This window comes from Enterobacter cloacae complex sp. P40C2, assembly GCF_014930695.1.
In the GTDB taxonomy this organism is placed as follows: domain Bacteria; phylum Pseudomonadota; class Gammaproteobacteria; order Enterobacterales; family Enterobacteriaceae; genus Enterobacter; species Enterobacter pasteurii.
Genome location: NZ_JADBRP010000014.1, coordinates 57,672 through 111,467, shown reverse-complemented (window position 1 = coordinate 111,467; position 53,796 = coordinate 57,672). Strand labels below are relative to the sequence as shown.

Genomic DNA, 53,796 nt, shown 5'->3' with positions numbered 1-53,796 from the left:
AGAAGTGAAACGCCGTAGCGCCGATGGTAGTGTGGGGTCTCCCCATGTGAGAGTAGGGAACTGCCAGGCATCAATTAGAAGAACCCCGTACCGTAAGGTGCGGGGTTTTTTGCTTTGCGCACGAGAAAGTGCCGGGTGGCGGCACAGCCTGACCGTGTCTACAATTGTTAAAACGATTCTTAACAATGGTGCCGCTTTGACACGTCCCTTTGATTACCAACAAGATTTTGCCACCATTAATTTTCGCGAGCATCCCGAACTGTATCAGGTAGGTCGGGGTGAACAGGGCGTATTGATGGTCGAACCTTATAAAAGCGAAATCCTTCCGCACTGGCGCTACAAAAATGCTGAAGTCGCAGCGCGCTCGGCAAAAGCGATATATGCCCTGTTTGAAGAATACCGTCAGCAAAATGATTTTGTGGGTATGGATATGGCGCGTAAATTCATTCAAATGGGCTACACGCGCGCCCGGCGATATGCAAATCATAAAGGCGGTAAAAAGTATGATGAGAAACGCCAGGTCAAGCCCCTCGACCACGATCCTGTAAAAGCTGAAGCCGCTGCGGTATTCAAAACCTGGTGGGATAAGATTCGGGCGGATGAAGATTATTTACAGCGAAAGAAGGCGCACCAGCAGGCGTGGGGCTAATTACTACGTTCGCTAATAATTCGATACCTGATCGACTTCACAAAACGCAATGAAACATATTAGAAACATTTTATTTACCTAACGATTCGTTTTAAATCCGATTTTACTGTTTGTGGGCAATGGCCCGCAATGTGATACAGGGGATTTAAAATGACAGAAACCGTAGCCAGTGCAGATACGGATAATACAAATTTAGCAGACAAGGATACTCGCCGTCGGGTTTGGGCAATCGTTGGGGCCTCATCGGGGAACCTGGTAGAATGGTTTGATTTTTACGTCTATTCATTCTGCTCGCTCTACTTCGCGCATATCTTTTTCCCGTCCGGGAATACCACTACTCAGCTTCTGCAAACCGCTGGCGTTTTTGCTGCCGGGTTCCTGATGCGTCCTATTGGTGGATGGCTGTTCGGCAGGATCGCGGACAGAAAAGGGCGCAAGACCTCCATGCTTATCTCTGTCTGTATGATGTGCGTCGGCTCGCTGGTAATTGCCTGCTTGCCAGGGTATGACGTTATCGGAACATGGGCACCCGCGCTGCTGCTATTGGCCCGTCTGTTCCAGGGGCTTTCAGTCGGTGGAGAATACGGCACCAGTGCGACATACATGAGTGAAGTGGCCGTAGAAGGACGAAAAGGTTTCTATGCGTCCTTCCAGTATGTGACCCTCATTGGCGGGCAGCTGCTGGCGTTACTGGTTGTGGTGATCCTTCAACAGATCCTTAGCGATGAAGATTTACGCGCCTGGGGCTGGCGTATCCCGTTTGCTATGGGGGCTGCCCTGGCGGTCGTGGCGCTATGGTTACGCCGTCAGCTTGATGAAACCTCTCAACAGGAGGTCAGGGCGCTGAAAGAAGCCGGTTCGATGAAAGGCCTCTGGCGAAACCGCAAAGCATTTTTGATGGTATTAGGTTTTACCGCTGCAGGCTCGTTGAGCTTCTATACCTTCACCACCTACATGCAAAAATATCTCGTTAACACAACGGGCATGCATGCCAACGTTGCGAGCGTCATCATGACGGTGGCGTTACTTGTCTTTATGCTGATCCAGCCGATTGTGGGTGCGCTGTCGGACAAAATAGGTCGCCGCACGTCAATGCTCATCTTTGGCGGCTTGCTTACCCTCGGCACCGTTCCGCTTCTTACCGCCCTCCAGCATACCACCTCTCCGTATGTCGCTTTTGCGCTGATTATGGTGGCACTGATTATTATCAGTTTTTACACGGCAATTAGCGGTATTTTGAAAGCAGAGATGTTTCCGGCACAGGTGAGGGCGCTAGGCGTTGGGCTCTCTTACGCAGTCGCTAACGCCCTGTTCGGCGGATCGGCTGAGTACGTCGCGCTTTCGCTTAAGTCATGGGGCAGTGAAACAACCTTCTTCTGGTATGTCACCGTAATGGGGGCGCTGGCATTCATTGTCTCGCTGATGCTGCATCGCAAAGGAAAAGGTATTCGCCTTTAATAATGCGCCATCTGCCAGACGGCGTAGCCGGTTGTTGCACCGGCTACGTCCCAGGCGAAATCTTTCCAGCTCCAGCCGCTTCCCGAGGGTCGGCTGTCCCATATTTCTTTCGATGCCCCCAGGCTTACAGAGAACATCAGGCCAATTGCGGCACTTCGATCCCGGCTATATCCCTGATGCTGCGCATACTCATTGCCCGCTGCGGACAACATTGCAGAGGCCAGAAAGTGTTGAGCTTTATCCTGACCTGACCAGTTATCATTGGCCATATGGCTACAGCCGGTCAGGCAAAGGGGAATTAACAGGAGAGGGATACGCATAACAGGCTCCATAAAAAAGCCCCGTCGTTGACAGGGCCCGTATATTACAGAATGCGGCTGATGAGGCGATCGATACGGATCCGGCGCAGACGGCGTATCAGCTTACGGACCTTAACCGGATAGTCAGCGATGCTTTGCAGATCGCGATAGTGACGAACAACGGTAGTATGGGTGCGTATAAGCTCCAGCTCACGATCGCGTTTCGCGGCCAGCGCATGCTGAGGATCGTGAATAAGAATGGCATTTTCCAGATCCAGACGCCAGGCGCGCGGGTTCAGGTTATTACCGGTCAGCAGCATCCACTCATCATCAACCCACATCCCCTTGAGGTGGTAGCTGTTGTCTTCGTCTTTCCAGAGACGTACAACCAGCTGGTCGGTGTTCACATAGTACTGCAAGCGGCTCAGGAAACGACGCAGGTTGATCTCATAAAGATAGGGTAGTGCGCCGATAATCTTGAAAGGCTGATCTTCCGGAATAAAGAAGTCATTTGCCGTTTTATCCCCGACGATGATTTCTACCTTTTTACCATCACGCAGCAGCTGAATGATATTACGCACCAGAACGGCGGGAAGGTTGAAGTACGGCGTGCAGATAGTGAGCTTGTGCTCCGCGCACGGCATCAAATGGAAGATAGTCTTGTTCAGCAGGCTGGATTTTCCTAACCCTACCAGCGGCGTAACGGACAGCTCTTCGTTGTTGGCATCACCCTGGAAGCGATAAACCGCGTCGCGCAGCTCCTGACGGAAGGAACGAACCTCATTTTTGATTTCCGGGCTTTTAGGGCGATGAGGATCGTCAAGGCGGTTAACACCGCGTCCATGCACCAGGTTTTTATCAACCCAGTTAAACATGATGTCAGCCATCTGCGGATTGCGGATTAGATGGTAGCGATCGTAACGGTATTTATCGAGCTGATGGAGGTAAACATCATTCAGGCTGGCGCCGCTGTAGAGGACGCTGTCATCAATGATAAATCCTTTGAAATGGAGTACGCCAAGCGCTTCACGGGTATTCACCGGCACGCCATACACCGGGATATCAATACCCGGGTTTTCCTGGGCCGTGCGGCAATACCAGTCAGCGTTTGTGTTTGAAGCAGCCGCGCCAATACGGCCACGCTGCGCACGGTGCCAGTCAACCAGCACGCGAACGTCCAGTTCCGGACGCTGACGTTTCGCTTCATAGAGCGCGTTCAGGATCGCGCGCCCACCTTCATCCTGTTCAAGATAGAGCGCCACAATGCAGATGCGTCGCGTCGCGCTGGCAATCTTTTCCAGAAGCGTCTCCCGGAAGCGAGCGGGAGCATAAAAGAACTCTACATCATCAACTGACTGAGAAATCTTCGGTAGTTGAGCAAGGTGTTGTTGATGTTTGTTACGCTTAAATTTTGACAACATCACAGTGCGTTTCTTCTCTGTTCATTGAAGGGTTGTCTGTACCAGGCAAACAACATAAGCGGACAATGATACCCCAGTGCCGTGAAAAGTGGGTAACATTTCCAGCAGCTTAGTTCTGTTTATCCGTGGAATTCAGGCTGAGCGAAAGGGAGACGATGCCTTCATCCAGCTGGATATCAACGTCAAAACCAAGTTTCCGCGCCAGGGTCACCATGCCCCGATTGTTTGGCATAGTAATGCCATTCAGGCGTAACAATCCGTGATCGCGCGTATAGCCAATAAGCTTTTCGAGCAGCCGCCTGCCCAACCCCAGACCTTTAAGATCGGAACGCACCAGCACGGCAAACTCCGCATCCACGTTGTCCGGGTCGGAAATGGCGCGCGTCACGCCAAGTATTTCATCTCTTTGCCCGGAACGGCGCACTGCCACGAACGCCATTTCTCGATCGTAGTCGATCTGGGTCATATTGGCTAAATCATCGTGGGTAAATTCGTTGATTTCGCTGAAATAGCGATAGTACAAATCTTCCTTTGTCACCTGCGAGATAAATTCCCGCAGCAGCGGCTCATCTTCCGGAAGGATAGGGCGAAACAGCGCCTTCTCGCCATTTTTCATCTCCACCCACTCTTCAAGCTGAAGAGGATAAGGGCGGATGGCGAGACGGCTTTCCCGGTCTCCGACGAATGGCGCAATATCCAGCGTCACGTCCAGGGCAGTAAATTCATTCCCGGAGGCGAGGAGCGGGTGAATATCCAGGCGCTGGATCTCGGCGCAGTCGACAATCAGGTTAGAGACCTTCACCAGAAACTGACTTAACCCGGCGATATCAAGCGGCCTCAGGGCGCTTCGTCCGCGGATCTTTTTGCTTTTGATAGCCTGAATAATCAGATAACGCGCCAGGTTCATGTTAAGCGGCGGGAGAGCGACCACCGCCTGCTCTTCTGGACGCCATTCGACACCCCCTTCACCCAGCATAATGAGCGGACCAAAAACCGGATCGTGCTCCACGACTACCCGCAGTTCCTGCGCTCCCGCACGGTTAGCCATGCTCTGCACCAGCAGACCGTGGATCCTGGCCTGGGGCCATGTCATTTTAACGCGATCGATAATGGCGTCCGCAGCCTGCTGAACTTCCGTCGCGGTGCGCAGGTACAGCATCACGCCCTGAACATCAGACTTATGCGGAATATCGGGCGAGCGCAGCTTCAGCGCGACCGGATAGCCAATCTGTTCAGCGATATGCACCGCCTCAGCGCTATCGCTGGCAATCCAGGTTGGCAGGGTTTGCATTCCATAGCTGCCAAGAATGGGCTGCACCTCATGGGTATCAAGAGAAGTTGCGCCTTCTTCGATGGCCTGCTGCAACAGCCTGTGAACGTCCACGGAGTTTGCCGTCAGATTGCCCGGCAGGGCAGGCGTTTCACGCAGCTGCTTCTGGTTGCGCCGGTACTCAACCATATGCATAAACGCCGTAATGGTGCCCTCCGGGGTACGATAGGTTGGCAACCCGGCTTCACTAAACAGACGTCGCGCTTCCTGCGAGGAGAACTCGCCGCACCAGTTGGTCAGTAAGGTGACATATTTGCCGCGTGGATGGTTTCGGACGGCCTCGATCAGCGCACGCGCGCTTTCGCTGCCCGGCGCGACCGCGCTGGGCGAATGGATAATCATGAGTGCATCAAAATCCTGACTATCGAGCAAAATCGATATCGCCTTTATGTAGCGGTCACTGCTGGCATCATCGCGTAAATCGAGCGGGTTACCGGGCGCAACGCTTCCCGGCAGTGCCTCACCCAGACGCTGAAGCGTCTCTTCTCCCAGCGTTGCCAGCTTGCCGTTGCGCAGCCACAGCTCGTCCAGCGCCAGAGCGGCGGGAGCGGCACCGTTGCTGACGATCATCAGCTTCTCGCCGCGCAAGGGGCGCATGTGGCTTAATGTTTCGACGGCGGAAAAAAGCTCGTGCGTATCCTGTACCCGCAGCAGACCGGCGCGCTGGATGGCGGCATCCCAGGCGGGATCCATCCCGGAATGGGAATGCAGCAGGCGCTGGGCCGCAGGACTACGGCCGCTTTTGATGACCAGAATCGGTTTATTACGCGATGCGCTACGAGAGGCCGACACAAAGCGGCGGGCGTCGCTCAGGTGCTCAAGGTAGAGAAGAATAGCGCTGGTTTTGCTGTCGCGCGCCAGGAAATCCAGCAGCTCATCGACGTCAATATCCAGGCTGTCGCCGAGGGCGATGAAGTAGGAAAAGCCCATCTCCCGCTGTTGCGCCCAGTCGAGGATCGTATTGGACACGGCCGCCGACTGCGAAATAAAGGCCAGCTTGCCTTTGCGGATCGGAACCGGGGAAAAACTGGCATTCAGCCCTTGCCAGGGCGCAAGCAGGCCGAGGCTATTCGGGCCCAGGATGCGCATCTGGTAGCGGCTGGCGCAGGCCAGCAGCTCGGGCTGCTGTTCAGGAGGCGATGAGAGAATAATACAGGTCTTGCAGCCTTTCTGGCCGAGCGATTCCAGCAGGTCGAGGTTTCGTCTGGCATGCGTACAGAGCACCGCGAGATCGGGAACAAAAGGTAAACTTTGCACGTCCGGCCACGCCAGCACGCCCTGTACCGCTTTATAGGCAGGGGTGACGGGCATCACCGGGCCGTTAAACCCGCCTGCCAGCAGGTTACGCATCATCAGATAGCCTGCGCGATCCGGCTTCATTGAAGCGCCAATAACGGCAATGGATTTCGGACGTAGTAGCGCTTCTAACCCTCTCTGGCTCATGCAGGCCTCCCGTGAATGCAAGCGACCTGATGATTTTAAACGCTTTCTGGCTCTGTTGCTGTGATACTGCCCTTATGAACGGTTTTTCCCGCAAGATAACGTTCGCGGAAGCAGGAGAAGTGGTTACCCAGCGCGCCTGCTGCCCGGGCGTCACCCGCCAGGTCCAGAAGTGCAATGGCCACTTCGGCGGTACAGTATTGCCCGTCAGCATGGGCTTCACGCAGGCGATAGGCTGAAACGCGCGACAGATCGACGGAAATCACCGGCAGCGCGTCGAGATACGGGCTTTTGCGAAACATCTTTCTCGCTTCCGTCCAGGTGCCGTCAAGCATGATGAACAGCGGCGGCTTACCGGATGGCGGTTCCGAAAGCACCTGGCGATGTTCGCCTGCATACGATGCGGGAAAAACGACCATTGGCTGATAGTCCGGGCTTGCCACCAGGTCGAGCAGCGCCTGAGGTGGCTCGGTGCGTGACCACTGAAACGCGGCGGTGTCTGGCAAAATATCGGCGATCAGGCGGCCCGTATTGCTGGGCTTCATCGGTTCGGTATCGAACATGACCAGACAAAACCGGCTTCTCGCCGTACTCGGTGAAAGCGTTGCGCACAGGCAAACTTTCAGCGGCAACAGGCAGCGCTGGCAGCGGCGAATACGGTTGCCGCGTGCAAGAAAGGGGCGAGTTGCGCGCGCAAGGCGTTCGGCGCGTAGTTGAAGTACAGCGTTATCAGTCATGGGCGAAAGGGCAGGGAAAACCCCATTTTCGCAGAGGAGAGAACGGGGCACAAGATGTGCCCCGTGAATGTTACAGGGATTCGTTTAACCAGCTTTCAAACGGCGCTTTTGGCACGGCACCGTTGAGCATGTCGATCACTTCACCATTTTTGAAAATCATAATGGTGGGGATGCTGCGAATGCGGAAACGGGCGCTCAGTTCGCGCTCTGCTTCGGTATTCACTTTCACAAAACGCATTTTCCCGCTGCGCTCTTCAGCCACGTCCTCAAAGACTGGCGCAAAGTTACGGCAGGGGCCGCACCACGGTGCCCAGAAATCGACCACAACAGGCAGATCGTCCTTGAGGAGTTTGTCCAGCGTAGCACCCGTCGCGTTAATCACCTCGCCGTCAAACAGTTCGTGACCACAACGCCCGCATTTGGCACCGTCATCCATCCGTTCGTCCGGAATGCGGTTTAAAGCCTGACAGTTGGCACATACGGTATTCATAACTAACCTCTGATAGAGCCGTGGAACAACGGCAAAACGCCGATAATGTTTCTGATATGTTACATATTATCAGTGAGCCTGTATGAAACGACAACGCGTTTTATTCGATGGGAACAATAGTCACAGGCTTTTGTACGAAATTATGGCTATGAGCTTGCACATCGGGTAATCTGCGCGCTTCGCGCAGCGCTGGTGGAGAAAAGCATGAACGACGAAATGAAAAACAAAAGCGGCAAGGTCAAAGTGATGTATGTCCGCAGTGATGATGACTCTGATAAACGCACCCAAAATCCGCGTACCGGAAAAGGTGGCGGGCGTCCGGCGTCTTCTCGTGCAGACGGTGGCCGTCGCCCCGCCCGCGATGACAGAAATAACCGCGGCGATGACCGCAAACGTGATGACCGCAAGCGCGACGATCGCAAACGCGATGATTATGTCCGCGACGGCGCATCCCCATGGCGCACCGTTTCGCGCGCGCCGGGTGAAGAGGCTCCTGAAAAAGCCGATCACGGCGGTATCAGCGGTAAAAGCTTTATCGATCCGGAAGTGCTGCGTCGTCAGCGCGCGGAAGAGACTCGCGTTTACGGCGAGAACGCCTGTCAGGCCCTGTTCCAGAGCCGCCCGGAATGTATCGTACGCGCATGGTTTATCCAGAGCGTGACCCCGCGCTTTAAAGAAGCGCTGCGCTGGATGGCGGCGAACCGCAAAGCCTATCATGTGGTTGACGATGCCGAGCTGACAAAAGCGTCGGGTACCGAACACCACGGCGGCGTTTGCTTCCTGATCAAAAAACGTAACGGCACCACCGTTGAGCAGTGGGTCAGCCAGGCGGATGCCGATGACTGCGTGCTGGCGCTGGAGGACGTGGGCAACCCGCATAACCTGGGTGCCATGATGCGCAGCTGCGCGCACTTTGGCGTGAAAGGCGTACTGTTGCAGGATGCCGCGCTGCTGGAGTCCGGTGCGGCAATCCGTACTGCGGAAGGCGGTGCCGAGCATGTTCAGCCGATCACCGGCGACAGCGTGCTGGATGCACTTGAGCAGTTCCGTAAAGCGGGCTACACCATTGTCACCACCTCAAGCCGTGCCGCTACGCCGCTGTTTAAAGCAACGCTGCCGCGTAAAATGGTGCTGGTGTTAGGTCAGGAGCGCGATGGTCTGTCTGATGCGGCACTCTCCAGCGCGGATCTGAGCGTCTCTATCGACGGGACAGGCAACGTTGAAAGCCTGAACGTATCCGTTGCGACTGGCGTGCTGCTGGCGGAATGGTGGCGTCAGAATAAAGCATAAGCATTTGTACTTATTGATTGCCCGGTCCACCGGGCATTCAAACTCAAATTACTCACTTTCTGCCGGTAACACAGGCATCCAGTCAATTGGCTTTTCGCCACGCTTTTCCAGCCACTCATTCGTCAGAACAAAATGATTACTGCCAAAGAAACCGCGGTGTGCAGACAGCGGCGACGGGTGCGGTGCCTTCAGAACGTGATGTCGCTGACGATCGATAATCGCCCCTTTCTTCTGCGCATGCGAACCCCAGAGTAAAAATACGACCCCTTCACGGTGCTCATTAATCAGGCTGATTACCTTATCGGTAAACGTTTCCCATCCCAGGCTGGCGTGAGAGTGTGCCTGACCCGCCCGAACGGTTAACACGGTATTCAGCAGCAGCACGCCCTGGCGCGCCCAGCTTTCCAGATAACCATGAGTAGGACGGGTAAAGCCGGGGATCGTTCCTTCCAGCTCTTTATACATATTCAGCAGAGAAGGGGGGATAGCCACGCCAGGACGAACGGAGAACGCCAGTCCGTGAGCCTGACCGGGGCCGTGGTAAGGATCCTGTCCCAGAATAACCACCTTCACATCGCTCAGTTCGGTGTAGCGAAAGGCGTTAAACACATCCTTCTGCGGCGGATAAATTGTCTGTCCGGCCTGCCGTTCAGCCGCAACGGTGCTGAGGGTCTGGATAAAATAGGGCTGCTGCTTCTCTTCTGCCAGCACGTCATGCCAGGTTAAAGGTGTGGTCATCTCGCTCTCCTGCGAATTTCATTCTGTGCCTAGCTTACCTGCTAAAGCCCGGTGAGCAAAATAACGAGCTGAAAAGTGGGCTAACTCGCTAAATTTATTTTAGAAAGGATGCGAGGGAAGTTGAATTGGTAAGATGTAAAAATTGATCTGAAACAATAAATCCTGACCACACTCTTTATGTGGTTAGTGTTTTTGTTGATTTAAATCAATAAATCGCCCGGGGCTGAATGTTATATATACACACAACAAACAATGGTTTTACCAATTGGCCGCAAAAGGCCAGCATAAGTTAATGTAGCCTAAGGGAGGCAACACATGATTACAGGTATCCAGATTACTAAAGCTGCAAACGACGACCTGCTGAACTCTTTCTGGCTGCTGGACAGCGAGAAAAACGAAGCGCGCTGTGTAGTAGCGAAAGCCGGTTTTGCGGAAGACGAAATCGTTCCGGTTAACAAGCTGGGCGAAATTGAATACCGTGAAATTCCAATGGAAGTGCAGCCAGAAGTGCGCGTAGAAGGCGGTCAGCACCTGAACGTTAATGTTCTGCGTCGCGAAACGCTGATGGATGCCGTTGAGCACCCTGAAAAATACCCACAGCTGACCATCCGCGTGTCTGGCTATGCGGTACGTTTCAACTCTCTGACCCCGGAACAGCAGCGCGACGTTATCGCCCGTACCTTTACTGAAAGCCTGTAAGGCTTCAGCCACGGGGGTGGAATAAAAAAGCCGGGACATGTCCCGGCTTTTTTTTACTCTTCAGTTTTTGTCTCTGGCGCAGCAGAGCTTGGCTTACGGCGCTTACCAATGTTTTTGGTATCGCGGTGGCGCTGCTTCACGCGCGGCTTCTCTTTTTCTTTCTCTTTTCTTTCTGCACGTTTCGCGAGCGCTTTCTTGGACGGTTTACCCGTCATTTTTTCACTCGGTGCACGCGTGGTCGGACGAAGCCCGTCAATGACGCGAGCTTTCAGCGGCTCATCAACGTAGCGGCCAATTTTCTGCAGCAGCAGATGGTCGTGCGCTTCTACCAGAGAAATGGCAATACCTTTGCGGCCCGCACGGCCGGTACGGCCAATACGGTGCAGGTAGGTATCACCGCTGCGCGGCATGTCGAAGTTGATCACGTGGCTCACGTCCGGGATGTCGATTCCGCGTGCGGCAACGTCGGTGGCAACCAGCACGTTCACGCGACCATCGGTCAGGCGCTTAATCCCTTCGGTACGCTTAACCTGCGCCATTTCCCCTTCGAGATAGCAGTTATTGATGCCAGCGTTGCGCAGCATTTCAGCCAGCTCGTGCACGCGCTCGCGTTTACGTACGAATACGATGCTACGGGTCGCGTCTTCCTGCTTGAGCAGGTGTTTAAGCAATTCAACCTTGTGTTCAAGATTGTCCGCACGGTAGTACCACTGGTGGATCTTCTTACGCTCACGCGTCGATGGCGTGGCGGACACTTCCACCGGATCTTCCAGCAGACGTTCGGCGAAATCTTTAATGGCATCCCCTTCAAGGGTTGCCGAGAACAGCATGGTCTGGTTACGCCAGCGCGTTTCACCCGCGATGTGTTCGATATCCTGCGCAAAGCCCATGTCCAGCATGCGGTCGGCTTCGTCGAGTATTAACGTTTCAACCGCGCGGCAGTCGAAGTTCTCTTCTTTGATGTATTGCAGCAGGCGGCCGGTCGTCGCAACAACGATATCCTGGTTTTCGCTGAACACTTCGGCGTGGTTCATGTACGCAACGCCGCCGGTGATGGTGGCGATATCCAGATGGGTGTTCGCCGCCAGTTCACGCGCGTGTTCTGCAACCTGCATCGCCAGTTCACGGGTCGGCGTCAGGATCAAAATACGCGGCGGGCCGGATTTTTTACGCGGAAAATCGAGCAAATGCTGCAACACAGGCAGCAAGTAGGCTGCTGTCTTCCCCGTGCCGGTTGGCGCAGAACCGAGCACATCGCGGCCCTCAAGCGCAGGCGGAATGGCCGCGGCCTGAATGGCGGTCGGGCGTGTAAAGCCTTTGCTCTCAAGTGCATTGAGCAGGCTTTCATCGAGTTCAAGTTCGGAAAAAGTCGTTACAGTCATGTTCTACCTCTGTGTGGGGCGCTGATTATAGACGTTACGGCTGTAATCTTCATCTGTTTGTATGGATATCGCTTTTCGACCACTTCGCTTTCCCCTATGCTACTCCAGTTTCACTCAGAAGGTTGCCCTGACATGTCTCAACTCAAAGCGCAGCTGCGCCGCGATGGCTTTACGTTTAAACAATTTTTTGTGGCGCACGATCGCTGTGCGATGAAGGTCGGTACAGACGGTATTTTACTGGGCGCATGGGCACCTGTCGCAGGTGTAAAGCGCATTCTGGATATTGGTACGGGCAGCGGACTGCAGGCGCTGATGCTTGCACAGCGAACCGAGGAACACGTCACGATCGATGCCGTTGAGCTTGATCCTCAGGCGGCGGCGCAGGCAGGAGAAAATGCCGCTGAATCGCCGTGGGCTGAACGCGTCAGGGTTATCTGTGCTGATGTCCTGGCCTGGGCGCCAGAGCAGACGGCGCGTTACGATTTAATTGTCAGCAACCCGCCGTATTTCGAGCCGGGCGTGGAGTGTGGAACGCCGGAGCGCGAGCAGGCACGGTACACCGCTTCGCTCGATCACAAGGCGCTGCTGACCAGCGCGGCTGAGCTAATCTCGGAAGAGGGATTTTTCTGCGTGGTCTTGCCGGAAAGCACGGGCAATACGTTTATTGAGATAGCTCGCGAGATCGGCTGGAAACTGCGGCTGCGTACCGATATTTCGGATACGGAAGGCCGCTTGCCGCATCGCGTGCTGCTGGCGCTCTCGCCAAAAGAGGGGGAGTGCTTTATCGACAGGATGGTCATTCGCGGGCCAGACCAGCGCTATTCCGAAGATTACACTGCCCTGACCCAGGCCTTTTATCTGTTTATGTGAACCTGCGGTGATAATACCGACGGGCCGGACGTTTCCAGCTGGTCGGGATAATCCAGGGTGTAATGCAAACCCCGGCTCTCTTTACGCATCATCGCGCAGCGCACAATCAGCTCGGCAACCTGCACGAGGTTGCGCAGCTCCAGCAGGTTATTTGAGACGCGAAAGTTGGCGTAATAGTCATCAATTTCCTGCTGCAGCATCATGATGCGCCGTAACGCGCGCTCCAGACGCTTCGTCGTGCGTACAATCCCAACATAATCCCACATAAAAAGCCGCAGCTCGTGCCAGTTATGCTGGATAACCACCAGTTCGTCCGGGTTTTCTACCCGGCTTTCATCCCATTCCGGCAAGTGCGTTGTCGGACGCGCATAAGGCATGCGTCTGGTAATGTCTTCCGCAGCAGACCATCCGTACACCAGACACTCCAGCAGCGAGTTTGATGCCATGCGGTTTGCGCCGTGCAGGCCGGTATAGCTGACCTCGCCAATCGCGTACAGACCATCCACGTCAGTCCGCCCATGATCGTCAACCATCACCCCGCCGCAGGTGTAGTGAGCCGCGGGCACAATCGGTACCGGATCGCGGGTCAAATCAATGCCCAGGCCCAGCAGCTTTTCATAAATCATCGGGAAGTGCTGGCGAATAAAGTCTGCCGGCTTGTGGCTAATGTCCAGATACATACAATCCACGCCAAGACGCTTCATCTCGTGGTCAATGGCCCGGGCCACGATATCGCGCGGTGCCAGTTCACCTCTGGCATCAAAATCCGGCATAAACCGGGTACCATTGGGGCGTTTCAGGTATGCGCCTTCGCCGCGCAGCGCCTCCGTCAGAAGGAAGTTTCGCGCCTGGGGATGGAACAGGGCAGTAGGATGGAACTGATTGAACTCCAGGTTCGCCACGCGGCAGCCCGCGCGCCAGGCCATGGCGATACCGTCTCCGGAGGCGATATCCGGGTTAGTCGTATATTGATAAACCTTCGAGGCTCCGCCGGTCGCCAGCACGACGGCTTTCGCCTGACAGGTTTCCACCTTCTCTTTGTTGCGATTCCATACCCAGGCGCCGATAACCCGACGCGTACCGGGCAGGCCAATCTTGTCGGATATGATCAGGTCGACGGCGTTGCTGCGCTCCAGCACGCGAATATTGGGATGGCTGAGCGCTTTGCTGACCAGCGTCGTTTCCACCGCTTTTCCGGTTGCATCCGCTGCGTGCAAAATACGGCGATGGCTGTGTCCGCCTTCTCGGGTCAGGTGATAGCTCGCTTCACCGTTAGGCTGAACCTGCGTATCGAACAGCACGCCCTGGTCAATGAGCCACTGCACGCAGTGGCGGGCATTGCTGGCGACGAATTCTGCGGCATGCTTATCCACGATCCCGGCACCGGCAACCAGGGTATCTTCAACGTGTGAGGCGATGCTGTCAGCCTCATCAAACACGGCTGCAATACCGCCCTGAGCATAAAAGGTGGACCCTTCGCTCATCGGCCCTTTACTCAGCACGATTACGTTCTGATGTTCCGCCAGGCGCAGCGCGAGGGAGAGGCCGGCAGCACCGCTACCGATGATCAGTACATCACAATGAAGTTCAGGCGTAGTATTCATGATGTTTGTTTAATTTACTAAACATGGTTTGGGCAGAATAGCATTGTGATGCGAGATGTCGCACGTTTTTTTTAAAGCGTGTTGCAATGACTAAACGAAAGGCACGAAGTTAAATAAGCACTAAATACCAGGAAATATTTTGCGAAGCAGGTCGTTAGCTTCAGATTTTGTGGTGAAATAAAGCCTGTGTTGCGTTACTCTTCTGACGATAAAGTTGATGATTCTTGTCAGAAAGTGGGTGCGTATCGTGAACAGACTTATAATGAGAGAAAATGAACGGTCTGCGGCGCGATGAACAAAAACAAAGGCGTAACGGAACTTATTGAAGAACATACACTCTAATTCGGTGCTTGCTCAAAGTGCAATGTTGTTAGAGTGGCGTTTCGATAACGCGTGGAATTTAGGTTTGGGGAGACATTACCTCGGATGAGCGAGCAGTTAACGGACCAGGTCCTGGTTGAACGGGTCCAGAAGGGAGATCAGAAAGCCTTTAACCTACTGGTGGTGCGCTACCAGCATAAGGTGGCGAGTCTGGTTTCCCGCTATGTACCGTCAGGCGATGTGCCTGATGTTGTACAAGAGTCTTTTATTAAGGCCTATCGCGCGCTGGATTCATTCCGGGGGGATAGTGCTTTTTACACCTGGCTGTATCGTATTGCTGTCAATACGGCTAAGAATTATTTGGTTGCTCAGGGGCGTCGTCCACCGTCAAGCGATGTCGATGCTATCGACGCTGAAAACTTCGAAAGTGGCGGCGCGCTGAAAGAAATTTCGAACCCTGAGAACTTAATGTTGTCAGAAGAACTGAGACAAATCGTTTTTCGCACGATCGAGTCGCTCCCGGAAGATTTACGCATGGCAATTACGTTACGGGAGCTGGATGGCCTAAGCTATGAAGAGATAGCCGCCATCATGGATTGTCCGGTCGGCACGGTTCGTTCACGAATTTTCCGTGCGCGAGAAGCCATTGATAATAAAGTTCAACCGCTTATCAGGCGTTGACGATAGCGGGATACTGGAAAAGGTATTAGGCATGCAGAAAGAAAAACTTTCCGCTTTAATGGATGGTGAAACGCTGGATAGTGAGCTGCTCAATGAGTTGTCTCATTCTCCCGAAATGCAACAGACCTGGGAGAGCTATCATCTTATCCGCGACACGATGCGTGGTGATACCAGCGAGGTTCTCCATTTCGATATCTCAGCACGCGTAATGGCGGCCATTGAGAACGAACCTGTTCATCAGACCACGCCGCTGATTCCTGAAGCGCAGCCTGCACCACACCAGTGGCAAAAAATGCCGTTCTGGCACAAGGTGCGTCCGTGGGCCAGCCAGCTCACCCAGATGGGTGTCGCGGCGTGCGTATCGCTTGCAGTTATCGTTGGCGTCCAGCACTATAATACTCAGTCTGAAGCCAGTCAGCAGCCTGAAGCGCCAGTGTTCAATACGCTGCCGATGATGGGTAAAGCCAGCCCGGTTAGCCTGGGCGTGCCGGCAGATGCGTCCGCAAGTGGCGGTCAGCAACAGCAGGTACAGGAGCAGCGTCGTCGCATTAATGCGATGTTGCAGGATTACGAACTGCAGCGTCGTCTGCACTCCGAGCAGCTTCAGTTTGAGCAGGCCCAAACCCAGCAGGCTGCTGTGCAGGTGCCAGGAAACCAAACTTTAGGAACGCAATCGCAGTAATGAAGCAACTTTGGTTCGCCATGTCTTTGATGGCGGGTAGCCTGTTCTTCTCTGCCAACGCCTCGGCTGATGTTTCATCCGGGGCGTTGTTGCAGCAAATGAATCTGGCCAGCCAGTCACTCAACTATGAGTTGGCATTTATCAGCATCAATAAGCAGGGTGTCGAGTCGTTACGCTATCGCCACGCCCGCCTTGATAATCAGCCGCTCGCCCAGCTTTTACAGATGGATGGCCCGCGTCGGGAAGTGGTCCAGCGAGGGAATGAAATCAGCTATTTCGAGCCGGGCCTTGAGCCGTTTACGCTCAATGGCGACTACATCGTTGACTCCCTGCCGTCGCTTATTTATACCGATTTCAAACGTCTCGCCCCTTACTATGACTTTATCTCAGTAGGACGCACGCGCATTGCTGACAGGCTGTGCGAAGTGATTCGCGTAGTCGCGCGGGATGGAACGCGCTACAGCTATATCGTCTGGATCGATGCGGAGACAAAACTGCCGATGCGCGTCGATCTGCTCGATCGCGACGGTGAAACGCTGGAACAGTTCCGCGTGATCTCTTTCGACGTGAACACGCAGGTCGGCAACAGCATGCAGAATCTGGCCAAGGCCAGCCTGCCGCCGTTGCTTTCCGTACCTGCCGGCGATTCAGTCAATTTCAACTGGGTACCCTCCTGGATCCCGCAAGGCTTTAGCGAAGTGTCCAGCAGTCGTCGCCAGTTACCTACCATTGAAACCCCGGTTGAGTCGCGACTCTATTCCGACGGTCTGTTCAGCTTCTCGGTGAACATTAACCGCGCCACGGCCAACAGCTCCGAGCAAATGCTCCGAACCGGACGCCGGACGGTCAGTACGACGGTGCGCGACGGTGCAGAAATTACCATTGTCGGCGAGTTACCGCCGCAAACGGCAAAACGCATTTCAGACAGCATTAAGTTCAGGGCTGCGCAATGATTAAAGAGTGGGCCACGGTAGTATCCTGGCAGGATGGGGTTGCGCTGGTCAGCTGTGACGTTAAAGCGTCATGCAACAGCTGCGCGTCGCGAGCCGGTTGCGGCAGCCGCGTGCTGAATAAGCTGGGGCCGCAGACGTCGCACACTATTGCTGTGCCGAGCGAGCAGCCGCTGGTGGCAGGGCAGAAAGTGGAGCTGGGCATCGCTGAAGGCAGCCTGCTCACCTCTGCCATGCTGGTTTACCTTTCTCCGCTGATTGGCCTGTTCGTCATGGGCGGCGTTTTCCAGATGCTCTTTGGCACCGATTTGGCCGCCATGTGCGGTGCCGCTTTAGGCGGCGTGGGGGGTTTTTGGCTTGCAAAAGGCGTTTCCCCGAGGCTTGCCGCCCGGGAAGCGTGGCAGCCCGTCATCCTCAGCGTTGGGCTGGAACCCAACCAGCTTCGCGTTGAGACGCTCTCTTCTGAGGCCCGGTGATCTGCCGGGCTTTATTATTATTTACACCCCGATAAAGAAAACCTCGTCTCTACGCGCTATACCTGGCTCTAAGTGCATTTCCAGCGGACGAGGATGTAGTGTAGAATGCTGCGTTTTCGCACTGAAAAACGTCAGGCTAAGAACAGCGGCCTCCAGGAATTCGTAAGGCATAATTATTTAACTATATGAAGAACATACGTAACTTTTCGATCATTGCTCACATTGACCACGGTAAGTCGACGCTGTCTGACCGTATTATCCAGATTTGCGGTGGCCTGTCTGATCGTGAAATGGCAGCCCAGGTTCTGGACTCCATGGACCTGGAACGCGAACGCGGCATTACCATCAAGGCGCAGAGCGTCACGCTCGACTATAAGGCCTCCGATGGTGAAACCTATCAACTGAACTTTATCGACACCCCAGGGCACGTTGACTTCTCCTATGAAGTGTCACGCTCGCTGGCGGCCTGTGAAGGGGCGCTGCTGGTGGTGGATGCCGGGCAGGGCGTTGAAGCCCAGACGCTGGCAAACTGCTACACCGCCATGGAAATGGATCTCGAAGTCGTGCCGGTTCTGAATAAAATCGACCTGCCTGCCGCCGATCCAGAGCGCGTGGCGGAAGAGATTGAAGATATCGTCGGCATTGATGCCACCGATGCGGTGCGCTGCTCGGCGAAAACCGGCGTGGGTGTTCCGGACGTGCTGGAGCGTCTGGTGCGTGATATTCCGGCGCCGGAAGGTGACCCGGATGCACCGCTGCAGGCGCTGATCATCGACTCCTGGTTTGATAACTACCTGGGCGTGGTCTCGCTGGTGCGTATTAAAAACGGCACCATGCGTAAAGGCGATAAAATCAAGGTAATGAGCACCGGGCAGGTCTACAACGCTGACCGTCTGGGCATCTTCACGCCAAAACAGGTTGACCGTACCGAGCTGAAATGCGGCGAGGTGGGTTGGCTGGTCTGCGCAATTAAAGACATCCTCGGCGCGCCGGTGGGCGATACCCTGACCGGCGCACGTAACCCGGCGGATAAAGCGCTGCCGGGCTTCAAAAAGGTGAAGCCGCAGGTTTATGCGGGTCTGTTCCCGGTCAGCTCTGACGATTACGAAAACTTCCGCGATGCGCTCGGTAAGCTGAGCCTCAACGACGCCTCCCTGTTCTACGAGCCAGAAAGCTCAACGGCGCTGGGCTTCGGCTTCCGCTGTGGCTTCCTCGGTCTGCTGCACATGGAGATCATTCAGGAACGTCTGGAGCGTGAATACGATCTGGATCTGATTACCACGGCACCGACGGTAGTTTACGAAGTAGAAACCACGTCGAAAGAGGTGATCTACGTCGATAGCCCGTCCAAGCTTCCGCCGCTGAATAACATTCAGGAACTGCGTGAACCAATCGCAGAGTGCCACATGCTGCTGCCGCAGGAGTTCCTCGGCAACGTGATTACCCTGTGTATTGAAAAGCGTGGCGTGCAGACCAACATGGTTTACCACGGTAACCAGGTGGCGCTGACCTATGAAATTCCGATGGCAGAAGTGGTGCTCGACTTCTTCGACCGCCTGAAGTCTACCTCCCGTGGCTATGCGTCGCTGGACTACAACTTCAAACGCTTCCAGGCCTCGAACATGGTCCGTGTGGACGTGCTGATTAACGGCGAGCGCGTTGACGCCCTCGCGCTGATCACCCACAACGACAACGCGCCGTACCGCGGTCGTGAACTGGTTGAGAAGATGAAAGACCTGATCCCGCGTCAGCAGTTTGACATTGCGATTCAGGCGGCCATCGGCAACCACATCATCGCCCGTTCAACCGTGAAGCAGCTGCGTAAAAACGTTCTGGCTAAGTGCTACGGCGGTGACGTCAGCCGTAAGAAAAAGCTGCTCCAGAAGCAGAAAGAAGGTAAGAAGCGTATGAAGCAGGTCGGTAACGTTGAGCTGCCGCAGGAAGCATTCCTTGCCATCCTTCACGTTGGTAAAGACGGTAACGGTAAATAACCCTAAGGAGCTGGCATGGCGAACATGTTTGCCTTGATCCTGGTCATCGCTACCCTGGTGACAGGTCTGCTGTGGTGTCTGGATAAGTTTATCTTCGCCCCAAAACGCCGTGAACGTCAGGCTGCCGCGCAGGCAGCCACTGGCGATGGTATTGACGCGAAAACCCTGAAAAAAGTGGGCCCCAAGCCGGGCTGGCTGGAAACCGGGGCATCGGTATTCCCGGTGCTGGCGATTGTTCTGGTGGTGCGTTCATTTATCTATGAACCTTTCCAGATCCCGTCAGGTTCGATGATGCCAACGCTTCTGATCGGTGATTTTATTCTGGTTGAGAAGTTTGCCTACGGCATTAAAGATCCGATCTACCAGAAAACGCTGATCGAAACGGGTCATCCTAAGCGTGGCGACATCGTGGTGTTTAAATATCCGGAAGATCCGCGTCTGGATTACATTAAACGCGCGGTGGGTCTGCCGGGCGATAAAGTAACCTACGATCCGGTAGCGAAGGAAGTGAGGATTCAGCCAGGCTGCAGCTCTGGTACAGCGTGCGAGAATGCACTGCCGGTGACCTACTCCAACGTTGAGCCTGGTGACTTTGTGCAGACCTTTGCTCGTCGTAACGGCGGTGAAGCGACCAGCGGCTTCTTCCAGGTGCCAAAAGGGGAAACCAAAGAGAACGGTATTCGTCTGGATGAGCGCAAAGAGACGCTGGGCGATGTTACTCACCGCATTCTGACCGTGCCCATCGCACAAGATCAGCTGGCAATGTACTACCAGCAGCCAGGACAGCAGCTGGCAACCTGGATTGTGCCGCCGGGACACTACTTCATGATGGGTGATAACCGCGATAATTCTGCGGACAGCCGTTACTGGGGCTTTGTGCCGGAAGCGAATCTGGTGGGTAAAGCAACTGCCATCTGGATGAGTTTCGAGAAGCAGGAAGGCGAGTGGCCGACCGGCGTTCGCCTGAATCGCATTGGCGGAATTCATTAATTCTCGTGAAAAATAACGCGTAGCGGCTTTTATTCGCCGCTACGCGAATTATTTCAGCGATAAATCTCTTTGAACTAACGACATCCCCTGTCGTTGTGTATAGAATATTCCCCCGAAGTTTAAGGTTGGCCCTGCAAGGGTGCCACGGCACACGAAACCGCGTTGGTTTTCTCAGGTCGGTTTCGTGTGCTGCATTTTTGACGCATTCATTTATTGGTATCGCATGAACCCCATCGTAATTAATCGGCTTCAACGGAAGCTGGGCTACACTTTTCATCATCAGGAGTTGTTGCAACAGGCATTAACCCACCGCAGTGCCAGCAGCAAACATAATGAGCGTCTCGAATTTCTGGGCGACTCAATTTTAAGCTTTGTGATTGCGAATGCGCTTTATCATCGTTTCCCGCGAGTGGACGAAGGTGATATGAGCCGCATGCGCGCCACGCTGGTGCGCGGCAACACGCTTGCTGAGATCGCTCGCGAGTTTGAGCTGGGTGAATGCCTGCGTCTGGGGCCTGGTGAGCTGAAGAGTGGTGGATTCCGTCGCGAATCCATTCTTGCGGATACGGTCGAGGCGTTAATCGGTGGCGTATTCCTGGACAGCGATATCCAGACCGTAGAAAAGCTGATCCTGAACTGGTATCAGACTCGTCTGGACGAAATCAGCCCGGGCGATAAACAAAAAGACCCGAAAACGCGTCTGCAGGAGTATTTGCAGGGTCGTCACCTCCCGTTGCCTTCCTATCTGGTGGTGCAGGTGCGTGGCGAAGCGCACGATCAGGAATTTACCATCCATTGCCAGGTCAGTGGCCTGAGTGAACCGGTGGTCGGCACAGGTTCAAGCCGTCGTAAGGCTGAACAGGCTGCCGCCGAACAGGCGTTAAAAATGCTGGAGCTGGAATGAGCGAAGAAAAAACCTATTGCGGATTTATTGCTATCGTCGGACGTCCGAACGTTGGCAAATCCACCCTGTTGAATAATCTGCTTGGGCAGAAGATCTCCATCACCTCGCGTAAGGCGCAGACCACGCGTCACCGCATCGTTGGTATCCATACTGAAGGCGCGTATCAGGCGATTTACGTCGATACCCCAGGCCTGCACATGGAAGAGAAGCGTGCTATCAACCGCCTGATGAACAAGGCGGCAAGCAGCTCCATTGGTGACGTTGAGCTGGTGATTTTCGTGGTTGAAGGCACCCGCTGGACGCCGGACGACGAAATGGTTCTGAACAAACTGCGCGACGGCAAAACGCCGGTGATCCTCGCGGTTAACAAAGTGGACAACGTGCAGGAAAAAGCCGATCTGCTGCCGCACCTCCAGTGGCTGGGCAGCCAGATGAACTTCCTGGATATCGTCCCGCTGTCTGCGGAAACGGGTCTGAACGTCGATACCATCGCCGGCATCGTACGCAAGCATCTGCCGGAAGCGATTCATCACTTCCCGGAAGAGTACATCACAGACCGCTCTCAGCGCTTTATGGCCTCTGAGATCATCCGTGAAAAGCTGATGCGTTTCCTGGGCGCAGAGCTGCCGTACTCGGTAACGGTGGAGATCGAACGTTTCCAGTCTAACGAGCGTGGCGGTTACGATATCAACGGCCTGATCCTCGTTGAGCGTGAAGGGCAGAAGAAGATGGTGATCGGCAACAAAGGTGCCAAAATCAAAACCATCGGTATCGAAGCCCGTAAAGACATGCAGGACATGTTTGAAGCGCCCGTTCACCTGGAGCTGTGGGTGAAAGTGAAATCTGGCTGGGCCGATGATGAGCGTGCGCTGCGCAGCCTCGGTTACGGCGAAGATCAGTAACCTGAGACGACAAGCATATGGATGGATGGCAGCGCGCCTTTGTCCTGCATAGTCGTCCCTGGAGCGAAACCAGCCTGATGCTGGACTTCTTCACGGAAGAGTCCGGTCGCGTGCGCCTTGTTGCCAAAGGCGCACGTTCAAAACGTTCTAATCTGAAAGGCGCCCTCCAGCCTTTCACGCCGCTGCTGGTCCGCTTTGGCGGGCGAGGGGAGGTCAAAACCCTGCGCAGTGCTGAGGCCGTCTCCCTGGCGCTTCCCCTTTCCGGCATCACGCTTTACAGCGGTCTGTACGTCAACGAACTCATCTCACGGGTTCTTGAACATGAGACCCGTTTCTCTGAACTTTTCTTTGATTACCTGCACTGTATTCAGTCGCTTGCGGGCGCAACCGGCACCCCGGAGCCTGCGCTGCGACGTTTCGAGCTGGCGCTGCTCGGGCACCTTGGATACGGCGTCGATTTTCTGCACTGTGCGGGAAGCGGGGACGAGGTAGAAGATACCATGACCTATCGCTATCGTGAGGAAAAGGGCTTTATTGCCAGCGTCGTCGTTGATAACAGCACCTTCACCGGGCGCCAGCTCAGGGCACTGTATGAACGCGAGTTCCCGGACGCCGACACCCTGCGTGCGGCAAAACGCTTTACCCGGATTGCGCTCAAGCCGTATCTTGGAGGTAAACCCCTGAAGAGCCGCGAATTGTTCAGGCAGTTTATGCCGAAACGTTAACGTTTTACCCCTCACCCCAGCCCTCTCCCGGAGGGTGAGGGGGAAGGGAAATGAATCAAAATACCGAGGATTGTCATGGCTGAATTACTGTTAGGCGTCAACATCGATCATATTGCCACGCTGCGTAATGCACGTGGTACGGCGTATCCCGATCCGGTTCAGGCGGCGTTTATCGCGGAGCAGGCGGGCGCGGACGGCATTACCGTTCACCTGCGCGAAGACCGCCGCCACATCACCGACCGTGACGTGCGTATCCTGCGCCAGACGCTGGACACCCGCATGAATCTGGAGATGGCGGTGACTGAAGAGATGCTGACGATCGCCTGCGATACCAGGCCGCATTTCTGCTGCCTGGTGCCGGAGAAGCGTCAGGAAGTCACTACTGAAGGCGGTCTGGACGTGGCAGGACAGCTCGACAAAATGCGCGATGCCTGCAGGCGCCTGGCGGATGTCGGTATCCTGGTTTCTCTGTTTATTGACGCTGATTTCAGCCAGATCAAAGCCGCTGCCGACGCGGGCGCGCCGTATATCGAAATTCATACCGGCTGTTATGCCGATGCCAAAAACGATGCAGAACAAGCCAAAGAGCTGGAGCGTATCGCAAAAGCGGCAACTTACGCGGCAAGCCTGGGCCTGAAGGTCAATGCCGGACACGGCCTGACCTATCACAACGTGAAGGCCATCGCCGCGCTGCCGGAAATGCACGAGCTGAACATCGGCCACGCTATTATTGGCCGGGCGGTGATGAGCGGCCTGAAAGAGGCGGTTTCAGAGATGAAGCGCCTGATGCTGGAAGCGCGTCAGTAATGGCCATTCTGGGCTTAGGCACCGATATCGTTGAAATAGCCCGCATAGAAGCGGCGATCGCCCGCAGTGGCGATCGCCTTGCCCGACGGGTGCTGAGCGATAACGAATGGGCTATCTGGGAGGCGCATCAGCAGCCGGTGCGCTTTCTGGCAAAGCGCTTTGCGGTAAAAGAGGCAGCGGCGAAGGCGTTCGGCACGGGTATTCGAAACGGCCTGGCGTTTAACCAGTTCGAAGTCTTTAACGATGAGCTGGGCAAGCCGAGCCTTCGTCTGTGGGGCGAAGCGCAAAAGCTGGCGGAGAAGCTGGGTGTGAAACACATGCACGTGACGCTGGCGGATGAACGCCACTACGCCTGCTCGACGGTGATTATCGAAAGCTAGAGCTTGTCCGCATGATGCAGCAGGACAAACTTATCCCACAGCTGTTCTTCGCTCTCAGCGTGTGCCGGATCTTTTAAGATCGTATTGGGGATTGGGCACACTTTCTGGCAGGTTGGCGTGTCGTAGTGGCCGATACATTCGGTGCAGCGGTCGCTGTTAATCTCATAAATGCTGTCACCCATCGAAATGGCCTGGTTAGGACATTCCGGTTCGCACATATCGCAGTTGATGCATTTTTTGGTGATTAACAGCGCCATCAGGAAATTCTCAGAAACAACACAAACAGGGCGGGCATTATACGCCTAATCTGTGCTCAAACCAGTTTTTTTACCAGCTCTTCGCTGTGGCGTATACGCTCTGGCGCGCGCTCCAGATCCTGCTGAACCAGGGCCATAAACAGCAGGTCCGTCAGCATCATCTGCGCACTCGTCGACGAGATCGCGGCGCTGCGCGTGGCCTGTTCCTCGGCTATGGTATATAGACAGCGCGTTGCCCGCTGCTGTAGCGCATTGGGGCTAAAGCCGGTAATGGCCAGAATTTTTCCCCCGACGCGCAGGGCTTCGTCGGTGGCCATAATAATTTCACGGCGCTCGCCGGAATAGGAGATGGCCAGCAGTAAATCATCAGGATCCATCGCCTGAACGGTCGCCAGCAGCGCGTGCATATCCTGCTCCACGATGGCGTTATAGCCGATCTTGGTCAGCTTCCAGCCAAAGTTACGCGCAACCAGCCCGGAGGCGCCAATCCCGGTCAACACAATGCGTCGGGCGTGACGAAGCATGGCTACGCTTTCCAGCAGCTTCTCTTCGGTGTTCACATCCAGGGTGGCATGCATTGCCGCCACGTTCTCTTTGATCAGCTTTTCCCCGACCAGACGCATCGGATCGTCGCCACGGATCTGGTTATGCACCGGCATGGACTGCGGATTAGGGTTGCTCGCCAGCGCTTCGCTGATCGCCAGCTTCAGCGCCGGAAAGCCCTTGAACCCTATCTTCTGGGCAAATTTCACCACGCTCGACTGGCTTACCCCGGCTTCGCCTGCCAGCTGCTGGGAGCTAAGGTGCCGCGCGCGATCGGGCTGAGAGAGTAAAAAGTCCGCCAGCTTCTTGTCACTCTGGGCAAAGCCTGCGTAGCGCTGACGAATGCGAATTAAACAGTTCATACGGTCTCCTGGCGAAAGTGTGATTGCCTGCGCAAATACGGATTTTGCTCGCCTGAATGAATTTTATATTCCATTATAGTGCGTTTATTATGAATTAAAAATTCCTGAGGTACTTAACATGAATCTTGGCTCACTTGTTTCTGAAACGCGTAACCCGCAAACCATGGATCTGGATGCACTCTCTACGCTCGAGCTGGTAACTCGCTTTAATCAACAGGATACCCTCGTCGCGCTGGCAGTCAAAGAGACATTGCCCGAGGTGGCAAAAGCGGTGGACGCCGCAGCCGATGCCCTGAAAGCGGGAGGACGCATCATTTATATGGGGGCCGGAACCAGCGGGCGCCTCGGCGTGCTGGATGCCTCGGAATGTCCGCCTACCTTTGGGGTTCCGCACGGCCTGGTCGTTGGCCTGATTGCCGGCGGCCCCGGTGCGCTGCTGAAAGCGGTAGAAGGGGCGGAAGACAACAAGCAGCTCGGTGAGGACGATCTCAGGGCCCTGAACCTGACCGCGCAGGATCTGGTCGTCGGGCTGGCGGCCTCCGGCCGTACCCCTTACGTCATTGGCGGTCTGGAATACGCCAGAAAAACGGGGTGTACCACGGTCGCCATCTCCTGTAACCCTGGCTCGCCGATTGCGCAGGTGGCGGCCATTGCCATCTCTCCGGTTGTCGGGCCTGAGGCGCTGACCGGATCGACGCGTCTGAAATCGGGCACCGCGCAGAAGCTGGTGCTCAATATGATCTCCACCGGCGCGATGGTGAAATTCGGCAAGGTCTACCAAAACCTGATGGTGGATATGCAGGCCACCAATATCAAGCTGGTGGACAGGGCGTGTCGTATGGTGATGGAGGCGACGGGAGCCAGCCGTGAAGAGGCTGAAAGAGTGCTTCAGCAAACCGATCATGATGTTAAACCGGCCATCCTGATGATATTAACCGGGCTGGATGCAGCCGCGGCCAGAGCCAGACTCGATGCCCATCATGGGTTCTTACGGGCGGCGTTAGAGAACGAATAAGAGGCGTTTATGGACAAAACAGCAGCGCTCGCCAGCGACATCCTGCTTGGGATCGGTGGGGAAGGAAATATACAGCGTCTGGAAAACTGCATGACGCGCGTGCGCGTCGAGGTGCATAGCGACGAAAAGCTTGATATCGCGCGCCTTAAGCAGCTCCCCGGCGTAAGCGGGTACGTTAAGCAGGGCCAACAGCACCAGCTGATTGTAGGTCCGGGCAAAGCGGCGCAGGTGGTTGATGCCATGCGCGCCCTGATGACGGGCGGCGAAACCTCTGCACCCTTTGACGACGCCGAACGCACCAAAGCGCAGGCGAAAGCCAAATATAAAGCCCCCATGAGCGATGCGCTGCGCCAGCTGGCAAACGTCTTTATTCCCCTGATCCCGGCGTTTATCGCCTCGGGCTTAATTACCGGCATCATTAATATCCTCAAGCGTCCGGATATCGTCGGGGATTTTGCGACGCAGTACCCAAACCTGCTGGGTATCCTCGCGATATTCGGCAGCGCGGTGTTTGCCATCATGAACATCCTGGTGGGGGTGAACACCGCCAAAGTGTTTGGCGGCTCGCTGGCGATGGGCGGCGTGATGGCGGGCATCCTCTCCAGCCCGCAGCTGGCAAACATTACGCTGTTCGGCGAGGCGCTTCAGCCTGGCCGTGGCGGGGTGATTGCCGTGCTGCTGGTGGTGATTCTGATGTGCTGGATCGAGAAAAAGCTACGTGCGGTCCTGCCCGGCTCCATTGAGCTTATCCTCAACCCGCTGCTTACCACACTGATTACCGGCAGCGTGGCGATTGTGGCGCTGCAGCCGTTAGGCGGGACGATCTCAGAAGCTATCGCCCACGGCGCGTCTCTGGCTATCGATCGCGGTGGATTACTGGTGGGGGCGGTGCTTTCCGGTACCTTCTTACCGCTGGTGCTGACAGGTTTGCATCAGGGTCTGGTGCCGATCCACGTCGAACTGGTGCAGGCGCACGGCTATAACGCGCTGCTGCCGATCCTGTCGATGGCCGGCGTGGGGCAGGTGGGCGCGGCTATCGCTGTACTGATGAAAACCCGCAACGCGCGTCTGAAAAAGGTCATTAAAGGGGCGCTGCCGGTCGGATTACTCGGCATCGGCGAGCCGCTCATTTTCGGCGTTACGCTGCCGCTCGGCAAGCCGTTCCTGGCGGCCTGTCTCGGCGGCGCGGTGGGCGGGGCGCTGATCAGCTACTGGAAAGTGGCGACCGTTATCACCTTTGGGATCTCCGGTTTACCGCTGGCATTAACCATCGTGACCGGAAAAGTGATGCTCTATCTGTTAGGCTATCTGGTAGCGGTGATCGCCGGGTTCCTGTTTACCTGGCTGTTAGGATTCAACGACCCAGAGGAGTAAGGTTTGGCAAATCACGAGCGTCGCGTTGTCTTTTTCGATCTGGATGGAACGCTGCATCAGCAGGATATGTTCGGCACCTTTATGCGCTACCTGCTGCGGCGCCAGCCCCTTAACGCGTTGCTGGTATTGCCCCTCTTACCCGTTATTGGCATCGCGCTGCTGGTGAAGGGCCGTGCAGCGCGCTGGCCCATGAGCCTGCTGCTCTGGGGATGCACGTTTGGCCATAGCGACGCGCGCCTTAAACGGCTGGAGCAGGATTTTGCGCGCTGGTTTCGCGGTCATGTGGCCGCGTTCCCTGTTGTACAGGCGCGCCTCACCAGCTACCTCGACGCAAACGACGCCGATATCTGGTTAATCACCGGCTCGCCGCAGACGCTGGTGGAGCAGGTCTACTTTGACACGCCCTGGCTACCGCGCGTGAATCTCATCGCCACGCAGATTGGCCGTGGTTACGGCGGCTGGGTGCTGACGATGCGCTGCCTGGGGCATGAAAAAGTCGTGCAGCTGGAAAAACGCATCGGCACGCCGCTGCGTCTGTACAGCGGCTACAGCGACAGCAAGCAGGACAACCCGCTGCTCTATTTTTGCCAGCACCGCTGGCGCGTTACGCCACTGGGTGAACTTCAGCAACTCGAATAGTCTTATCTATTGAGGGTGTGTATAATGCCGCCCGCTTTTCGAGTGGAGTATTAGCCCTTGTCCAACCCTGAACACAATCATGAATACTGGATGCGCCATGCGCTGGCGCTGGCTCAGCGCGCCTGGGAAGAGGGCGAAGTGCCCGTGGGTGCGGTGCTGGTTCATAACAATCAGGTGATTGGCGAAGGGTGGAACCGTCCAATTGGCCGTCACGATCCTACCGCACATGCCGAAATCATGGCGCTACGCCAGGGCGGGCTGGTGCTGCAAAACTATCGTCTGCTGGATACTACCCTGTACGTCACGCTTGAACCGTGCGTGATGTGTTCCGGCGCGATGGTGCACAGCCGAATCGGTACGCTGGTGTTTGGTGCGCGAGATGAAAAGACCGGGGCCGCCGGTTCGCTGATGGACGTGCTTGGACACCCGGGAATGAACCACCAGGTGAAAACTATCGGTGGGGTACTTGCACCGGAATGTTCGGGTCTGTTAAGTGATTTTTTTCGAATGCGTCGGCAGCAGAAAAAGCAACAAAAGGCAGAATTGAAGCCGCAGGGTGACTGAGCTCGTCCGGTGCGACTACCGGATAGCTTTCAGCCAGCTGCTGCGCTTCTGTCGCCTCTTTTTCTTTCTCCAGCAGATATCCCACCAGGCTTATCTGATACTTACGAATGTTCTCCACGTAGGCATAGGCTTCGTGCCCGCGCGCATAGCCGTACGTCAGCTTTTTGTACCACTGTTTCTGGCTGAGCAGCGGCAGACGCTGTTTCACATCAGACCAGCTGTCCGGATTGCCCTTGGTTTTTGCCGTCAGCGCTCGCGCGTCGAGCATATGCGCGTAGCCCATGTTATAGGCGGCGAGCGCAAACCAGATCCGTTCCCCTTCCGGTACCGTCTCCGGCACTTTAGCCATCATATCCTGTAAGTACTGCGCGCCGCCGCTGATGCTCTGTTCCGCATCGGTACGATCGCTGATGCCGAGACTCTGGGCGGTATTTTTGGTCAGCATCATCAAGCCGCGCACGCCCGTCGGCGAGGTGGCCTGGGCATCCCAGTGCGATTCCTGGTACGAAATGGCCGCCAGCAGCTTCCAGTCAATTTCCCGGGCGTACTTCTCAAACAGCGGTTGCAGCTCCGGCAGCACGCTATCCACCGCGCGCAGGAAGCTGCGGGTATCAACGTAGTCAAAGTCATCCCCGTGACCAAGATATTTCTCTTCCAGGCGCGCCAGGGTGCCGTCTTCATTGATGGAGTTAAAGAAATCGAGCATGGCCGCAGAGACGGTCTGATCGTCGTCCAACTGGGTAAACCAGGTCACCGGCTGTTCATCGGTGACATCCAGCGCCACGGCGATTTCAGGGTGGACTCGCTGGAAAAGGCTGATCGCCACCGAATCAGCAATGGTATAGGCCAGCTTCTTATCTTTTACCTGCTCCAGCAGCGCATTGGTGCCCAGCTTCGGGTCTACCTTCCAGCTGAGGTTCGGGTATTTTTTCTCTTTTAATTCCCGCAGGTCGTCGATCACCACGTGACCGGGGGCGATGGTTAACTGCTGAGCGGTGACGTCGGCCAGCGAGCGCGGGCGCAGGCTACCCACACGATAAACCACCTGCTGCGAAACGGAGTAGTAGGTTGGGCCGGGCTGATAGTTTTTGCTCCGCTCGCTGTTGTAAACCAGCCCGGCGGCGAGGATATCGGCGCGGTTATGATCCAGGTCGTCAAACAGCTGGTTGATGTTCTGACGTACGGTTACGTTCAGCTTCACGCCCAGGTAGTCCGCGAACAGCTGAGCCAGCTCATAGTCCAGACCAATGGTTTTGCCGTTGATGTCGCCGTAAATCAGCGGGGAGGAAAGGGTACTGACGCGCAGCTCCCCCCGCTCCTTAATAGCGGCGATACGGTTTTCGGCTTTGCCGAACCAGGGGATAGAAGGCCAGAGGGCCACTGCCAGCAGCAACGTAACAATGCCGATGAGCAGATAATTAATCTTTAATTTTTTCAATTAGTTAATTCTCTGCGACGCCGGATGCCTCAGTGTGCTGTAGTCATGTTATGAAGAAGGTTTGCCATTGATTGAGCGGCATTTTGCGCAAAGTAGCGCCAGTTGGCAACCAATTAGAGAGACAGGTCACATCTATTGTTAAACATAAAGGTTGATTTTATTTCGACGCAAACGGTTTCGTCGGCGCTCAGGATTCTCTATAATGACGCCCGTTTTCCCCCCTTGCGCACACTGTAAGCGCCCCGGCGCTTCGAAGACGAGAGACTTATGATGGAAATTCTGCGTGGTTCGCCTGCACTGTCTGCCTTCCGTATTAACAAACTGCTGGCACGTTTTCAGGCGGCCGACCTTCCGGTAAGCAATATTTACGCTGAGTATGTCCATTTTGCTGACCTGAATGCCCCCCTGAATGCAGAGGAGCGCGTACAGCTGGAACGCCTGCTCAAGTATGGCCCAAGCCTGAGCAGCCATACGCCGACCGGCAAACTGATCCTTGCCACGCCGCGTCCGGGCACCATCTCCCCCTGGTCTTCCAAAGCCACCGATATCGCGCACAACTGCGGTCTGAGCCAGATTAACCGTCTGGAGCGCGGCGTGGCGTACTATGTTGAAGCGTCCACCCTGAGCGACGCGCAGTGGCAGGCCGTGGCGGCCGGGCTGCACGATCGTATGATGGAGAGCGTGTTTGCCTCTCTGGATGATGCGCAGAAGCTGTTCGCCCACCATCAGCCTGCGCCGGTACAGAGCGTGGATCTGCTGGGGCAGGGCCGTCAGGCGCTGATCGACGCGAACCTGCGTCTTGGTCTGGCGCTCGCAGAAGATGAAATCGACTACCTTCAGGATGCGTTCGTTAAGCTGAACCGCAACCCGAACGATATTGAACTGTACATGTTCGCGCAGGCCAACTCAGAGCATTGCCGCCATAAAATCTTCAACGCCGACTGGATTATCGACGGCGAACAGCAGCCGAAATCGCTGTTTAAGATGATCAAAAACACCATGGAGCAAACCCCTGACCACGTGCTGTCTGCCTATAAAGACAACGCGGCGGTAATGGAAGGTTCCGAGGTAGGCCGCTTCTTCGCCGACCGCGAAGCAGGGCGCTATGACTTCCATCAGGAGCCTGCGCATATCCTGATGAAGGTAGAAACCCATAACCACCCGACGGCAATTTCGCCGTGGCCGGGCGCAGCGACCGGTTCCGGCGGTGAAATCCGTGATGAAGGGGCAACCGGCCGTGGCGCTAAGCCAAAAGCGGGACTGGTCGGTTTTTCCGTTTCCAACCTGCGCATCCCGGGCTTTGAGCAGCCGTGGGAAGAGGATTTCGGCAAGCCAGAGCGCATCGTGACCGCGCTGGATATCATGACCGAAGGCCCTCTGGGCGGCGCGGCATTCAACAACGAATTTGGTCGTCCGGCGCTGAACGGTTACTTCCGTACCTATGAAGAGAAAGTGGACAGCCACAACGGCGAAGAGCTGCGCGGCTACCACAAACCGATCATGCTGGCGGGCGGGATCGGCAACATCCGCGCCGATCACGTGCAGAAAGGCGAGATCGTGGTTGGCGCGAAGCTGATCGTACTGGGCGGCCCGGCGATGAACATCGGTCTGGGCGGCGGTGCGGCGTCTTCTATGGCGTCCGGCCAGTCTGACGCGGATCTTGATTTCGCCTCCGTGCAGCGCGACAACCCGGAAATGGAGCGTCGCTGTCAGGAAGTGATCGACCGCTGCTGGCAGCTCGGCGACGCTAACCCGATCCTCTTCATCCATGACGTGGGCGCGGGCGGTCTTTCGAACGCCATGCCGGAGCTGGTGAGCGACGGCGGTCGCGGCGGCCGTTTCAACCTGCGCGACATCCTGAGCGATGAGCCAGGCATGAGCCCGCTGGAAATCTGGTGTAACGAATCTCAGGAACGCTACGTGTTGGCGGTTGCCGCCGACCAGCTGCCGCTGTTTGACGAGCTGTGCCGCCGCGAGCGCGCGCCGTATGCCGTCATCGGTGAAGCGACCGAAGAGCAGCATCTCTCCTTAAGCGACACCCACTTCGACAACCAGCCTATCGATCTGCCGCTGGACGTGCTGCTGGGCAAAACGCCGAAGATGACCCGCGACGTGCAGACCCGTAAGGCGGCGGGCAAAGCGCTGGATCGTCAGGACATCACCGTTGCCGACGCGGTAAACCGCGTACTGCATCTGCCGGCCGTGGCTGAGAAAACCTTCCTGGTGACCATCGGCGACCGTACCGTCACCGGTATGGTGTCACGCGATCAGATGGTCGGCCCGTGGCAGATCCCGGTCGCTAACTGCGCCGTGACCACCGCGAGCCTCGACAGCTACTACGGCGAAGCGATGGCGCTGGGCGAACGTACCCCGGTGGCGCTGCTGGACTTCGCCGCGTCTGCCCGTCTGGCGGTCGGTGAAGCGCTGACTAACATCGCCGCGACGCAGATTGGCGACATCAAACGCATTAAACTTTCCGCAAACTGGATGGCCGCAGCCGGACACCCTGGCGAAGATGCTGGCCTGTACGAAGCGGTGAAAGCGGTAGGTGAAGAGCTGTGTCCTGCGCTCGGCCTGACCATTCCGGTGGGTAAAGACTCTATGTCGATGAAAACCCGCTGGCAGGAAGGTAACGAGCAGCGCGAGATGACCTCTCCGCTGTCGCTGGTGATCACCGCGTTTGCGCGCGTGGAGGACGTGCGTCATACCATCACGCCGCAGCTGTCGACCGACGACAACGCCCTGCTGCTGATTGACCTGGGTCTTGGCCACAACGCGCTGGGCGCGACCGCGCTGGCGCAGGTTTACCGTCAGCTCGGCGATAAGCCAGCCGACGTGCGCGACGTGGCGCAGCTGAAAGGCTTCTACGACGCGATCCAGGCGCTGGTGGCTCAGCGTAAGCTGCTGGCCTACCACGACCGTTCCGACGGCGGCCTGCTGGTTACCCTGGCGGAGATGGCCTTTACCGGCCACTGTGGCGTGGAGGCGAACATTGCCTCTCTGGGCGATGACCGCCTGGCGGCGCTGTTTAACGAAGAGCTGGGTGCGGTTATTCAGGTGCGTGCGGCGGATCGCGATGCGGTTGAAGCCGTGCTGGCGCAGCATGGCCTGGCAGACTGCGTGCACTATCTGGGTAAAGCCGTTCAGGGCGACCGCTTCGTCATTGAAGCCGACGGCCACGCGGTGTTCAGCGAAAGCCGCACCACGCTGCGTATGTGGTGGGCGGAAACCACCTGGCAGATGCAGCGCCTGCGCGACAACCCGGAATGTGCCGACCAGGAGCACAACGCGAAGGCGAACGACAGCGATCCTGGCCTGAACGTGAAGCTCTCCTTCGACATCAACGAAGACGTTGCCGCGCCGTACATCGCGACCGGCGCGCGTCCGAAGGTGGCCGTGCTGCGCGAGCAGGGCGTTAACTCCCACGTTGAGATGGCGGCAGCCTTCCACCGTGCGGGCTTTGACGCCATCGACGTTCACATGAGCGACCTGCTGGCAGGGCGCACCGGCCTGGATGATTTCCAGGCGCTGGTGGCGTGCGGCGGATTCTCCTACGGCGACGTGCTGGGCGCGGGTGAGGGCTGGGCGAAGTCCATCCTGTTCAACAGCCGCGTGCGTGACGAGTTCGAAACCTTCTTCCACCGTCCGCAAACGCTGGCGCTGGGCGTGTGTAACGGCTGCCAGATGATGTCTAACCTGCGCGAGCTGATCCCGGGCAGTGAAGCGTGGCCGCGCTTTGTGCGTAACCACTCCGACCGCTTCGAAGCGCGCTTCAGCCTGGTTGAAGTGACCCAAAGCCCTTCACTGCTGCTGCAGGGCATGGTGGGGTCCCGGATGCCAATCGCCGTTTCCCACGGTGAAGGTCAGGTTGAGGTGCGCGACGCGGCGCATCTGGCCCAGCTTGAAAGCAAAGGCCTCGTGGCGCTGCGCTTTGTCGATAACTTCGGCAAGGTCACCGAAACCTACCCGGCTAACCCGAACGGTTCCGCTAACGGTATTACGGCGGTGACCAGCGAAAGCGGCCGTGCGACCATCATGATGCCGCACCCGGAACGCGTCTTCCGCACCGTGAGCAACTCCTGGCACCCGGAAAACTGGGGCGAGGACGGCCCGTGGATGCGTATTTTCCGCAACGCGCGTAAACAGCTGGGTTAATCGGTAGTGCTCCTCCAGGCCCGGCAGGCGTTATCGCCACCGGGCTTTTTTATTTGTGTCGCAAATTCGCGACAAACCGTTAATGCCACTGTCTCCAAACGGAGACATATAACTCGTTGTTTTATAGAAGTAATGAGTTGACGCTGCCAAGGTGTTGTTAATTTGCGACACTTAGCCTGGAAATCATTCAGCAGACATACAACGCGCTGAATGCATAAAAGTATTGCTATTCAGTAAGTTAATATATTTTTTTGCATTGTGGCACGGCTGTTGCATAATATTAACCAGTGGCTCATTCACCTTCTTATGTCAGCCCCTTCGGGACGTGCTACATAAACTTCGAATGACGCACAAAAAGGTGCCTGCCGTCCAACTACTGATTATTGCATTGCTTTATCAGGCCAGGGCGAAACGTCGAGTTAGGCACCGCCTTATTCCACAACAAAGCCGGGTTTTTACCCGGCTTTGTTGTATCTGAAGGGCAGACTCAGTTACGCTCTCCTCAAACCCGGATGAAGAGAGTAATGTGTTGAAACGCTGGCCCGCTTTCCCTCGCTCCCTGCGACAGCTCGTTATGATGGCCTTCCTGCTGATCCTGCTGCCTTTGCTGGTCCTGGCGTGGCAGGCGTGGCAAAGCCTCAATGCGCTCAGCGCCCAGGCAGCCCTGACTAACCGCACCACGCTGATTGATGCCCGCCGTAGCGAGGCGATGACTAACGCCGCGCTGGAGATGGAGCGGAGCTATCGGCAGTACTGCGTGCTGGACGACCGTACGCTGGAAAGGGTGTACCAGAATCAGCGCAGGCGCTACAGCGAAATGCTGGACGCCCATGCGGGGGTATTGCCGGATGACAAACTCTATCAGGCGCTACGTCAGGATCTAAACGATCTGGCGCAGCTACAGTGCAAAAACAGTGGTCCCGATGCCGCCGCGGCCGCCCGGCTTGAAGCCTTCGCGAATGCCAATACGGAGATGGTTCAGTCCACCCGTACGGTTATCTTTTCCCGCGGGCAGCAGCTTCAGCAGGAAATTGCCGAGCGCGGCCAGTTCTTCGGCTGGCAGGCCCTGGTGCTGTTCATGGTCAGCCTGGGGCTGGTACTGCTCTTTACCCGTATGATCATCGGCCCCGTGAAGGGGATCCAGCGGATGATTAACCGGCTGGGGGAGGGCAAATCCCTCGGCGATACGGTTATTTTTAAAGGCCCGCGCGAGCTGCGTTCGGTAGGCCAGCGCATCATCTGGCTTTCAGAGCGCCTGGCGTGGCTGGAATCGCAGCGCCACCAGTTTCTGCGCCATATCTCCCACGAGCTAAAAACGCCGCTGGCGAGTATGCGTGAAGGCACGGAACTGCTGGCAGACGAAGTGGCGGGGGCGTTAACCCCCGAGCAAAAAGAGATCGTCGCGATTCTGGATGCCAGCAGCCGCAATTTACAAAAACTTATTGAACAACTGCTGGACTATAACCGCAAGCTGGCGGATGGTGCTGTGGTGCTTGAGCGCGTGGAGATTGAACCGATAGTGGACATGGTCATCTCCGCCCATAGCCTTCCAGCAAGAGCTAAAATGATGCATACCCAGGTGGAACTCAACGTGTCGTCCTGCCTGGCAGAGCCGATGCTGTTCATGAGCGTGCTGGATAATCTCTATTCCAATGCAGTGCACTATGGTACTGAATCCGGTACCATTTATATCAGAAGCAATAGCAACGGTTCGCGGGTATTTATTGACGTAGCGAATACGGGAAGCCCGATTCCGGATGAAGAAAAAACGATGATATTTGAACCCTTCTTCCAGGGGAGTCATCAACGAAAAGGTGCGGTAAAAGGAAGTGGTCTGGGGCTGAGTATTGCCCGCGACTGCATACGACGCATGCAGGGGGAGCTTAATATCGTTAGTGACGAACGCTCCGATGTCTGTTTTCGTATCGAACTGCCTCTTGAGCCGGAAAAATCAATGAAATGAATAACAACCTGGTGAGTATGTCACACGTCTTTTACCGCGCACTGCGCGCGGTGTTTTCCTGCAAAAATATGCGCCTGAGCCTGCCCTGCTTACTGCTGGCAGGGTGTGTTTCACATGCACCGCAAAGTGCGATAAGCCATAAACAAGAAGATAAGTGGCCCCAAAAGCAGCTGGCCGATTTCCTTTCAACGGGCTGCGATGATATCTGGAATTTATCGGGGCACGATGTCGAATCAAACCCGCTGTTCTGGCTGCGCGGAATCGACTGCGCCCAGCGGCTGGCGCCAGCCGAAGCGCGTGCGCAGGCGGCGATGCTGGTGGACGATACCTGGCAGGACGCGTTTAAGCGCGGCATCGTAATGGCCGATGCCAGAATCACGCCCGTCGAACGGCGCGCCAACGTCACGCGGCTGGATACCTTTGTTATCAACATTCCGCCCCAGGTGCGCCCGATTTATCAGCTCTGGCGGGACGGACAAACGCTGCAGTTACAGCTGTCAGAAGAGCGTTTTCGCTACAGCAAGCTGCAGCAGTCAAGCGACAGCGAGCTTGATGCGCTTCGCCAGCAGCAGGAATCGCTGCGCGAGCAGCTTGAGACCACCACGCGCAAGCTTGAAAATCTGACCGATATTGAAAGACAGCTCTCGACGCGTAAACCGGCCGGCAGTTATCTGCCTGATAGGTCGAAAGGCAGCCCTGCCACGACGCCAGACGGTGAAACGCCGAAACAAGAGGATGTGAAGCATGACGAGCCGTAAACCTGCCCATCTTTTACTGGTGGATGACGATCCCGGGCTGTTAAAGCTGCTGGGGATGCGTCTGGTCAGCGAAGGCTACAGCGTGGTCACCGCGGAAAGCGGGCAGGAGGGGCTGAAGGTGCTCAGCCGCGAGAAAATCGATCTGGTGATCAGCGACCTGCGGATGGATGAAATGGATGGCCTGCAGCTGTTCACGGAGATCCAGAAGCAGCAGCCCGGCATGCCGGTCATCATCCTCACCGCTCACGGATCGATTCCGGATGCGGTTGCCGCGACCCAGCAGGGGGTGTTCAGCTTCCTCACCAAACCGGTGGATAAAGACGCCCTTTATAAAGCGATCGACAGCGCGCTTGAGCACGCGGCGCCGTCCGGTGACGACGCCTGGCGCGAATCCATCGTCACGCGCAGCCCTGCCATGCTGCGCCTGCTGGAACAGGCGCGGATGGTGGCCCAATCAGACGTTAGCGTGCTGATTAACGGCCAGAGCGGGACCGGGAAAGAGATCCTTGCCCAGGCGATCCACAACGCCAGCCCGCGCAGTAAAAATGCCTTTATCGCGATTAACTGTGGCGCGCTGCCGGAACAGCTGCTTGAGTCTGAGCTCTTCGGGCATGCCCGCGGCGCCTTTACCGGCGCGGTGAGCAGCCGTGAAGGGCTGTTCCAGGCGGCTGAGGGCGGCACGCTGTTCCTCGATGAAATTGGCGATATGCCCGCGCCGCTGCAGGTCAAGCTGCTGCGCGTATTGCAGGAGCGAAAAGTGCGTCCGCTCGGCAGCAACCGCGATATCGATATCAACGTGCGTATTATTTCCGCCACCCACCGTGATTTGCCCAAGGTGATGGCGCGCAACGAGTTTCGTGAAGATCTCTACTATCGCCTTAATGTCGTAAACCTGAAAATCCCGGCGCTGGCCGAGCGTGCGGAAGATATCCCGCTGCTGGCAAACCATCTTTTGCGCCAGGCCGCAGACCGCCACAAGCCGTTTGTGCGCGCGTTCTCCACCGATGCGATGAAGCGCCTGATGACGGCGAGCTGGCCGGGCAACGTGCGCCAGCTGGTTAACGTGATTGAGCAGTGCGTGGCGCTCACCTCATCGCCGGTGATCGGCGATGCGCTGGTGGAGCAGGCGCTGGAAGGGGAAAACACGGCCTTACCGACTTTTGCGGAAGCGCGAAATCAGTTCGAGCTGAACTATCTGCGCAAGCTGCTGCAAATCACCAAAGGCAACGTGACCCACGCGGCGCGCATGGCCGGGCGTAACCGCACCGAGTTCTACAAGTTACTCTCGCGCCACGAGCTGGAAGCGAACGATTTTAAAGAGTAGTACCGCAAAATTCGCCTGAATATGATACTGTGAGCAATCGATTACGAGGCAGCTTACAGGCATGAGTTTAAGGACACACCATGAAAAAGATTGATGCGATTATTAAACCTTTCAAACTGGATGATGTACGTGAAGCGCTGGCAGAAGTGGGCATCACCGGGATGACCGTAACTGAAGTGAAAGGTTTTGGTCGTCAGAAGGGCCACACCGAGCTATACCGTGGCGCAGAGTACATGGTGGACTTCCTGCCGAAAGTGAAAATCGAGATCGTGGTGAGCGATGATATCGTCGATACCTGTGTGGACACCATTATCCGCACGGCGCAGACCGGTAAAATTGGCGACGGGAAAATCTTCGTCTTTGACGTGGCGCGCGTGATCCGCATCCGTACCGGCGAAGAAGACGACGCGGCGATTTAAGCAGCGTTTCCTGGTCGGGCGTGGCGCGCCGACGCCCGACAAAAAAAGCCCCTCGAAAGAGGGGCTTTTTGCGTTACAGCACCTTATGCGGGCCAAAACATTCGTAATGAATGTTGTCTTTATTTACGCCCAGCTCAACCAGCTGCTTCGCGGCATACTGCATAAACGCCACCGGACCACAAACGTAGAACTGCATTTCCGGCGCGCTGAACGTCCCTTCATGCTCGCCTAAATTCATCAGGCCTTCGCTGTCAAAACGTGCCGCCGCGCGGTCAGCTTCCGTCGGCAGACGATACCAGGTATGGGCGGTAAAGTGGGGCAGACCCGCCGCCAGCGCTTTCACTTCATCCGCAAAGGCGTGAACGTCGCCGTTCTCTGCCGCGTGGAACCAGTTTACCTGCGCGCTGTGGTTTGATTTTGCCAGCGTATCCAGCATTGCCAGCATCGGGGTTTGACCAACGCCTGCGGAGATCAGCGTCACCGGGGTAGTGGCCTCAACCGCCATAAAGAAGTCGCCTGCCGGCGCGGCCAGATGGACGATATCACCCACGCGGGCGACGTTATGCAGCCAGCTTGAGACCTGGCCACCGTCCTCGCGTTTCACCGCAATGCGATAGCCTTTGCCGTTTGGCTTACGGGTCAGGGAGTACTGGCGGATCTCCTGGTGCGGGAAACCTTCCGGCTTCAGCCACACGCCCACGTACTGGCCGGGCTGGTAATCGGCAACCGGCTGACCGTCAACCGGCTCAAGCTCAAAGCTGGTGATAAGCGCGCTGCGCGGCGTTTTCTCAACGATGCGGAACGCGCGCGTGCCTTCCCAGCCGCCGTTCTTGCTGGCGTTTTCGCTGTAGATTTGCGCTTCACGGTTGATGAAGACGTTTGCCAGCACGCCGTAGGCTTTACCCCAGGCGTCAAGCACCTCCTGGCCCGGGCTGAACATTTCGTCCAGCGTGGCGAGCAGGTGGCTACCGACGATGTTGTACTGGTCTGGTTTGATCTGGAAGCTGGTGTGCTTCTGCGCGATTTTTTCCACCGCGGGCAGCAGGGCGGGCAGGTTGTCGATGTTGCTGGCATAGGCGGCAATGGCGTTGAACAGCGCTTCACGCTGATCGCCGTTACGCTGGTTGCTCATGTTGAAAATCTCTTTGAGCTCCGGGTTATGCGTAAACATGCGATCGTAAAAATGGGCGGTCAGCTTAGGACCCGTTTCAACGAGCAGGGGAATAGTGGCCTTCACGGTAGCGATGGTTTGGGCGTCGAGCATAGCAGCTTCCTTCTGATGTTACTTTAATGATGTATTTTAGATGCATCTTATAAAAATAACCCTGCAATGTAAATGGTTCTTTGCATCGTGAAAAATATGCATCACAAACCTGAAAAGAAATCCGTTCAACGCAGCGCACGCTTTATTCCTCAAACCCTTGCGTGGCGCGAAGGAAAACGTTTGCGTAAAATCGTTTGTCAAGACCTGTTATCACAGAACGATTCAGTTATACTGTTGCCCGTTGTCCAACAGGACTGCCTTTTCAGGCCAAAATTTACTTGTTAGCTGAGTCAGGAGATGCGGATGTTAAAGCGTGAAATGAACATTGCCGATTATGATGCCGAACTGTGGCAGGCTATGGAGCAGGAAAAAGTACGTCAGGAAGAGCACATCGAACTGATCGCCTCCGAAAACTACACCAGCCCGCGCGTGATGCAGGCGCAGGGTTCTCAGCTGACCAACAAATATGCTGAAGGTTATCCGGGCAAGCGCTACTACGGCGGTTGCGAATACGTTGATATCGTTGAGCAGCTGGCCATTGACCGTGCGAAAGCACTCTTTGGCGCTGACTACGCTAACGTCCAGCCGCACTCTGGCTCCCAGGCTAACTTCGCTGTATACACCGCGCTGCTGCAGCCGGGCGATACCGTTCTGGGTATGAACCTGGCACAGGGCGGCCACCTGACTCACGGCTCCCCGGTTAACTTCTCCGGCAAACTGTACAACATCATTCCTTACGGTATCGATGAGTCCGGTAAAATTGACTACGAAGACATGGCGAAGCAGGCCAAAGAGCACAAGCCGAAGATGATCATCGGCGGCTTCTCCGCATACTCCGGTATCGTTGACTGGGCCAAAATGCGTGAAATCGCGGACAGCATCGGCGCATACCTGTTTGTTGACATGGCGCACGTTGCCGGTCTGATTGCCGCGGGCGTTTACCCTAACCCGGTTCCACACGCTCACGTTGTGACCACCACCACCCACAAAACCCTGGCAGGCCCGCGCGGCGGCCTGATCCTGGCGAAAGGCGGTGACGAAGAGCTGTACAAGAAACTGAACTCCGCTGTGTTCCCAAGCGCACAGGGCGGCCCGCTGATGCACGTTATTGCTGCGAAAGCGGTAGCGCTGAAGGAAGCGATGGAGCCTGAGTTTAAGGTTTACCAGCAGCAGGTTGCCAAAAACGCCAGGGCGATGGTGGAAGTGTTCCTGAACCGTGGCTACAAGGTGGTATCCGGCGGTACTGAAAACCACCTGTTCCTGCTGGATCTGGTTGATAAGAACCTGACCGGTAAAGAAGCTGACGCCGCCCTCGGCCGCGCCAACATCACCGTGAACAAAAACAGCGTACCAAACGATCCGAAGAGCCCGTTCGTGACCTCCGGTATCCGTATCGGTTCTCCGGCCGTAACGCGCCGCGGCTTTAAAGAAGCGGAAGTGAAAGAGCTGGCGGGCTGGATGTGCGACGTTCTGGACAACATCAACGACGATGCGGTTATCGAGCGCGTTAAAGGTAAAGTTCTGGATATCTGCGCACGCTTCCCGGTATACGCGTAATACCTCTGCTTTGCAGAAATAAAAAAGGCCGCATCCGCGGCCTTTTTTTATGGGCTAACGTCGGTCGAGAGAGAGTGCCCCCGGACCCACGATAGCCAGCAGTATAAATGCCCCCGCTATGCTGACGTTCTTGTAGAAATTGATCATGTTCGGCACAACCGCATCCCCGGTCATATCCCAGTAATGGTGGCCAATAATCGCCGTGCCCAGCGTGTAGAACACAAACAGTACCGCGAGTGGGCGGGTAAAGAAGCCCAGCACAATCAGGAACGCGGCAGGAACCTCCATCACAACGGCAATAATGGCCGCCAGCGTGGGCATGGGGGCGCCAAGCGAGGCCATATACTGTACGGTGCCGCTAAAGCCCGTCAGCTTTGGATAACCGAAAATAATAAACAGAACAACGATGGCAATACGGGCAATCAAAAGCAGGAGAGAACGGGAGGAGCCGAAATCGAAATAACGTAAGCTGTTCATGGTAAACAACCTCTTCAGGCGATGTACTTTAAACGTAATACAGATTTACCGCTCCCGCCATACGCCGTCCGGCTGGCGATGATGTTAATTTTTCGTTAATTTATAGCGCGCTAACGGCTTGCTAAAGGGCCGGATAAACGCGAGACTATCGCCTCCATTTCGGGAGGGATTCATGGTCTTGCATTCCACGCGCTGGCTGGCGCTCAGCTATTTCACCTATTTCTTTAGCTACGGTATTTTTCTGCCTTTCTGGAGCGTCTGGCTCAAAGGAATCGGCCTTACGCCAGAAACTATCGGCATCCTGCTGGGCGCGGGGCTGGTGGCACGTTTCCTCGGTAGCCTGCTGATTGCGCCTCGCGTCAGCGATCCCTCTCTGTTGATTAAAGCCGTGCGTATTCTGGCCCTGCTGACGCTGGTCTTTGCGGCGTGTTTCTGGGTCAGCCACCAGTTTGCCTGGCTGATGGTGGTGATGGTTGGCTTTAACCTGTTCTTCTCCCCGCTGGTTCCCCTGACGGATGCGCTGGCGAACACCTGGCAAAAGCAGATCACCATGGACTATGGCCGCGTGCGCCTGTGGGGATCGATTGCCTTTGTTATCGGCTCTGCGCTGGTGGGCAAGCTGGTCAGCCTCTATGATTACCGCGCGATCCTGGCATTGCTGAGCATCGGGATCGCCTCCATGCTGCTGGGGATGCTGCTGCGCCCGTCGGTGATGCCGCAAGGGGAAAGCCGCCATCAGGACAGCGCGGGCTGGCCCGCCTGGCGAAGCCTCGTGGCGCAAAGCTGGCGTTTTCTGGCCTGCGTCTGCCTGCTTCAGGGAGCGCATGCGGCGTATTACGGCTTTAGCGCCATCTACTGGCAGGGCGCGGGGTATTCCGCTTCCGCCGTCGGCTATTTATGGTCCCTTGGCGTAGTGGCCGAAGTGATTATCTTTGCGCTCAGCAAAAAACTGTTCAGCCGTTTCGGGGCGCGGGATCTGCTGCTGCTTTCCGCCGTATGCGGCGTGGCGCGCTGGGGCATTATGGGCTGGACGACCGAATTACCGTGGCTGATTGTGGCGCAGATCCTGCACTGCGGCACTTTCACCGTGTGCCACCTGGCGGCGATGCGCTATATTGCCGCGCGAGAGGGCGGGGACGTCATCCGGTTGCAGGCTGTTTATTCAGCGGTTGCGATGGGCGGCAGCATTGCGATAATGACCGTTTTTGCTGGTTTCCTCTATCAGCATCTCGGCCACGGCGTGTTCTGGGTGATGGCTCTGGTCGCTTTACCGGCGATAGTCATCCGCCCAAAAGTAACTGCTCGCACTTGATTACGATTCAAGCATAACCCGAATATGTTCCTGCTGCTGCGCGTTCAGGGTCTCAACGGCATGAATGAGCGGCGGCGAGAACAGCGGCAGCGCGGTTGGGTAAGGCGTAATGACCAGCGCCGCCTCGCGGGGCGCGCCCTCTTTCCTGAAGGCCTCCAGGCTGAGATAGCGAATATTGAGCGGCAGCAGCGTTAACTCGCGCAGCTGCTGTTCAATCACCTCCTCACAGGATTTATCCTCCCCGGTTAATAACACCACCTGTTTTTCGTGCAGATCGGTCTCCTGCATCAGCCAGGCACCAAAAATTACCGCCACGAGCGCCATCTCTTCATCGGAGAATTGCAGCTCAAACTCGGCTTCCAGCTCGGCCAGCGCCGCTTTGGTGGTGCGAAGTAGCCGGGGATAAAGGCGGTGAACCTCTTCCGGAAGGCTGTTGTCGATGCCAATTTCAAATAAGGAACGATCCAGCGCCTGGGCCAGATGGATGTAAAGCTGATCGGTCAGCCCTTGCTCATCGCTGAACTTCATGCCGGTTTGCGAGCGAAAACGGGCCACCATGCGCACAATGGCGCGGCGCAAACGCTGGTCCTGCTGGTGCTTGTCAAGCACCGGGTCCGGCGTGCGCAGCATCATAAACAGCAGCGCCAGGAACAGCTGTTCTTCGCTGTGCGTGCCCTGGGGAACGCGCCGCTTCCAGTGGCGGACAATGTCCTGCGCCGTAAAATACTCCCCTCTGGACTGCGTCCAGCTGCGCTGAGCGGGGGAGAACTCCGGCGTATTGCCCAGATGATGCTGAATCAGACAGTATTGCAGGTAGAGCTGTAAAAACTGCACGTCCCGGGGCTCAAACTGACGCTGCAGCTTGCGCGAACAAAAGCTGATAAGCGCCCGAAGATTCGCATCGTCATAAAGCGGGCGGGAAACGCCGTGCTGTTTAAGCGCGGTTTTTAAGGCCGGGGTAAACTGTTGTGAAACAAAATGCGGACACAGCCGGAGCGCCCTGCGCAGCCAGTGCAGCAGGCACAAGCGCTGGTTCAGGGCGGTACCCTCTATTCGGTAGCAGCCATCGAGGTGCGTGACGATATCAAGCCGGTGATAGCGCTGGATTTCATCGCGCGTCTCGGCTATATCTTGCCGTGCCACGACGTCATCCACGCCGTTGGCAGCGATTATGCTCTGTGCGGTGACGGCAGCGTCGGGCAGGTAAAGCATCAAAAGCACCTGGCAGCGGCGCTGCGAACTGGAAAGCACAGATGGAATTTCAAGCGTCGGCATCATCTGTCGGGTATCCAGTGTGAATGTTTGATAAGAATAGCTAAAGGATGGGCGCTGAAAAGCGCACCGGCGGGCCTTTCACTCAGGATTGCGGGCGAACATCACAGAATTTTTGACGTGAGGAATTGATGCAAATAGTTAAACAAAGCGCGGTAGCGTTATTTTTGGCGGTTTTCACTTTCACCGCCAGCGCGCACCCTCACAGCTTTATCAGCCTGAAAACGGAACTGGTAACGGACGGAACGCAGCTCAGCGGCCTTAAAATGCGCTGGACGATGGATGAAATGACCTCCGCCGATCTGCTGTACGATGCCGGAGACGCAAAGCCCGGCGATGAGATCTGGAAAAAACTGGCGGCGGAAGTGATGGCCAACGTGCTCGGCCAACACTACTTCACCGAGTTCTGGCACAACGGGCAAAAGGTCAAATTTCTTAACCGCCCCACGGAGTACGGCATGACCCGCGACGGCCATCAGGCGGTGCTGACGTTTATCCTTCCGCTGGCGCACCCGCAGCCGCTGGCAGGGCAGAAGTACACCTTCTCCACCTTCGATCCCACGTACTACGTCGACATGAGCTACGCCGGGGACAGCGACGTTCAGCTACCGGCGGCACTGCAAAAGAACTGCAAAATTACCCTGCGCACGCCGACGCCCAGCGAAGAAACGCTGAATTTTGCCGTTTCCCTCGATAAAGAAGATGCTCCCCCTGAGGATATGGAGTTAGGTAAACAGTTTGCGCAGGAGGTGACGTTGCAATGTCAGTGATCGCTTCTCCCGTCAGAACATCACGCCGCTGGCTTCAGCTCTGGCCGCTGGCGCTCTTTTTGCTGTTAGCCGCGGGCGGCGCGCTCTGGCTATGGCAGGCCTGGCCGCAGGTGATGATGAAAAGCATCCTCTGGCAGCGCGAGGTTAACCAGCAGATGAGCGGGCTGCTTAAGGCGGTGGCGGAAAACCCGACCAAAGCGGGCGGCTCCCTGCTGGCGTTCAGCTTTATCTATGGCGTGCTGCACGCGCTGGGGCCGGGGCACGGCAAAATTGTCATCACCACCTGGCTTGCCACTCACCCGTCTAAGCTGAAATCGAGCATTGGCCTCACGCTGGCCTCTTCGCTGCTTCAGGGCGGCGTGGCGATTGCGCTGGTGGCGGTTGTGCTTTTGCTGCTACAGCTCCCCGCCCGACAGCTGCACATGAGCAGCTTCTGGCTGGAGAAGGGCAGTTACGCGCTGGTGGGCGTGCTCGGGCTGCTCCTCTGCTGGCGGGCGTTGAAAAAGCTGCGCGCGCTGCTGCAAAAGCCGAAATTTAAAGCCTTTACGCCGCATCACGTTCACGATGACAGCTGCGGTTGCGGGCATCAGCATCTGCCGACGCAGGAACAGTTGCAGAGCGGTGACGACTGGCGCGCGCGCCTGGCTATCGTGCTCTCTATGGGGATGCGCCCGTGCTCGGGGGCAATCGTGGTGCTGCTGTTCAGCAAGGTGATTGGCGTATTCGGCTGGGGCATGCTCTCGGCGCTGGCGATGGCGGCAGGAACGTCCGTCACCATTTCGTCTTTGGCTTTGCTGGTGCACAGCTTCCGTCAGCTGGCGGTAAAACTCAGCGGCAGCAAGACGCCGGTGCTGTGGCGACAGATAGGGTGGGCAACGCTTGCGCTGGCGGGGGGCGTGATTCTGCTGGGAGCGGCGGTGACGATGTGGATGAGCGCGGTGCCGTTTAACACCCTCTCCCCGTTTGGGAGAGGGCTGGGGTGAGGGACTAGCGCTTCAGCGCGTCGCTCAGTTCGTCACGCATGTTGGCCAGCATGGCTTTAACAACGCGTGGGTTACCTGCAACGATGTTGCCGGTGGTCATGTAGTTGTGGCCGCCGGTAAAGTCGCACACGATGGCGCCCGCTTCACGCGCGATCAGCTCGCCCGCCGCAAAGTCCCACGGCTTCAGCGACAGCTCGAAGTAACCGTCAACGCGACCGGTCGCAACGTAGGCCAGATCCAGTGCAGCAGAGCCGGTGCGGCGGAAGTCCGCGCATTCAGTGAACAGTTTGCCCAGGATATTCATATAGGTGGTCGCGTGCTGCTTCGCCTTGAACGGGAAGCCGGTCGCCAGAATGGTGCCGTCCAGATCGCGCGCGTTGCTGCAGCGCAGACGGTAGCCGTTCAGCTGAGCGCCCTGACCGCGGGTAGCGGTGAACAGTTCGTTACGCATTGGATCGTACACAACGGCGACTTCAGTACGGCCTTTGATGCGTACGGCAATAGATACGGAGAAGTGCGGCAGGCGTTTAACGAAGTTGGTGGTGCCATCCAGCGGATCGATAACCCATTGAACATCCTGATCGGTACCTTCATGTTCACCGCTTTCTTCGGTGATGATGGTGTGCTGCGGGTAAGATTTGCGGATCGTTTCGATAATAATCGCTTCTGCGGCTTTATCGACGTTAGTCACGAAATCATTGCTGCCTTTCTGGCTGGTTTCTACGGAGTCTGGGGTTTCGTAGTGTTTGGCAATTACGTTACCCGCCTTGCGCGCTGCGCGCACGGCGATGGTCAGCATCGGATGCATCGGTCTCTCTCACTGGATGTTAAAGAACAGGAAAATCGGCGCAGAGTATAGCAGCGGGATCGGATTATGTCTCTCGTTTATGATAATATGCCCGAATATTCTTCAGACACTGAATCCAGACATCTAAAAATTATGCTGCAAAACATTCGAATCGTGCTGGTCGAAACATCGCACACCGGCAACATGGGCTCCGTGGCCCGCGCTATGAAAACCATGGGCTTAACAAACCTGTGGCTGGTTAATCCTCTGGTGAAGCCAGACTCTCAGGCTATTGCTCTGGCGGCCGGTGCCAGCGACGTGATCGGCAATGCGCAAATCGTGGACACCCTGGATGAAGCCCTGGCCGGTTGCAGCCTGGTGGTGGGCACCAGCGCGCGCTCCCGCACGCTGCCGTGGCCGATGCTGGATCCGCGCGAATGCGGCCTGAAAAGCGTCTCAGAGGCCGAACAGGCGCCGGTGGCGCTGGTGTTTGGTCGCGAGCGCGTTGGCCTGACCAATGACGAACTACAGAAGTGCCACTACCACGTCGCGATTGCCGCGAACCCGGAATACAGCTCGCTGAACCTGGCGATGGCGGTACAGGTCATTGCCTACGAAGTGCGTATGGCGTGGCTGGCGACGCAGGAGAAACCGGTAGAACCGAAAGAGGAGACGGCCTACCCGCTGGTGGACGACCTTGAGCGCTTCTACGGCCACCTGGAGCAGACGCTGCTCTCTACCGGCTTTATCCGTGAAGGTCATCCGGGCCAGGTCATGAACAAGCTGCGCCGAATGTTCACCCGCGCCCGCCCGGAAAGCCAGGAGCTGAATATCCTGCGCGGGATCCTGGCGTCGATTGAGCAGAAGCATAAAGAGTAGTGCAGCGTGTTTTCTCTCTCTCCCTGTGGGAGAGGGCATTAGGCCGCACCTTTGTTATGAAGGCACAGAAGGTTAAATACCTGACTAAAACAGTCAAGTAAATAGTTGACCAATTTAGTCAGGAATGTCAGACTTGGCCCTGCTATGCAATACCCCCATTTTACAATAAAAAACCCCGGGCAGGGGCGAGTTTGAGGTTAAGTAAGACATGAGACTGACATCTAAAGGGCGTTATGCCGTGACCGCGATGCTGGACGTTGCGCTCAACTCCGAAGCGGGCCCGGTTCCGTTGGCTGATATTTCTGAACGACAGGGGATCTCCCTCTCTTACCTGGAACAGCTGTTCTCCAGACTGCGTAAAAATGGACTGGTGTCCAGCGTTCGTGGCCCGGGCGGCGGTTATCTGCTGGGTAAAGACGCGGGCAGTATTGCGGTTGGCGAAGTCATTAGCGCGGTTGACGAATCCGTTGACGCGACCCGTTGCCAGGGTAAAGGCGGCTGCCAGGGCGGCGATAAATGCCTGACCCACGCGCTGTGGCGCGATCTGAGCGACCGTCTGACCGGCTTCCTGAACAACATCACCCTGGGTGAGCTGGTAAATAATCAGGAAGTTCTGGATGTCTCTGGTCGTCAGCACAGTCAGGATTCACAACGCAGCACCCGTTCGCAGGACGCCATCGACGTTAAGCTGCGCGCGTAACTAAAAAGATAAGTATTCTGAATCAGGCCGGGGTGGTCACACCCCGCGTACTCGGTCGTACATCCAGCCGGTTGCCTGATTCCTTGCATTGAAGCGATGTACGGAGTTTATAGAGCAATGAAATTACCGATTTATCTCGACTACTCCGCAACCACGCCGGTGGACCCGCGTGTTGCCGAGAAAATGATGCAGTGTCTGACCCTGGACGGAAACTTTGGTAACCCAGCTTCCCGTTCACACCGTTTTGGCTGGCATGCTGAAGAGGCGGTTGATATCGCCCGTAATCAGATTGCTGACCTGGTGGGCGCCGACCCGCGTGAAATTGTTTTCACCTCCGGTGCGACCGAATCCGACAACCTGGCGATTAAAGGTGCAGCCAACTTTTATCAGAAAAAAGGCAAGCACATCATCACCAGCAAAACCGAACACAAAGCCGTGCTGGACACCTGCCGTCAGCTGGAGCGTGAAGGGTTCGAAGTGACTTACCTGGCGCCACAGAGCAACGGGATTATCGACCTGAAAGAACTCGAAGCGGCGATGCGTGATGACACCATTCTGGTTTCTATCATGCACGTTAACAACGAAATCGGCGTGGTACAGGACATTGCGACCATCGGCGAAATGTGCCGCGCCCGCGGTATCATCTACCACGTGGACGCGACTCAGAGCGTGGGCAAACTGCCAATCGACCTGAGCCAGCTGAAGGTGGATCTGATGTCCTTCTCCGGCCACAAAATCTATGGCCCGAAAGGCATCGGCGCGCTGTACGTTCGTCGTAAGCCGCGTATCCGCATCGAAGCACAGATGCACGGCGGCGGTCACGAGCGCGGCATGCGTTCCGGCACGCTGCCTGTTCACCAGATCGTGGGCATGGGCGAAGCGTATCGCATTGCGAAAGAAGAGATGGAAACCGAGATGGCACGCCTGCGCACGCTGCGTAACCGTCTGTGGGACGGCGTGAAGGATATGGAAGAAGTCTATCTGAACGGCGATCTCGAGCAGGGCGCACCAAACATTCTCAACGTCAGCTTCAACTATGTTGAAGGCGAATCGCTGATCATGGCGCTGAAGGACCTGGCCGTTTCTTCCGGTTCTGCCTGTACGTCCGCAAGCCTGGAGCCATCCTACGTGCTGCGCGCGCTGGGTATGACTGACGAGCTGGCACACAGCTCCATCCGTTTCTCTTTAGGTCGTTTCACTACCGAAGAAGAGATTGACTACACCATCAAGCTGGTTCGTAACTCCATCGGCCGTCTGCGCGACCTTTCTCCGCTGTGGGAAATGTTCAAGCAGGGCGTGGATCTGAACAGCATTGAATGGTCACATCACTAATCGGTACATAAGGAGAATTCAATCATGGCATACAGCGAAAAAGTTATCGATCATTACGAGAACCCGCGCAACGTTGGCTCTTTTGACAACAGCGACGAATCTGTCGGTAGCGGTATGGTTGGCGCACCGGCGTGTGGCGACGTGATGAAGTTGCAGATTAAAGTCAACAATGAAGGTATCATTGAAGACGCGCGCTTCAAGACCTACGGCTGCGGTTCCGCTATCGCCTCCAGCTCCCTGGTCACCGAGTGGGTGAAGGGCAAGTCTCTGGACGAAGCACAGGCAATTAAGAACACGGATATTGCTGAAGAACTCGAACTGCCGCCGGTGAAAATTCACTGTTCTATCCTGGCAGAAGACGCGATCAAAGCCGCCATTGCGGATTACAAAAGCAAACGTGAAGCAAAATAATTGAGGTTTGAGTATGTCGATTACCCTTAGCGACAGCGCTGCCGCGCGAGTAAGCTCTTTTCTGGCGAACCGTGGTAAAGGCTTTGGCCTGCGACTGGGCGTACGTACCTCCGGCTGTTCTGGTATGGCTTACGTACTGGAGTTTGTTGACGAGCCGGCGTCTGATGACACCGTGTTTGAAGACAAGGGCGTGAAGGTGGTGGTCGATGGCAAAAGCCTGCAATTCCTCAACGGCACTCAGCTGGACTTCGTAAAGGAAGGCCTGAACGAAGGGTTCAAATTTACGAACCCGAACGTCAAAGACGAGTGTGGTTGCGGCGAAAGCTTCCACGTTTAACCGCGCGTCATCCGAAACCCCACCGTGGCTTTGCTGCGCGTGGGGTTTGTTCTAACAGGCTACCCCTGAGATTGTTATGGATTACTTCACTCTCTTCGGACTACCCGCTCAATACCCGATCGATCTGCAGGCGCTGACGGTCCGTTTTCAGGATCTGCAGCGTCAGTACCATCCGGATAAATTCGCCAGCGGGACGCAGGCAGAGCAGCTGGCCGCGGTGTCGCACTCTGCGACCATCAACCAGGCCTGGCAGACGCTGCGCCATCCGCTGGCGCGTGCCGAATATCTGCTCTCACTCCACGGTTTTGATCTGGCGAGCGAACAGCATACCGTGCGCGATACCGCGTTTCTGATGGAACAGCTGGAGCTTCGCGAAGAGCTGGATGAGATTGAACAGGCCAAAGACGAGGCGCGTCTGGAAAGCTTCATCGCGCGCGTGAAGGGCATGTTTGATACCCGCCATCAGCAGATGGTGGAGCAACTGAACAACGAGACCTGGGACGTGGCGGCAGACACTGTGCGCAAACTCCGTTTTCTCGATAAACTGCGAAGCAGTGCTGAACAACTCGAAGAAAAGCTGCTCGATTTTTAATTTCGGAAGCAATTATGGCCTTATTACAAATTAGTGAGCCCGGTTTAAGTGCCGCACCGCACCAGCGTCGTCTGGCGGTAGGTATTGATCTCGGCACCACCAATTCCCTCGTGGCGACCGTGCGCAGCGGCCAGGCGGAAACGCTGGCTGACGAGCAGGGCCGCCATCTGCTGCCTTCCGTGGTCCACTACCAGCAGCAGGGGCACGCGGTTGGGTTTGATGCCCGCGCTAACGCCTCTCGCGATCCGGCGAACACCATCAGCTCTGTTAAGCGCATGATGGGCCGCTCGCTGGCCGATATCCAGACCCGTTACCCGCATCTGCCGTATCAGCTGCAGGCCAGTGAAAACGGCCTGCCGATGATTGCCACGGCTGCCGGTCTGCTGAACCCGATTCGCGTTTCCGCGGATATTCTCAAGGCGCTGGCGGCGCGCGCTACGGCGACGCTCGGCGGCGATCTGGACGGGGTTGTGATCACCGTTCCGGCCTATTTTGACGACGCACAGCGTCAGGGCACCAAAGACGCCGCGCGTCTGGCGGGCCTGCACGTGCTGCGCCTGCTGAACGAACCGACGGCGGCGGCGATTGCCTACGGTCTCGACTCCGGTCAGGAAGGGGTGATTGCAGTTTACGACCTCGGCGGAGGCACCTTTGATATCTCCATTCTGCGCCTGAGCCGCGGCGTGTTCGAAGTGCTGGCGACCGGCGGGGACTCCGCGCTTGGCGGCGATGACTTCGACCATCTGCTGGCCGATTACATCCGCGAGCAGGCGGGCATCAGCGATCGCAGCGATGCCCGCGTACAGCGTGAGCTGCTGGACGCTGCCGTTGAGGCAAAAATCGCGCTGAGCGATGCGCAGTCCGTCAGCATTAACGTCGCGGGCTGGCAGGGTGACATCACCCGCGCCCGGTTCGATGAACTTATTGCCCCGCTGGTGAAACGCACGCTGATGGCCTGCCGTCGCGCATTGAAGGATGCGGGCGTTGAAGCCAGCGAGGTGCTGGAAGTGGTCATGGTGGGTGGCTCAACGCGCGTGCCGCTGGTGCGCGAACGCGTGGGCGAATTCTTTGGCCGCACGCCGCTGACCTCCATCGACCCGGATAAAGTCGTTGCCGTAGGCGCGGCCATCCAGGCCGATATTCTGGTGGGCAACAAGCCGGACAGCGAAATGCTGTTGCTGGACGTCATCCCGCTGTCGCTTGGTTTAGAAACCATGGGCGGCCTGGTGGAGAAGGTTATCCCGCGCAACACGACCATTCCGGTGGCGCGCGCGCAGGAGTTCACCACCTTCAAAGACGGCCAGACCGCGATGTCCATTCACGTGATGCAGGGCGAACGCGAGCTGGTGCAGGACTGCCGCTCCCTGGCGCGCTTCGCGCTGCGCGGCATCCCGGCGCTGCCCGCGGGCGGGGCGCATATTCGCGTCACCTTCCAGGTGGATGCGGACGGTCTGCTGAGCGTGACGGCGATGGAAAAATCCACCGGCGTCGAATCGTCCATTCAGGTGAAGCCGTCCTACGGCCTGACCGATGGCGAAATCGCCTCCATGATTCAGGACTCAATGAGCTACGCCGAGCAGGATGTGAAGGCGCGTATGCTGGCCGAACAAAAAGTTGAAGCCGCACGCGTGCTGGAAAGCCTGAACGGCGCGCTCGCTGCCGATGCCGCGCTGTTAAGCGCCGCCGAGCGCCAGGTGATTGACGAGGCTGCCGCGCGCTTAAGCGCAGTAGCAGAAGGCAATGACGCTGACGCAATAGAAGAAGCCATTAAAAACGTTGATAAACAAACCCAGGACTTCGCTGCTCGCCGCATGGACAAATCTGTCCGCGTCGCGCTGAAAGGCCAGTCCGTGGACGAGGTTTAATATGCCAAAGATTGTTATTTTGCCTCATGCGGACCTCTGTCCGGATGGCGCTGTTCTGGAAGCGAAGACCGGTGAAACCATTCTCGACGTTGCCCTGCGTAACGGTATCGAAGTGGAACACGCCTGTGAAAAATCCTGTGCCTGCACAACGTGCCACTGCATCGTGCGTGAAGGTTTCGACTCGCTCGCCGAGAGCACCGAAGATGAAGACGACATGCTGGATAAAGCATG

Annotated in this window: 53 protein-coding genes (1 of these 53 cut by a window edge); 38 read left to right on the top strand and 15 right to left on the bottom strand. The window is 56.5% G+C overall.

The window, feature by feature from the left end; all coding sequences use genetic code 11:
• The first annotated feature begins 196 nt into the window (after positions 1-196).
• Both IM304_RS19985 and IM304_RS19980 read left to right on the top strand, forming a co-directional pair.
• Entirely contained in the window at positions 197-649 is a 453-nt protein-coding gene (locus tag IM304_RS19985; RefSeq protein ID WP_193355514.1) for a DUF4385 domain-containing protein, read from the top strand.
• A gap of 150 nt (positions 650-799) precedes the next feature.
• Positions 800-2,107, top strand: a complete 1,308-nt coding sequence (locus tag IM304_RS19980; protein ID WP_176609716.1) for an MFS transporter — start codon at positions 800-802, stop codon at positions 2,105-2,107.
• Here IM304_RS19980 and IM304_RS19975 read toward each other — a convergent pair.
• From IM304_RS19975 to trxC, 5 genes are all read right to left on the bottom strand, one after another.
• Entirely contained in the window at positions 2,104-2,427 is a 324-nt protein-coding gene (locus IM304_RS19975; RefSeq protein ID WP_193355468.1) for a YfiM family lipoprotein, read from the bottom strand. The two genes, IM304_RS19980 and IM304_RS19975, sit on opposite strands and share 4 nt — an antisense overlap.
• Before the next feature lie 44 nt (positions 2,428-2,471).
• Positions 2,472-3,827, bottom strand: coding sequence for a CDP-diacylglycerol--serine O-phosphatidyltransferase (gene pssA, locus IM304_RS19970; RefSeq protein WP_148420615.1), 1,356 nt, complete (start codon positions 3,825-3,827; stop codon positions 2,472-2,474).
• 109 nt (positions 3,828-3,936) lie between these two features.
• Entirely contained in the window at positions 3,937-6,600 is a 2,664-nt protein-coding gene (gene pat, locus IM304_RS19965) for a protein lysine acetyltransferase (protein ID WP_193355469.1), read from the bottom strand.
• Between the two features lie 35 nt (positions 6,601-6,635).
• The gene (gene tapT, locus IM304_RS19960) at positions 6,636-7,334 is read right to left on the bottom strand and encodes a tRNA-uridine aminocarboxypropyltransferase (protein WP_193355470.1); all 699 of its coding nucleotides are present in this window, start codon (positions 7,332-7,334) and stop codon (positions 6,636-6,638) included.
• A 70-nt stretch (positions 7,335-7,404) separates the two neighbouring features.
• Positions 7,405-7,824: a thioredoxin TrxC gene (gene trxC, locus IM304_RS19955; RefSeq protein WP_148420618.1), complete on the bottom strand. Its 420-nt coding sequence runs from the start codon at positions 7,822-7,824 to the stop codon at positions 7,405-7,407.
• A gap of 204 nt (positions 7,825-8,028) precedes the next feature.
• On the opposite strand from trxC, the gene IM304_RS19950 reads away from it, so the two are divergent.
• Positions 8,029-9,114: a tRNA/rRNA methyltransferase gene (locus IM304_RS19950; protein WP_176609718.1), complete on the top strand. Its 1,086-nt coding sequence runs from the start codon at positions 8,029-8,031 to the stop codon at positions 9,112-9,114.
• Between the two features lie 48 nt (positions 9,115-9,162).
• On the opposite strand, the gene ung is transcribed toward IM304_RS19950, so the two are convergent.
• Positions 9,163-9,852, bottom strand: a complete 690-nt coding sequence (gene ung / locus IM304_RS19945; protein ID WP_193355471.1) for a uracil-DNA glycosylase — start codon at positions 9,850-9,852, stop codon at positions 9,163-9,165.
• A gap of 315 nt (positions 9,853-10,167) precedes the next feature.
• On the opposite strand from ung, the gene grcA reads away from it, so the two are divergent.
• Entirely contained in the window at positions 10,168-10,551 is a 384-nt protein-coding gene (gene grcA, locus IM304_RS19940; protein ID WP_006176733.1) for an autonomous glycyl radical cofactor GrcA, read from the top strand.
• Between the two features lie 53 nt (positions 10,552-10,604).
• Here the strand turns inward: grcA and srmB are convergent, their stop codons facing one another.
• Positions 10,605-11,933 carry an ATP-dependent RNA helicase SrmB gene (srmB, locus tag IM304_RS19935; protein ID WP_148420621.1) on the bottom strand — a complete coding sequence of 443 codons (1,329 nt, stop codon included), beginning with the start codon at positions 11,931-11,933 and terminating at the stop codon, positions 10,605-10,607.
• 132 nt (positions 11,934-12,065) lie between these two features.
• On the opposite strand from srmB, the gene IM304_RS19930 reads away from it, so the two are divergent.
• Positions 12,066-12,803 carry a tRNA1(Val) (adenine(37)-N6)-methyltransferase gene (locus IM304_RS19930; protein WP_193355472.1) on the top strand — a complete coding sequence of 246 codons (738 nt, stop codon included), beginning with the start codon at positions 12,066-12,068 and terminating at the stop codon, positions 12,801-12,803.
• Here the strand turns inward: IM304_RS19930 and nadB are convergent.
• Complete coding sequence (gene nadB, locus IM304_RS19925) at positions 12,788-14,407, bottom strand: L-aspartate oxidase (protein ID WP_193355473.1); 1,620 nt, start codon at positions 14,405-14,407, stop codon at positions 12,788-12,790. The genes IM304_RS19930 and nadB overlap by 16 nt on opposite strands.
• Positions 14,408-14,771: 364 nt before the next feature.
• Between nadB and rseD the strand changes: the two genes are divergently transcribed.
• The 12 genes from rseD to acpS all read left to right on the top strand — a co-directional run bounded on the left by rseD (position 14,772) and on the right by acpS (position 24,216).
• Positions 14,772-14,837, top strand: a complete 66-nt coding sequence (rseD, locus tag IM304_RS22365; protein WP_227009630.1) for a rpoE leader peptide RseD — start codon at positions 14,772-14,774, stop codon at positions 14,835-14,837.
• On the top strand, positions 14,834-15,409 hold the full coding sequence (rpoE, locus tag IM304_RS19915; protein ID WP_006176728.1) for an RNA polymerase sigma factor RpoE: 576 nt from the start codon (positions 14,834-14,836) through the stop codon (positions 15,407-15,409). Before rseD ends, rpoE begins: the two co-directional genes overlap by 4 nt.
• Positions 15,410-15,440: 31 nt before the next feature.
• Positions 15,441-16,091, top strand: coding sequence for an anti-sigma-E factor RseA (gene rseA / locus IM304_RS19910; protein WP_148420624.1), 651 nt, complete (start codon positions 15,441-15,443; stop codon positions 16,089-16,091).
• Positions 16,091-17,044 carry a sigma-E factor regulatory protein RseB gene (gene rseB / locus IM304_RS19905; RefSeq protein ID WP_148420625.1) on the top strand — a complete coding sequence of 318 codons (954 nt, stop codon included), beginning with the start codon at positions 16,091-16,093 and terminating at the stop codon, positions 17,042-17,044. The genes rseA and rseB overlap by 1 nt, the downstream gene beginning before the upstream one ends.
• On the top strand, positions 17,041-17,517 hold the full coding sequence (gene rseC / locus IM304_RS19900) for a SoxR-reducing system protein RseC (RefSeq protein WP_148420626.1): 477 nt from the start codon (positions 17,041-17,043) through the stop codon (positions 17,515-17,517). Before rseB ends, rseC begins: the two co-directional genes overlap by 4 nt.
• Before the next feature lie 185 nt (positions 17,518-17,702).
• Positions 17,703-19,508, top strand: coding sequence for a translation elongation factor 4 (gene lepA, locus IM304_RS19895; RefSeq protein WP_148420627.1), 1,806 nt, complete (start codon positions 17,703-17,705; stop codon positions 19,506-19,508).
• Between the two features lie 15 nt (positions 19,509-19,523).
• On the top strand, positions 19,524-20,498 hold the full coding sequence (gene lepB, locus IM304_RS19890; RefSeq protein WP_148420628.1) for a signal peptidase I: 975 nt from the start codon (positions 19,524-19,526) through the stop codon (positions 20,496-20,498).
• 223 nt (positions 20,499-20,721) lie between these two features.
• The gene (gene rnc / locus IM304_RS19885) at positions 20,722-21,402 is read left to right on the top strand and encodes a ribonuclease III (RefSeq protein ID WP_003860711.1); all 681 of its coding nucleotides are present in this window, start codon (positions 20,722-20,724) and stop codon (positions 21,400-21,402) included.
• A complete protein-coding gene (era, locus tag IM304_RS19880) occupies positions 21,399-22,304 on the top strand; it encodes a GTPase Era (protein WP_148420629.1) in 906 nt (301 codons plus the stop codon). The genes rnc and era overlap by 4 nt, the downstream gene beginning before the upstream one ends.
• 17 nt (positions 22,305-22,321) lie before the next feature.
• A complete protein-coding gene (gene recO / locus IM304_RS19875; protein ID WP_193355474.1) occupies positions 22,322-23,029 on the top strand; it encodes a DNA repair protein RecO in 708 nt (235 codons plus the stop codon).
• 75 nt (positions 23,030-23,104) lie between these two features.
• Positions 23,105-23,836, top strand: a complete 732-nt coding sequence (pdxJ, locus tag IM304_RS19870) for a pyridoxine 5'-phosphate synthase (RefSeq protein WP_193355475.1) — start codon at positions 23,105-23,107, stop codon at positions 23,834-23,836.
• Entirely contained in the window at positions 23,836-24,216 is a 381-nt protein-coding gene (gene acpS / locus IM304_RS19865) for a holo-ACP synthase (RefSeq protein ID WP_193355476.1), read from the top strand. Before pdxJ ends, acpS begins: the two co-directional genes overlap by 1 nt.
• Here the strand turns inward: acpS and IM304_RS19860 are convergent.
• Positions 24,213-24,473: a YfhL family 4Fe-4S dicluster ferredoxin gene (locus tag IM304_RS19860; RefSeq protein WP_148420633.1), complete on the bottom strand. Its 261-nt coding sequence runs from the start codon at positions 24,471-24,473 to the stop codon at positions 24,213-24,215. The two genes, acpS and IM304_RS19860, sit on opposite strands and share 4 nt — an antisense overlap.
• 56 nt (positions 24,474-24,529) lie before the next feature.
• Positions 24,530-25,378, bottom strand: coding sequence for a MurR/RpiR family transcriptional regulator (locus IM304_RS19855; RefSeq protein ID WP_148420634.1), 849 nt, complete (start codon positions 25,376-25,378; stop codon positions 24,530-24,532).
• A 118-nt stretch (positions 25,379-25,496) separates the two neighbouring features.
• Here IM304_RS19855 and murQ point away from each other — a divergent pair, with 118 nt between their 5' ends.
• The 4 genes from murQ to tadA are packed head-to-tail and all read left to right on the top strand — an operon-like array spanning position 25,497 to position 28,970.
• On the top strand, positions 25,497-26,393 hold the full coding sequence (gene murQ, locus IM304_RS19850; RefSeq protein ID WP_176609727.1) for an N-acetylmuramic acid 6-phosphate etherase: 897 nt from the start codon (positions 25,497-25,499) through the stop codon (positions 26,391-26,393).
• Positions 26,394-26,402: 9 nt separating this feature from the next.
• Positions 26,403-27,767: a PTS transporter subunit EIIC gene (locus IM304_RS19845; RefSeq protein WP_148420636.1), complete on the top strand. Its 1,365-nt coding sequence runs from the start codon at positions 26,403-26,405 to the stop codon at positions 27,765-27,767.
• Between the two features lie 3 nt (positions 27,768-27,770).
• Positions 27,771-28,406: a phosphatidylglycerophosphatase C gene (yfhb, locus tag IM304_RS19840; protein WP_176609728.1), complete on the top strand. Its 636-nt coding sequence runs from the start codon at positions 27,771-27,773 to the stop codon at positions 28,404-28,406.
• A 57-nt stretch (positions 28,407-28,463) separates the two neighbouring features.
• On the top strand, positions 28,464-28,970 hold the full coding sequence (gene tadA / locus IM304_RS19835; protein ID WP_047050325.1) for a tRNA adenosine(34) deaminase TadA: 507 nt from the start codon (positions 28,464-28,466) through the stop codon (positions 28,968-28,970).
• Here the strand turns inward: tadA and mltF are convergent.
• A complete protein-coding gene (gene mltF / locus IM304_RS19830) occupies positions 28,858-30,408 on the bottom strand; it encodes a membrane-bound lytic murein transglycosylase MltF (protein ID WP_193355477.1) in 1,551 nt (516 codons plus the stop codon). The two genes, tadA and mltF, sit on opposite strands and share 113 nt — an antisense overlap.
• A gap of 267 nt (positions 30,409-30,675) precedes the next feature.
• Here mltF and purL point away from each other — a divergent pair, with 267 nt between their 5' ends.
• The 5 genes from purL (at position 30,676) to glnB (ending at position 39,027) form a co-directional block, all read left to right on the top strand.
• Positions 30,676-34,563 (top strand): phosphoribosylformylglycinamidine synthase, encoded by a 3,888-nt coding sequence (gene purL, locus IM304_RS19825; RefSeq protein WP_193355478.1) that lies wholly within the window; start codon positions 30,676-30,678, stop codon positions 34,561-34,563.
• Positions 34,564-35,092: 529 nt separating this feature from the next.
• Positions 35,093-36,526, top strand: a complete 1,434-nt coding sequence (gene qseE, locus IM304_RS19820; protein WP_193355515.1) for a two component system sensor histidine kinase QseE/GlrK — start codon at positions 35,093-35,095, stop codon at positions 36,524-36,526.
• Complete coding sequence (qseG, locus tag IM304_RS19815; protein WP_193355479.1) at positions 36,523-37,284, top strand: two-component system QseEF-associated lipoprotein QseG; 762 nt, start codon at positions 36,523-36,525, stop codon at positions 37,282-37,284. The genes qseE and qseG overlap by 4 nt, the downstream gene beginning before the upstream one ends.
• A complete protein-coding gene (gene glrR, locus IM304_RS19810) occupies positions 37,271-38,608 on the top strand; it encodes a two-component system response regulator GlrR (RefSeq protein ID WP_148420642.1) in 1,338 nt (445 codons plus the stop codon). Before qseG ends, glrR begins: the two co-directional genes overlap by 14 nt.
• A gap of 80 nt (positions 38,609-38,688) precedes the next feature.
• Positions 38,689-39,027, top strand: coding sequence for a nitrogen regulatory protein P-II (gene glnB / locus IM304_RS19805; RefSeq protein WP_003860685.1), 339 nt, complete (start codon positions 38,689-38,691; stop codon positions 39,025-39,027).
• Between the two features lie 73 nt (positions 39,028-39,100).
• Here glnB and hmpA read toward each other — a convergent pair whose 3' ends face one another.
• The gene (hmpA, locus tag IM304_RS19800; protein WP_193355480.1) at positions 39,101-40,291 is read right to left on the bottom strand and encodes an NO-inducible flavohemoprotein; all 1,191 of its coding nucleotides are present in this window, start codon (positions 40,289-40,291) and stop codon (positions 39,101-39,103) included.
• A gap of 303 nt (positions 40,292-40,594) precedes the next feature.
• Here hmpA and glyA point away from each other — a divergent pair, with 303 nt between their 5' ends.
• Positions 40,595-41,848: a serine hydroxymethyltransferase gene (gene glyA, locus IM304_RS19795; RefSeq protein WP_193355481.1), complete on the top strand. Its 1,254-nt coding sequence runs from the start codon at positions 40,595-40,597 to the stop codon at positions 41,846-41,848.
• A gap of 54 nt (positions 41,849-41,902) precedes the next feature.
• Here glyA and IM304_RS19790 read toward each other — a convergent pair whose 3' ends face one another.
• On the bottom strand, positions 41,903-42,325 hold the full coding sequence (locus IM304_RS19790) for a DoxX family protein (RefSeq protein WP_176609736.1): 423 nt from the start codon (positions 42,323-42,325) through the stop codon (positions 41,903-41,905).
• A gap of 172 nt (positions 42,326-42,497) precedes the next feature.
• On the opposite strand from IM304_RS19790, the gene IM304_RS19785 reads away from it, so the two are divergent.
• Complete coding sequence (locus tag IM304_RS19785; protein WP_193355482.1) at positions 42,498-43,637, top strand: 3-phenylpropionate MFS transporter; 1,140 nt, start codon at positions 42,498-42,500, stop codon at positions 43,635-43,637.
• On the opposite strand, the gene csiE is transcribed toward IM304_RS19785, so the two are convergent.
• On the bottom strand, positions 43,638-44,915 hold the full coding sequence (gene csiE / locus IM304_RS19780) for a stationary phase inducible protein CsiE (protein ID WP_193355483.1): 1,278 nt from the start codon (positions 44,913-44,915) through the stop codon (positions 43,638-43,640).
• Positions 44,916-45,040: 125 nt separating this feature from the next.
• On the opposite strand from csiE, the gene IM304_RS19775 reads away from it, so the two are divergent.
• Both IM304_RS19775 and IM304_RS19770 read left to right on the top strand, forming a co-directional pair.
• Complete coding sequence (locus IM304_RS19775) at positions 45,041-45,679, top strand: DUF1007 family protein (protein ID WP_176609739.1); 639 nt, start codon at positions 45,041-45,043, stop codon at positions 45,677-45,679.
• Positions 45,670-46,662, top strand: coding sequence for a nickel/cobalt transporter (locus IM304_RS19770; RefSeq protein ID WP_148420648.1), 993 nt, complete (start codon positions 45,670-45,672; stop codon positions 46,660-46,662). The genes IM304_RS19775 and IM304_RS19770 overlap by 10 nt, the downstream gene beginning before the upstream one ends.
• A gap of 4 nt (positions 46,663-46,666) precedes the next feature.
• On the opposite strand, the gene suhB is transcribed toward IM304_RS19770, so the two are convergent.
• Positions 46,667-47,470, bottom strand: coding sequence for an inositol-1-monophosphatase (gene suhB, locus IM304_RS19765; protein WP_028014077.1), 804 nt, complete (start codon positions 47,468-47,470; stop codon positions 46,667-46,669).
• Between the two features lie 132 nt (positions 47,471-47,602).
• Between suhB and trmJ the strand changes: the two genes are divergently transcribed.
• The 8 genes from trmJ to fdx all read left to right on the top strand — a co-directional run.
• The gene (gene trmJ / locus IM304_RS19760) at positions 47,603-48,328 is read left to right on the top strand and encodes a tRNA (cytosine(32)/uridine(32)-2'-O)-methyltransferase TrmJ (RefSeq protein ID WP_193355484.1); all 726 of its coding nucleotides are present in this window, start codon (positions 47,603-47,605) and stop codon (positions 48,326-48,328) included.
• Between the two features lie 208 nt (positions 48,329-48,536).
• Positions 48,537-49,028, top strand: a complete 492-nt coding sequence (gene iscR, locus IM304_RS19755; protein ID WP_022649018.1) for a Fe-S cluster assembly transcriptional regulator IscR — start codon at positions 48,537-48,539, stop codon at positions 49,026-49,028.
• Between the two features lie 117 nt (positions 49,029-49,145).
• The gene (iscS, locus tag IM304_RS19750; protein ID WP_003860663.1) at positions 49,146-50,360 is read left to right on the top strand and encodes a cysteine desulfurase; all 1,215 of its coding nucleotides are present in this window, start codon (positions 49,146-49,148) and stop codon (positions 50,358-50,360) included.
• A 24-nt stretch (positions 50,361-50,384) separates the two neighbouring features.
• Positions 50,385-50,771 carry a Fe-S cluster assembly scaffold IscU gene (gene iscU / locus IM304_RS19745; protein WP_003860661.1) on the top strand — a complete coding sequence of 129 codons (387 nt, stop codon included), beginning with the start codon at positions 50,385-50,387 and terminating at the stop codon, positions 50,769-50,771.
• Positions 50,772-50,784: 13 nt separating this feature from the next.
• Entirely contained in the window at positions 50,785-51,108 is a 324-nt protein-coding gene (iscA, locus tag IM304_RS19740) for an iron-sulfur cluster assembly protein IscA (RefSeq protein WP_003860659.1), read from the top strand.
• A gap of 76 nt (positions 51,109-51,184) precedes the next feature.
• The gene (hscB, locus tag IM304_RS19735) at positions 51,185-51,700 is read left to right on the top strand and encodes a co-chaperone HscB (RefSeq protein WP_148420650.1); all 516 of its coding nucleotides are present in this window, start codon (positions 51,185-51,187) and stop codon (positions 51,698-51,700) included.
• 14 nt (positions 51,701-51,714) lie between these two features.
• The gene (hscA, locus tag IM304_RS19730) at positions 51,715-53,565 is read left to right on the top strand and encodes a Fe-S protein assembly chaperone HscA (RefSeq protein WP_193355485.1); all 1,851 of its coding nucleotides are present in this window, start codon (positions 51,715-51,717) and stop codon (positions 53,563-53,565) included.
• Position 53,566: 1 nt separating this feature from the next.
• Positions 53,567-53,796: the 5' portion of an ISC system 2Fe-2S type ferredoxin gene (gene fdx, locus IM304_RS19725; protein ID WP_061709977.1), read on the top strand. 106 nt of this gene lie beyond the right edge of the window; only the first 230 of its 336 coding nucleotides appear in the window; it begins with the start codon at positions 53,567-53,569; the stop codon falls past the right edge of the window.

Coding starts and splice junctions, on each gene's coding strand:
- hscB (WP_148420650.1), top strand. CDS start 51,185: ATGGATTACTTCACTCTCTTCGGACTACCCGCTCAATACCCGATCGAT.
- recO (WP_193355474.1), top strand. CDS start 22,322: ATGGATGGATGGCAGCGCGCCTTTGTCCTGCATAGTCGTCCCTGGAGC.
- IM304_RS19845 (WP_148420636.1), top strand. CDS start 26,403: ATGGACAAAACAGCAGCGCTCGCCAGCGACATCCTGCTTGGGATCGGT.
- iscS (WP_003860663.1), top strand. CDS start 49,146: ATGAAATTACCGATTTATCTCGACTACTCCGCAACCACGCCGGTGGAC.
- IM304_RS19770 (WP_148420648.1), top strand. CDS start 45,670: ATGTCAGTGATCGCTTCTCCCGTCAGAACATCACGCCGCTGGCTTCAG.
- IM304_RS19785 (WP_193355482.1), top strand. CDS start 42,498: ATGGTCTTGCATTCCACGCGCTGGCTGGCGCTCAGCTATTTCACCTAT.
- IM304_RS19950 (WP_176609718.1), top strand. CDS start 8,029: ATGAACGACGAAATGAAAAACAAAAGCGGCAAGGTCAAAGTGATGTAT.
- iscU (WP_003860661.1), top strand. CDS start 50,385: ATGGCATACAGCGAAAAAGTTATCGATCATTACGAGAACCCGCGCAAC.
- iscA (WP_003860659.1), top strand. CDS start 50,785: ATGTCGATTACCCTTAGCGACAGCGCTGCCGCGCGAGTAAGCTCTTTT.
- nadB (WP_193355473.1), bottom strand. CDS start 14,407: ATGAATACTACGCCTGAACTTCATTGTGATGTACTGATCATCGGTAGC.
- glrR (WP_148420642.1), top strand. CDS start 37,271: ATGACGAGCCGTAAACCTGCCCATCTTTTACTGGTGGATGACGATCCC.
- IM304_RS19930 (WP_193355472.1), top strand. CDS start 12,066: ATGTCTCAACTCAAAGCGCAGCTGCGCCGCGATGGCTTTACGTTTAAA.
- pssA (WP_148420615.1), bottom strand. CDS start 3,827: ATGTTGTCAAAATTTAAGCGTAACAAACATCAACAACACCTTGCTCAA.
- suhB (WP_028014077.1), bottom strand. CDS start 47,470: ATGCATCCGATGCTGACCATCGCCGTGCGCGCAGCGCGCAAGGCGGGT.
- trxC (WP_148420618.1), bottom strand. CDS start 7,824: ATGAATACCGTATGTGCCAACTGTCAGGCTTTAAACCGCATTCCGGAC.
- csiE (WP_193355483.1), bottom strand. CDS start 44,915: ATGATGCCGACGCTTGAAATTCCATCTGTGCTTTCCAGTTCGCAGCGC.
- murQ (WP_176609727.1), top strand. CDS start 25,497: ATGAATCTTGGCTCACTTGTTTCTGAAACGCGTAACCCGCAAACCATG.
- rpoE (WP_006176728.1), top strand. CDS start 14,834: ATGAGCGAGCAGTTAACGGACCAGGTCCTGGTTGAACGGGTCCAGAAG.
- IM304_RS19860 (WP_148420633.1), bottom strand. CDS start 24,473: ATGGCGCTGTTAATCACCAAAAAATGCATCAACTGCGATATGTGCGAA.
- purL (WP_193355478.1), top strand. CDS start 30,676: ATGATGGAAATTCTGCGTGGTTCGCCTGCACTGTCTGCCTTCCGTATT.
- acpS (WP_193355476.1), top strand. CDS start 23,836: ATGGCCATTCTGGGCTTAGGCACCGATATCGTTGAAATAGCCCGCATA.
- lepB (WP_148420628.1), top strand. CDS start 19,524: ATGGCGAACATGTTTGCCTTGATCCTGGTCATCGCTACCCTGGTGACA.
- glnB (WP_003860685.1), top strand. CDS start 38,689: ATGAAAAAGATTGATGCGATTATTAAACCTTTCAAACTGGATGATGTA.
- tapT (WP_193355470.1), bottom strand. CDS start 7,334: ATGACTGATAACGCTGTACTTCAACTACGCGCCGAACGCCTTGCGCGC.
- IM304_RS19790 (WP_176609736.1), bottom strand. CDS start 42,325: ATGAACAGCTTACGTTATTTCGATTTCGGCTCCTCCCGTTCTCTCCTG.
- pat (WP_193355469.1), bottom strand. CDS start 6,600: ATGAGCCAGAGAGGGTTAGAAGCGCTACTACGTCCGAAATCCATTGCC.
- qseG (WP_193355479.1), top strand. CDS start 36,523: ATGAATAACAACCTGGTGAGTATGTCACACGTCTTTTACCGCGCACTG.
- IM304_RS19855 (WP_148420634.1), bottom strand. CDS start 25,378: ATGAACTGTTTAATTCGCATTCGTCAGCGCTACGCAGGCTTTGCCCAG.
- lepA (WP_148420627.1), top strand. CDS start 17,703: ATGAAGAACATACGTAACTTTTCGATCATTGCTCACATTGACCACGGT.
- iscR (WP_022649018.1), top strand. CDS start 48,537: ATGAGACTGACATCTAAAGGGCGTTATGCCGTGACCGCGATGCTGGAC.
- hmpA (WP_193355480.1), bottom strand. CDS start 40,291: ATGCTCGACGCCCAAACCATCGCTACCGTGAAGGCCACTATTCCCCTG.
- rnc (WP_003860711.1), top strand. CDS start 20,722: ATGAACCCCATCGTAATTAATCGGCTTCAACGGAAGCTGGGCTACACT.
- glyA (WP_193355481.1), top strand. CDS start 40,595: ATGTTAAAGCGTGAAATGAACATTGCCGATTATGATGCCGAACTGTGG.
- rseC (WP_148420626.1), top strand. CDS start 17,041: ATGATTAAAGAGTGGGCCACGGTAGTATCCTGGCAGGATGGGGTTGCG.
- grcA (WP_006176733.1), top strand. CDS start 10,168: ATGATTACAGGTATCCAGATTACTAAAGCTGCAAACGACGACCTGCTG.
- pdxJ (WP_193355475.1), top strand. CDS start 23,105: ATGGCTGAATTACTGTTAGGCGTCAACATCGATCATATTGCCACGCTG.
- rseB (WP_148420625.1), top strand. CDS start 16,091: ATGAAGCAACTTTGGTTCGCCATGTCTTTGATGGCGGGTAGCCTGTTC.
- rseA (WP_148420624.1), top strand. CDS start 15,441: ATGCAGAAAGAAAAACTTTCCGCTTTAATGGATGGTGAAACGCTGGAT.
- srmB (WP_148420621.1), bottom strand. CDS start 11,933: ATGACTGTAACGACTTTTTCCGAACTTGAACTCGATGAAAGCCTGCTC.
- IM304_RS19975 (WP_193355468.1), bottom strand. CDS start 2,427: ATGCGTATCCCTCTCCTGTTAATTCCCCTTTGCCTGACCGGCTGTAGC.
- hscA (WP_193355485.1), top strand. CDS start 51,715: ATGGCCTTATTACAAATTAGTGAGCCCGGTTTAAGTGCCGCACCGCAC.
- IM304_RS19775 (WP_176609739.1), top strand. CDS start 45,041: ATGCAAATAGTTAAACAAAGCGCGGTAGCGTTATTTTTGGCGGTTTTC.
- IM304_RS19980 (WP_176609716.1), top strand. CDS start 800: ATGACAGAAACCGTAGCCAGTGCAGATACGGATAATACAAATTTAGCA.
- trmJ (WP_193355484.1), top strand. CDS start 47,603: ATGCTGCAAAACATTCGAATCGTGCTGGTCGAAACATCGCACACCGGC.
- ung (WP_193355471.1), bottom strand. CDS start 9,852: ATGACCACACCTTTAACCTGGCATGACGTGCTGGCAGAAGAGAAGCAG.
- era (WP_148420629.1), top strand. CDS start 21,399: ATGAGCGAAGAAAAAACCTATTGCGGATTTATTGCTATCGTCGGACGT.